The organism is Gilliamella sp. Imp1-1 (assembly GCF_001690415.1).
Lineage (GTDB): Bacteria > Pseudomonadota > Gammaproteobacteria > Enterobacterales > Orbaceae > Gilliamella > Gilliamella bombi.
Map to the genome: position 1 here is coordinate 1 of NZ_LZHK01000021.1, position 54,075 is coordinate 54,075.

General features: G+C 36.0%; 71 protein-coding genes and 5 pseudogenes. 27 read left to right on the forward strand and 49 right to left on the reverse strand.

The genetic code is table 11. The features are described 5' to 3' along the window. Positions 1-382: 382 nt before the first annotated feature. The 8 genes from A9G38_RS02275 to A9G38_RS02310 all read right to left on the reverse strand — a co-directional run bounded on the left by A9G38_RS02275 (position 383) and on the right by A9G38_RS02310 (position 9,557). A complete protein-coding gene (locus A9G38_RS02275) occupies positions 383-745 on the reverse strand; it encodes a DUF1353 domain-containing protein (protein WP_051634125.1) in 363 nt (120 codons plus the stop codon). Beyond that, the gene (locus tag A9G38_RS02280; protein WP_051634126.1) at positions 735-2,159 is read right to left on the reverse strand and encodes a pyocin knob domain-containing protein; all 1,425 of its coding nucleotides are present in this window, start codon (positions 2,157-2,159) and stop codon (positions 735-737) included. Before A9G38_RS02280 ends, A9G38_RS02275 begins: the two co-directional genes overlap by 11 nt. A gap of 64 nt (positions 2,160-2,223) precedes the next feature. Further along, positions 2,224-2,517: a hypothetical protein gene (locus A9G38_RS02285; protein WP_162162637.1), complete on the reverse strand. Its 294-nt coding sequence runs from the start codon at positions 2,515-2,517 to the stop codon at positions 2,224-2,226. Positions 2,518-2,530: 13 nt separating this feature from the next. Next, positions 2,531-3,580 carry a hypothetical protein gene (locus tag A9G38_RS02290; protein WP_034910036.1) on the reverse strand — a complete coding sequence of 350 codons (1,050 nt, stop codon included), beginning with the start codon at positions 3,578-3,580 and terminating at the stop codon, positions 2,531-2,533. A 7-nt stretch (positions 3,581-3,587) separates the two neighbouring features. Then, positions 3,588-7,499, reverse strand: a complete 3,912-nt coding sequence (gpJ, locus tag A9G38_RS02295; protein WP_034910038.1) for a phage tail protein — start codon at positions 7,497-7,499, stop codon at positions 3,588-3,590. Positions 7,500-7,506: 7 nt separating this feature from the next. Next, positions 7,507-8,109, reverse strand: a complete 603-nt coding sequence (locus A9G38_RS02300) for a tail assembly protein (RefSeq protein ID WP_034910041.1) — start codon at positions 8,107-8,109, stop codon at positions 7,507-7,509. Continuing rightward, complete coding sequence (locus A9G38_RS02305; RefSeq protein WP_034910044.1) at positions 8,099-8,821, reverse strand: C40 family peptidase; 723 nt, start codon at positions 8,819-8,821, stop codon at positions 8,099-8,101. Before A9G38_RS02305 ends, A9G38_RS02300 begins: the two co-directional genes overlap by 11 nt. A gap of 1 nt (position 8,822) precedes the next feature. Next, complete coding sequence (locus A9G38_RS02310; RefSeq protein ID WP_034910047.1) at positions 8,823-9,557, reverse strand: phage minor tail protein L; 735 nt, start codon at positions 9,555-9,557, stop codon at positions 8,823-8,825. A gap of 104 nt (positions 9,558-9,661) precedes the next feature. Here A9G38_RS02310 and A9G38_RS02315 point away from each other — a divergent pair, with 104 nt between their 5' ends. Together A9G38_RS02315 and A9G38_RS02320 are read left to right on the forward strand one after the other, a co-directional pair. Beyond that, positions 9,662-9,844: a type II toxin-antitoxin system HicA family toxin gene (locus tag A9G38_RS02315; protein ID WP_034910050.1), complete on the forward strand. Its 183-nt coding sequence runs from the start codon at positions 9,662-9,664 to the stop codon at positions 9,842-9,844. A gap of 22 nt (positions 9,845-9,866) precedes the next feature. After that, positions 9,867-10,313: a type II toxin-antitoxin system HicB family antitoxin gene (locus A9G38_RS02320; RefSeq protein ID WP_034910051.1), complete on the forward strand. Its 447-nt coding sequence runs from the start codon at positions 9,867-9,869 to the stop codon at positions 10,311-10,313. Between the two features lie 129 nt (positions 10,314-10,442). On the opposite strand, the gene A9G38_RS02325 is transcribed toward A9G38_RS02320, so the two are convergent. The 3 genes from A9G38_RS02325 to A9G38_RS02335 all read right to left on the reverse strand — a co-directional run bounded on the left by A9G38_RS02325 (position 10,443) and on the right by A9G38_RS02335 (position 12,687). Beyond that, entirely contained in the window at positions 10,443-11,006 is a 564-nt protein-coding gene (locus A9G38_RS02325; RefSeq protein ID WP_051634127.1) for a BRO family protein, read from the reverse strand. 56 nt (positions 11,007-11,062) lie between these two features. After that, positions 11,063-11,824 carry a KilA-N domain-containing protein gene (locus A9G38_RS02330; protein ID WP_051634128.1) on the reverse strand — a complete coding sequence of 254 codons (762 nt, stop codon included), beginning with the start codon at positions 11,822-11,824 and terminating at the stop codon, positions 11,063-11,065. Positions 11,825-11,901: 77 nt separating this feature from the next. Next, positions 11,902-12,687 carry an HNH endonuclease signature motif containing protein gene (locus A9G38_RS02335; RefSeq protein WP_051634129.1) on the reverse strand — a complete coding sequence of 262 codons (786 nt, stop codon included), beginning with the start codon at positions 12,685-12,687 and terminating at the stop codon, positions 11,902-11,904. A gap of 89 nt (positions 12,688-12,776) precedes the next feature. On the opposite strand from A9G38_RS02335, the gene A9G38_RS02340 reads away from it, so the two are divergent. Both A9G38_RS02340 and A9G38_RS02345 read left to right on the forward strand, forming a co-directional pair. After that, complete coding sequence (locus A9G38_RS02340; RefSeq protein ID WP_034910052.1) at positions 12,777-13,157, forward strand: helix-turn-helix domain-containing protein; 381 nt, start codon at positions 12,777-12,779, stop codon at positions 13,155-13,157. A 20-nt stretch (positions 13,158-13,177) separates the two neighbouring features. Next, positions 13,178-13,675 carry a hypothetical protein gene (locus A9G38_RS02345; RefSeq protein WP_034910053.1) on the forward strand — a complete coding sequence of 166 codons (498 nt, stop codon included), beginning with the start codon at positions 13,178-13,180 and terminating at the stop codon, positions 13,673-13,675. A 241-nt stretch (positions 13,676-13,916) separates the two neighbouring features. On the opposite strand, the gene A9G38_RS02350 is transcribed toward A9G38_RS02345, so the two are convergent. The 34 genes and pseudogenes from A9G38_RS02350 to A9G38_RS02505 all read right to left on the reverse strand — a co-directional run bounded on the left by A9G38_RS02350 (position 13,917) and on the right by A9G38_RS02505 (position 40,105). Beyond that, positions 13,917-14,600: a hypothetical protein gene (locus A9G38_RS02350; protein WP_034910055.1), complete on the reverse strand. Its 684-nt coding sequence runs from the start codon at positions 14,598-14,600 to the stop codon at positions 13,917-13,919. Positions 14,601-14,946: 346 nt separating this feature from the next. Further along, positions 14,947-15,288: a phage tail protein gene (locus A9G38_RS02355; RefSeq protein WP_034910058.1), complete on the reverse strand. Its 342-nt coding sequence runs from the start codon at positions 15,286-15,288 to the stop codon at positions 14,947-14,949. Between the two features lies 1 nt (position 15,289). Then, positions 15,290-18,334, reverse strand: coding sequence for a phage tail tape measure protein (locus A9G38_RS02360; RefSeq protein WP_034910059.1), 3,045 nt, complete (start codon positions 18,332-18,334; stop codon positions 15,290-15,292). A 115-nt stretch (positions 18,335-18,449) separates the two neighbouring features. Continuing rightward, on the reverse strand, positions 18,450-20,354 hold the full coding sequence (locus tag A9G38_RS02365; protein WP_034910060.1) for an ATP-binding protein: 1,905 nt from the start codon (positions 20,352-20,354) through the stop codon (positions 18,450-18,452). Positions 20,355-20,712: 358 nt separating this feature from the next. Further along, complete coding sequence (locus A9G38_RS02370; protein ID WP_051634130.1) at positions 20,713-21,534, reverse strand: phage antirepressor N-terminal domain-containing protein; 822 nt, start codon at positions 21,532-21,534, stop codon at positions 20,713-20,715. Between the two features lie 247 nt (positions 21,535-21,781). Further along, the gene (locus A9G38_RS02375) at positions 21,782-22,219 is read right to left on the reverse strand and encodes a hypothetical protein (RefSeq protein ID WP_034910061.1); all 438 of its coding nucleotides are present in this window, start codon (positions 22,217-22,219) and stop codon (positions 21,782-21,784) included. A 120-nt stretch (positions 22,220-22,339) separates the two neighbouring features. Next, positions 22,340-22,645, reverse strand: coding sequence for a DUF1799 domain-containing protein (locus A9G38_RS02380; RefSeq protein ID WP_034910062.1), 306 nt, complete (start codon positions 22,643-22,645; stop codon positions 22,340-22,342). Next, positions 22,645-22,956, reverse strand: coding sequence for a phage tail assembly chaperone (locus tag A9G38_RS02385; RefSeq protein WP_034910063.1), 312 nt, complete (start codon positions 22,954-22,956; stop codon positions 22,645-22,647). Before A9G38_RS02385 ends, A9G38_RS02380 begins: the two co-directional genes overlap by 1 nt. A 10-nt stretch (positions 22,957-22,966) precedes the next feature. Then, complete coding sequence (locus A9G38_RS02390; protein ID WP_034910064.1) at positions 22,967-23,626, reverse strand: phage tail protein; 660 nt, start codon at positions 23,624-23,626, stop codon at positions 22,967-22,969. Between the two features lie 14 nt (positions 23,627-23,640). Next, positions 23,641-24,048 (reverse strand): phage tail terminator-like protein, encoded by a 408-nt coding sequence (locus A9G38_RS02395; protein WP_051634131.1) that lies wholly within the window; start codon positions 24,046-24,048, stop codon positions 23,641-23,643. A 3-nt stretch (positions 24,049-24,051) separates the two neighbouring features. Beyond that, entirely contained in the window at positions 24,052-24,501 is a 450-nt protein-coding gene (locus A9G38_RS02400; RefSeq protein ID WP_034910065.1) for a hypothetical protein, read from the reverse strand. After that, complete coding sequence (locus A9G38_RS02405; RefSeq protein WP_202961523.1) at positions 24,502-24,852, reverse strand: hypothetical protein; 351 nt, start codon at positions 24,850-24,852, stop codon at positions 24,502-24,504. It lies immediately after the preceding gene. A 2-nt stretch (positions 24,853-24,854) separates the two neighbouring features. Continuing rightward, entirely contained in the window at positions 24,855-25,334 is a 480-nt protein-coding gene (locus tag A9G38_RS02410; RefSeq protein ID WP_034910068.1) for a DnaT-like ssDNA-binding protein, read from the reverse strand. 37 nt (positions 25,335-25,371) lie between these two features. Beyond that, on the reverse strand, positions 25,372-26,349 hold the full coding sequence (locus tag A9G38_RS02415) for a major capsid protein (protein ID WP_034910069.1): 978 nt from the start codon (positions 26,347-26,349) through the stop codon (positions 25,372-25,374). A 14-nt stretch (positions 26,350-26,363) separates the two neighbouring features. Then, complete coding sequence (locus tag A9G38_RS02420; RefSeq protein WP_034910070.1) at positions 26,364-27,131, reverse strand: hypothetical protein; 768 nt, start codon at positions 27,129-27,131, stop codon at positions 26,364-26,366. A 79-nt stretch (positions 27,132-27,210) separates the two neighbouring features. Then, entirely contained in the window at positions 27,211-27,396 is a 186-nt protein-coding gene (locus A9G38_RS02425) for a hypothetical protein (protein ID WP_034910077.1), read from the reverse strand. A gap of 649 nt (positions 27,397-28,045) precedes the next feature. Beyond that, a pseudogene (locus A9G38_RS12715) lies at positions 28,046-29,107 on the reverse strand (hypothetical protein); the annotation flags it as partial. A gap of 3 nt (positions 29,108-29,110) precedes the next feature. Then, the gene (locus A9G38_RS02435) at positions 29,111-30,493 is read right to left on the reverse strand and encodes a DUF4055 domain-containing protein (protein WP_034910078.1); all 1,383 of its coding nucleotides are present in this window, start codon (positions 30,491-30,493) and stop codon (positions 29,111-29,113) included. Next, on the reverse strand, positions 30,493-31,995 hold the full coding sequence (locus A9G38_RS02440) for a hypothetical protein (protein ID WP_034910079.1): 1,503 nt from the start codon (positions 31,993-31,995) through the stop codon (positions 30,493-30,495). The genes A9G38_RS02435 and A9G38_RS02440 overlap by 1 nt, the downstream gene beginning before the upstream one ends. Then, a complete protein-coding gene (locus tag A9G38_RS02445; RefSeq protein ID WP_034910080.1) occupies positions 31,995-32,597 on the reverse strand; it encodes a hypothetical protein in 603 nt (200 codons plus the stop codon). The genes A9G38_RS02440 and A9G38_RS02445 overlap by 1 nt, the downstream gene beginning before the upstream one ends. Positions 32,598-32,606: 9 nt before the next feature. Then, the gene (locus A9G38_RS02450; protein WP_034910081.1) at positions 32,607-33,113 is read right to left on the reverse strand and encodes a Rha family transcriptional regulator; all 507 of its coding nucleotides are present in this window, start codon (positions 33,111-33,113) and stop codon (positions 32,607-32,609) included. Between the two features lie 458 nt (positions 33,114-33,571). Continuing rightward, a complete protein-coding gene (lysC, locus tag A9G38_RS12720) occupies positions 33,572-33,802 on the reverse strand; it encodes an Rz1-like lysis system protein LysC (RefSeq protein WP_080702288.1) in 231 nt (76 codons plus the stop codon). Further along, a complete protein-coding gene (locus A9G38_RS02455; protein ID WP_034910082.1) occupies positions 33,699-34,067 on the reverse strand; it encodes a DUF2570 domain-containing protein in 369 nt (122 codons plus the stop codon). The genes lysC and A9G38_RS02455 overlap by 104 nt, the downstream gene beginning before the upstream one ends. A 67-nt stretch (positions 34,068-34,134) precedes the next feature. Then, positions 34,135-34,668, reverse strand: a complete 534-nt coding sequence (locus A9G38_RS02460; RefSeq protein ID WP_034910083.1) for a lysozyme — start codon at positions 34,666-34,668, stop codon at positions 34,135-34,137. Further along, positions 34,628-34,852 carry a phage holin family protein gene (locus tag A9G38_RS11555; RefSeq protein WP_080702289.1) on the reverse strand — a complete coding sequence of 75 codons (225 nt, stop codon included), beginning with the start codon at positions 34,850-34,852 and terminating at the stop codon, positions 34,628-34,630. The genes A9G38_RS02460 and A9G38_RS11555 overlap by 41 nt, the downstream gene beginning before the upstream one ends. Before the next feature lie 351 nt (positions 34,853-35,203). Continuing rightward, the gene (locus tag A9G38_RS02470) at positions 35,204-36,043 is read right to left on the reverse strand and encodes an endonuclease (protein ID WP_080702290.1); all 840 of its coding nucleotides are present in this window, start codon (positions 36,041-36,043) and stop codon (positions 35,204-35,206) included. Between the two features lie 167 nt (positions 36,044-36,210). Beyond that, complete coding sequence (locus A9G38_RS02475; RefSeq protein WP_034910084.1) at positions 36,211-36,807, reverse strand: antiterminator Q family protein; 597 nt, start codon at positions 36,805-36,807, stop codon at positions 36,211-36,213. Between the two features lie 3 nt (positions 36,808-36,810). Beyond that, positions 36,811-37,359: a recombination protein NinG gene (locus A9G38_RS02480; RefSeq protein ID WP_034910086.1), complete on the reverse strand. Its 549-nt coding sequence runs from the start codon at positions 37,357-37,359 to the stop codon at positions 36,811-36,813. A gap of 150 nt (positions 37,360-37,509) precedes the next feature. Beyond that, entirely contained in the window at positions 37,510-37,668 is a 159-nt protein-coding gene (locus A9G38_RS12165; protein WP_176713216.1) for a hypothetical protein, read from the reverse strand. Continuing rightward, the gene (locus A9G38_RS02485; protein ID WP_034910087.1) at positions 37,668-38,111 is read right to left on the reverse strand and encodes a recombination protein NinB; all 444 of its coding nucleotides are present in this window, start codon (positions 38,109-38,111) and stop codon (positions 37,668-37,670) included. The genes A9G38_RS12165 and A9G38_RS02485 overlap by 1 nt, the downstream gene beginning before the upstream one ends. A 2-nt stretch (positions 38,112-38,113) precedes the next feature. After that, the gene (locus A9G38_RS02490; protein WP_034910088.1) at positions 38,114-38,296 is read right to left on the reverse strand and encodes a hypothetical protein; all 183 of its coding nucleotides are present in this window, start codon (positions 38,294-38,296) and stop codon (positions 38,114-38,116) included. A 168-nt stretch (positions 38,297-38,464) separates the two neighbouring features. After that, positions 38,465-39,121, reverse strand: a complete 657-nt coding sequence (locus tag A9G38_RS02495) for a hypothetical protein (protein WP_051634133.1) — start codon at positions 39,119-39,121, stop codon at positions 38,465-38,467. Positions 39,122-39,123: 2 nt separating this feature from the next. Next, entirely contained in the window at positions 39,124-39,879 is a 756-nt protein-coding gene (locus tag A9G38_RS02500; RefSeq protein WP_051634134.1) for a hypothetical protein, read from the reverse strand. Next, a complete protein-coding gene (locus A9G38_RS02505) occupies positions 39,866-40,105 on the reverse strand; it encodes a helix-turn-helix domain-containing protein (RefSeq protein ID WP_034910089.1) in 240 nt (79 codons plus the stop codon). The genes A9G38_RS02500 and A9G38_RS02505 overlap by 14 nt, the downstream gene beginning before the upstream one ends. Positions 40,106-40,233: 128 nt before the next feature. On the opposite strand from A9G38_RS02505, the gene A9G38_RS02510 reads away from it, so the two are divergent. From A9G38_RS02510 to A9G38_RS02615, 23 genes and pseudogenes are all read left to right on the forward strand, one after another. Continuing rightward, entirely contained in the window at positions 40,234-40,932 is a 699-nt protein-coding gene (locus A9G38_RS02510; protein WP_034910090.1) for an XRE family transcriptional regulator, read from the forward strand. 106 nt (positions 40,933-41,038) lie between these two features. Further along, positions 41,039-41,284: a hypothetical protein gene (locus A9G38_RS02515; protein WP_034910092.1), complete on the forward strand. Its 246-nt coding sequence runs from the start codon at positions 41,039-41,041 to the stop codon at positions 41,282-41,284. Then, complete coding sequence (yidD, locus tag A9G38_RS12605; RefSeq protein WP_080702292.1) at positions 41,271-41,474, forward strand: membrane protein insertion efficiency factor YidD; 204 nt, start codon at positions 41,271-41,273, stop codon at positions 41,472-41,474. The genes A9G38_RS02515 and yidD overlap by 14 nt, the downstream gene beginning before the upstream one ends. Positions 41,475-41,541: 67 nt before the next feature. Next, the gene (locus A9G38_RS02520) at positions 41,542-42,312 is read left to right on the forward strand and encodes a HipA family kinase (RefSeq protein ID WP_034910094.1); all 771 of its coding nucleotides are present in this window, start codon (positions 41,542-41,544) and stop codon (positions 42,310-42,312) included. Continuing rightward, on the forward strand, positions 42,305-43,189 hold the full coding sequence (locus A9G38_RS02525; protein WP_034910097.1) for a hypothetical protein: 885 nt from the start codon (positions 42,305-42,307) through the stop codon (positions 43,187-43,189). The genes A9G38_RS02520 and A9G38_RS02525 overlap by 8 nt, the downstream gene beginning before the upstream one ends. Before the next feature lie 438 nt (positions 43,190-43,627). Then, positions 43,628-43,912, forward strand: coding sequence for a hypothetical protein (locus tag A9G38_RS02530; protein ID WP_141671690.1), 285 nt, complete (start codon positions 43,628-43,630; stop codon positions 43,910-43,912). A 102-nt stretch (positions 43,913-44,014) separates the two neighbouring features. Next, positions 44,015-44,311, forward strand: a complete 297-nt coding sequence (locus tag A9G38_RS02535; RefSeq protein WP_034910100.1) for a hypothetical protein — start codon at positions 44,015-44,017, stop codon at positions 44,309-44,311. After that, on the forward strand, positions 44,311-44,724 hold the full coding sequence (locus tag A9G38_RS02540) for a hypothetical protein (RefSeq protein WP_034910103.1): 414 nt from the start codon (positions 44,311-44,313) through the stop codon (positions 44,722-44,724). The genes A9G38_RS02535 and A9G38_RS02540 overlap by 1 nt, the downstream gene beginning before the upstream one ends. Then, the gene (locus tag A9G38_RS12170; RefSeq protein ID WP_155266115.1) at positions 44,725-44,901 is read left to right on the forward strand and encodes a hypothetical protein; all 177 of its coding nucleotides are present in this window, start codon (positions 44,725-44,727) and stop codon (positions 44,899-44,901) included. Between the two features lie 5 nt (positions 44,902-44,906). Next, on the forward strand, positions 44,907-45,725 hold the full coding sequence (locus A9G38_RS02545) for a PD-(D/E)XK nuclease-like domain-containing protein (RefSeq protein ID WP_034910105.1): 819 nt from the start codon (positions 44,907-44,909) through the stop codon (positions 45,723-45,725). After that, entirely contained in the window at positions 45,718-46,518 is an 801-nt protein-coding gene (gene recT / locus A9G38_RS02550) for a recombination protein RecT (RefSeq protein WP_034910107.1), read from the forward strand. Before A9G38_RS02545 ends, recT begins: the two co-directional genes overlap by 8 nt. A 37-nt stretch (positions 46,519-46,555) precedes the next feature. Then, positions 46,556-46,786, forward strand: a complete 231-nt coding sequence (locus A9G38_RS02555) for an Nmad5 family putative nucleotide modification protein (RefSeq protein ID WP_034910108.1) — start codon at positions 46,556-46,558, stop codon at positions 46,784-46,786. 77 nt (positions 46,787-46,863) lie between these two features. Beyond that, positions 46,864-47,124, forward strand: a complete 261-nt coding sequence (locus tag A9G38_RS02560) for an Nmad5 family putative nucleotide modification protein (RefSeq protein ID WP_034910111.1) — start codon at positions 46,864-46,866, stop codon at positions 47,122-47,124. Between the two features lie 181 nt (positions 47,125-47,305). Continuing rightward, complete coding sequence (locus A9G38_RS02565) at positions 47,306-47,485, forward strand: hypothetical protein (RefSeq protein WP_034910115.1); 180 nt, start codon at positions 47,306-47,308, stop codon at positions 47,483-47,485. A 2-nt stretch (positions 47,486-47,487) separates the two neighbouring features. Then, positions 47,488-47,688 (forward strand): hypothetical protein, encoded by a 201-nt coding sequence (locus A9G38_RS02570; protein ID WP_034910116.1) that lies wholly within the window; start codon positions 47,488-47,490, stop codon positions 47,686-47,688. A 2-nt stretch (positions 47,689-47,690) separates the two neighbouring features. Then, positions 47,691-47,969: a hypothetical protein gene (locus A9G38_RS02575; RefSeq protein ID WP_034910118.1), complete on the forward strand. Its 279-nt coding sequence runs from the start codon at positions 47,691-47,693 to the stop codon at positions 47,967-47,969. After that, on the forward strand, positions 47,959-48,351 hold the full coding sequence (locus A9G38_RS02580) for a single-stranded DNA-binding protein (RefSeq protein WP_034910121.1): 393 nt from the start codon (positions 47,959-47,961) through the stop codon (positions 48,349-48,351). The genes A9G38_RS02575 and A9G38_RS02580 overlap by 11 nt, the downstream gene beginning before the upstream one ends. 137 nt (positions 48,352-48,488) lie before the next feature. Then, positions 48,489-49,364, forward strand: a complete 876-nt coding sequence (locus A9G38_RS02585) for an SPFH domain-containing protein (RefSeq protein ID WP_034910124.1) — start codon at positions 48,489-48,491, stop codon at positions 49,362-49,364. 121 nt (positions 49,365-49,485) lie between these two features. Then, positions 49,486-49,971 carry an SAM-dependent methyltransferase gene (locus A9G38_RS02590; RefSeq protein WP_202961524.1) on the forward strand — a complete coding sequence of 162 codons (486 nt, stop codon included), beginning with the start codon at positions 49,486-49,488 and terminating at the stop codon, positions 49,969-49,971. Beyond that, positions 49,968-50,150 carry a Lar family restriction alleviation protein gene (locus A9G38_RS02595; RefSeq protein ID WP_034910125.1) on the forward strand — a complete coding sequence of 61 codons (183 nt, stop codon included), beginning with the start codon at positions 49,968-49,970 and terminating at the stop codon, positions 50,148-50,150. The genes A9G38_RS02590 and A9G38_RS02595 overlap by 4 nt, the downstream gene beginning before the upstream one ends. A 172-nt stretch (positions 50,151-50,322) precedes the next feature. After that, positions 50,323-50,538 carry a DUF4224 domain-containing protein gene (locus A9G38_RS02600; protein ID WP_034910127.1) on the forward strand — a complete coding sequence of 72 codons (216 nt, stop codon included), beginning with the start codon at positions 50,323-50,325 and terminating at the stop codon, positions 50,536-50,538. A gap of 1 nt (position 50,539) precedes the next feature. Further along, positions 50,540-51,556: an integrase gene (locus A9G38_RS02605; protein WP_034910129.1), complete on the forward strand. Its 1,017-nt coding sequence runs from the start codon at positions 50,540-50,542 to the stop codon at positions 51,554-51,556. Between the two features lie 384 nt (positions 51,557-51,940). After that, positions 51,941-52,126 (forward strand): annotated as a pseudogene (locus A9G38_RS02615) (transposase); the annotation flags it as partial. Between the two features lie 42 nt (positions 52,127-52,168). Here A9G38_RS02615 and A9G38_RS12640 read toward each other — a convergent pair. The 4 genes and pseudogenes from A9G38_RS12640 to A9G38_RS12175 form a co-directional block, all read right to left on the reverse strand. Next, positions 52,169-52,387 (reverse strand): IS3 family transposase, encoded by a 219-nt coding sequence (locus A9G38_RS12640; RefSeq protein WP_335340389.1) that lies wholly within the window; start codon positions 52,385-52,387, stop codon positions 52,169-52,171. After that, positions 52,367-52,573, reverse strand: a pseudogene (locus A9G38_RS12645) (IS3 family transposase); the annotation flags it as partial. The pseudogene A9G38_RS12645 and the gene A9G38_RS12640, both read right to left, overlap by 21 nt. A gap of 13 nt (positions 52,574-52,586) precedes the next feature. Beyond that, positions 52,587-52,829 (reverse strand): annotated as a pseudogene (locus A9G38_RS11570) (IS3 family transposase); the annotation flags it as partial. 60 nt (positions 52,830-52,889) lie between these two features. Then, positions 52,890-54,075 (reverse strand): annotated as a pseudogene (locus A9G38_RS12175) (hypothetical protein); the annotation flags it as partial.

The following is a 54,075-nucleotide window of genomic DNA, read 5'->3' on the forward strand; positions in this document are numbered from 1 at the left end:
GAATCTCTGCGCTTCCGCCATCTTCCTATAAGGCTTTACACTAACTTCAATCCTATTATAAAAATATCTATTTGTAATAAACTTGTAATATACAGTTGTAATATTTTGTCACATTTTAAATTGCTTTAGTGATATTTAATACATAAAGCTCATCAATTTTTCACAGAATGATAACAATTAAATACTGCATACCAATTTACATACGCATGACGCCCGAAGATTACGAAATAGAGTTATCGGGCGAATGCTACATTATCAACAGCGACGACGAGCACAATTATGTGTTCTATCAAACGCAGAAAACGCTATACGATATCGCGGATTTTGTGATGCTAGAAGACGCTGTTGAGTATTGTAAGTTGAAGATTGATAGTGTGTTTTGTTATCGATAGTTACCCGAACCGAACAATCTAACAGCAAAATATTTTACATATCTTCGCCAAAAACTAACATTCAGTTCAGTGTTAGCTTGCAGATAAATATCATCTGCAATTTTTCGAGTAAATAGTGCTTTCCCGTACATGTAATCGTGCAATATTGCCGCTTTTAACGCTTTATTGAATTTCGGAAACATGAATTTAGCATACTTTGTTGAATCACCGTCGCTAACAAATCCTTTTTTGACGATGATTTCAACTTGCTCACCATTGATAATTGGACGTGCAATTAGCGGTTTTAAAAGGCGGATTTTTTCACCACCTTTTATGAATGCACAATGAATTTCATCAAATTCATCAAATATCATCCGACACCTCGCTAACTATAACTGGATTTAACGTGCTCGGTATCGGCTCTTCATTTTCAATAACGGGCATTTCTAACCGAATATCAATCCAACGACCCTCAGTTATGTCAATTGGTTCACCTGCAACAATTTGACAGTTTTCAAAGTCAAACTTTTTAGTATACGTTTTAACTGTGATGATATTATTTTCATCAACTGAATACTCAGCAAAGAATTTTTTATTGCCGTTCACGTCCTCCGGTAACGTGATGTACCAGCCCTCTTTTGCAAAGCCTAAGCTGCCGTGAATTTCATAATGCCCGACATCAATACGTGTAGCTGTCACGCCGCTAGCCAAATCATTTACTAAAGCACACCCCGATTTTTTAAAACCATCAGCTTCTTCAATGTTATCATTTGCAAATAGTCTTAATATCGGCGATGCTTTTTTCAGAAAACCATTACTATCTACTGTTGAGTTTCCGCTTGTGATTTGTTCAATCCAAGGTTCCCATGACTTAGATCCTCCGCGATAGTTTCTAATAAACTGCCGAGCATTTCTGTAAGCAGTGTAGATTTGACAGCAACCAGCTCCGTCTGCACCATTTTTTAAAACTTGTAATGTGCCAGCTTCATTAATAGGATAGTTGTTTTCAGGTGTGGCTTGAACGTTTTTACCTTGAAAATAAATGCCTTCGTTAAAGCCAGTTAGATTGTTCAGATTAGTATTTGACAAATCACCGAGTAGCTGTACTGCGTCACCCGTTTTTAACACTGACTTATTGTTAATTGTCACATCATCAATGTTTTCAAAACGCCAAGAATTGCTGCTAGCAACATACCTCAATTTGTTTGCCCATCTTTCTGACTCAGCATCATAGTATGCGTATATAAAACTATCACCGGACGGTCGCATCACGAGTTCATTTTTATTTTCGTGCAAAAATTTTATACCGTATGACGTCGGCGAAAACCGTAGCTGCCCGGTTATTTCATCGCCTGATTTTTTAACTGCGTTATCTATTAAATTAGATAATTGTTTTTGTGATTTTATTATGACTTTTTGCCCATCTGGTGCTATTAACTCAACATCTCCCGAGCCAGTTAAGATTTTTTGCCAACCATCAAGCTGTTTCTGATGATATGCTAGTGATGATGCTATTTCTAATGCAAATTGCTCAATAGAAACTGATGGCGATGTTGGGATTTTATACGTTTTATCTTTTGCTGTTACGCCGTTATAATTTTCCGCTAATGTTAATCTCGTATCAGATTGAACTGATGCAATTTCATATATTTCAACTTGATTTGATGATTGCAGAATAAGCATTCTTCCGGCAGATACACCTGATAACGGATTAGACCATTTTGTTCCAATGCCTGTTACTGTATCACTGTTTTTTGTTACATTTATTTTACCTGTTGTATACCACATAATTTTCCTCAAATTTTAAATATAAAAAAACCGCTACATGAGCGGTTTTATTGAATAAATTGAATTATAATTTTAACAATCCCTTTAATTGCTTTTCTTTTTCGGCGTTTGCGCATTTGATATCAATTAAAGTATGAGTTTTCTCAGTCGGGAAACTATCTAATTTTTGTCGTATGGAACCAGTTAACTTGAGCTTTAAATCATAGTGATTGTCATTGATTTTTCTAACTTTACTAATTTCAAAACTTTTTATTGCTCCCCCTAACATTTTTTCTTTATAAATTGCATTGCAATTTAAATTTTCAGAATACGAATTGCCAGAAAATAACAATATGGATAGTAATATTATTTTTTTCATCATTGCTCCCTTTTTAAAATTTAAAATAATTTTCAGCATCTAAAATCATTAACGGAAAATTTGAAGTAAATTTTCCGTTAAATGGATGGGTCCATTTATAATTTTCATGATTTATATAAGATGGCGCTAGACTAAATCCATTTGAAGCAAATCCAATCTGTTTAGTAACGCCGCTGTATTTATCAAAACTCGCATAACCGCCGATGGATGTTGGAATAAACATGGGGCGTCTAATGTTTGGTATATTAACGAACTCTCTAAGGTTAATCGATCCAAAGCTGAATAATTGTGGGTTAATTAAAATTCCAGATGTTGAATCATAGACTATTTCACCAGAGGCATTGTAAATTCTCATTCCATATTTTGATTGAGTATTTACAATTTTTTGTTTTGCAAAAACAACCACTTTTATAGAAATATCATGACCCAGCTTGACACCGTCAGTGTTGTGCGCAAATAATACGTGCTCATCAATATTTCGATTATATCCAATTCCAATTGATAAATCCTGTTTTTCACTATAAACAAAGACTGCGCAATTGTTGAAGTTCAGGTACGGATTAATATTGCTTGGTCGCCATCCGTCTTTAGCTGATATTGTAATATCCCCCTTAAATACTACAGGTGCGCACAATGACGTCTGATTAATGGAGAAAAAATTATTTTGACCCGTGAATGAAATACCGAATCCTGATGCAGGATTGTGTATCGGATAACCAATTATTATACACAGTTGATTATACCCACTACCGCTGTCACCTCCATATCCCCACGCGTTAGCTCCATTTTCCAAAATAACCTGCCGATTGTGATCCAAATAACTTCTTGAATCAAAAGCGCCGCACACCCAAATATTGGTGCCATCTTCATCTACCTCAAAGTCAACATTATAACCAGAGCCGTTTGTTAAATGCACATAATACTGATACCCATCAGGAACATAAATACCTGTTTGGTGCTGTTCAACACTACATATCCCTAAAATACAACACATAGTGTGAGATGAATCTAATATAATATCAGGTCCATCAGCACTAAAAATCTTTAAGCCGTAACTTGACACTTTTACCTCACAATTTACCTAGTTTTACTCTCAGTACATTTCTTTCATCAAAGACAGCTAATCCACTACCGTTTAATTCAATTCTTCCGCCTCCAAGAAATGAGCTATTTATCTCAAAATTACCATCTTTAAATAACCGCCACCCTGATTTTCCCGGAACATAGTTTTCAGATTGAATCGTATCCGAAATTGTTGTGAAATTTAATGACGCCCTGCCGATGATTGCGCCATTCATAATCACATCGCCATCTTTTATGATAAAAGCTGGGACAGGGTTACCATTTGCTTGGTTCATAACCATGAATTTATCAGCAAGAAAGATGACATTTGACTGCATGCCATTATCGGTATTCTCAACGCCCATTGTCATGCCGGCGACATACTGCTGTCCCTTATCATCAACCTGAACTTTCATTGTCCTATATGCTGATAATTTCCCGTTTGTATCTTGAACAGCTTTTGATGCGTCAGTAACTTGAGCTGATACCTCGCCAATATTCGTATTGATTGAATTAATAGCATCCGCTTGAGCTGAGATTTTCTCGCCTTGTTGCGTTACCTTTGTGCTCATTTGGTTAATAGAGCTAGCATTATTTTTAACACTATTATTGACGTCATCTATCGATGATGATAATTGGGTTAAAGTATTGCTTTGAGTTTCAAGCGACTCTCCTTGTTTTATTACAACTTGCTTTAAATCAATTATTTCACCTTTAGCATCCCCAAGTCCTGCGCTAAGTTTTACCATATTCTCAGCAACAACATGAATTTCTTGTTGGTTTTTACCGTCATTTTTACGACGTTCAACTGACTCGTTATCAGTATTAAGTGCATTTTTGATTGTCGCTAATGATTGAGTTGATGATGTTACACTGCTGTGAGCATTAACTGAATCTATTGTCGTATCCAAATGATTTAATGATGATGAAATAGATTCAATATCATCACCTTGTTTTTCAACCTTAGTGCTGAGTGAATTAATTGCATTGGCATTTGCTTTAACATTTTTATTGACTGCGTCAACGTTATTATTGGTTAAATCTAAACTTGCACCTAATGAATTAATAGCGTCAGACTGTAAACTTAGTTTTTCACCTTGTTTTATTGTTGTTTGCTTAAGTTCATCAATATTAGCTTTAGCCCCATCCAAAGTTGAAGATATTTCAGTAAGCTCAATCGCCGTAGCTTCATGTTCTGATACAATTAATGCTTTAGTTTCTTTTATTTCTGCACTAACATTACCTACTTCATTACGCCATTTTTTCGAATCCACATCATTAGCTAATGCATTCTCAATAATTGATTTTGAGTTTTTAATTGAAGATAATGCATTTTCTACAATGCGTTTACTTTGATTTGCTAATTCATTAGCCTGTTTATCAATTAAAATAGCATTGTTATCAGCTTTTCCAACTAATGAGTTCCAAGCATCAGTTTCTTTGATTTCATCAAAAATATGGTCAGTTAAATCGTTAGTATTTGTGCTAGAAATTCCTCTAACCCATTCTGTCCAATCGCTAACGTTTCCGATCTTATCAATCAGTCGAGCGCGATAGAAAAACACTTGACCAATTGATAATCCTGTTTGTGAATAACTGCAACTTGGATACGTAACATTGCTTAACAGTAGTGCCTTTTCTTCACTTTCATTAGTAGAGTATTGGATTTCAGTATGACTTGTGTCACCGCTACCGTCAGGAAATGACCACTTTAAATCAATACCAAAAACAACATCATCACTAGCCGTAAACCCAATTGGTTTGTCTGGTTTACCAACCTTACCTTTAATTGAAGTCGCTTGTGAGTATGCCCAAGGTGAAGATACGTCAATTGCATTAACAGCTCTTACACGAACTTCATAGACACCTGAATAAACCCCCTCAACAGTAAAATTTGTGCCGTTTGTACGACCAACATTAATCCAAGCTGAATTATCTTTTCGCCATTGAGCAACGTAGTTTGTTGCTCCTTCCACTGTATCCCATGTTGCATTTAAAGAGGCAATTGACAATCCTTGAGAGATGTAGCTACTTTCGGAAACAACAATATTTTTGGGGGTAGAAATTGAACTTGGTGGAGTAACGGTAATAGGTTTTGACTCAATCCGAATACCCTCATCAATATATTTGAATTTATCAGGATCGTGCTGAATAGCCGTTATTGTAAACCGACCTTTTTCAGTTGCCGATATTGATGTCACTCTAAAATATTGAATTGCAATATTATCACTATCTATACACCAAACTGCACCAGCTACAGGTTCAATTTTATAGTTAGCAGAAACCGTAATCGTTTTTTTATCGATACTGATTGCTTTGATGGTTCTGCTTTGAGCTGTACCATCTGGCAAGTTAATTACTAGCCGATCGCCAGCGCTATAATCAACAACTCTATCTAGCGTTATTTTTCGCCCAGAAACGGCATGAATTCGCCCACCGTTTTCTTTACCTGAACGGGACGGATCGGCTACGCCAATAATTCGCGCAGGCATGGGGATATACCCATCCAAGCCAACAGTAAAGGTGATTACTTCATCTTTCGCATTGGAAAGTAATGCCCAACGTCCCCTTCTTTGGGCTTCTGATTGTGATGTACAACCGATCGCAGTTAATTTCATCACATTAACATCGTATCGACGCATTAAATCATAGTCCCATACAGCTTCTACATCATCACAATAATGATTATTAGGGTCAGAATAAGCAACTAAGCACGAAGTATATCGATTTTTATATGAACCACCTGAATAAGCAAAATCCCCAATAACATTTGATGGATGATAGATAAAATCAGGCTCGTCTTGCGGCATGTCAGCCGTTAAACAAATCTGATCATTACCCCAAAAAATTATCCCACGAAATGACGCCACCAAGTCTTTAAGTACTGTGTAAGCATCTTCTTGGCTTTGTATATACTCATTACAAGCAAAACGTGGCTCTTTGCCTCCTTTTCCATCCGAAACCATTTGATCGCAGTATTGCCCTAGTTGATAGATAGACCATTTATCTAGCATGGTAGAATCAATTCGTAATCCCATGCCAGCTATCTCATCACGCATTAAATAATAAGCCAGCCAAGCAGGATTATTCGTGTAAGCCATTTTAAAGCCACCTTGCCAAACTCCTGAATATGTTCGGCTAACTGGATCGTAATTATCTGGAACTTGAACAAGTTTTCCTTTTAGCTTACAACTGATTTTGGGCACAGCTCCGTTAAATTGACTAGCATCAAGCTCAATGTAAAGCAAGGCAGTATTTGGATATCGTAACTTACTATCAATAACTTCTGCGTAAGAAGATACAGCAAATGCGTTAATTAATTTACTATTGGAGTTAGAATCTGGCGTTAATCGCCTTACTCGAATAGCCCAACCATTTACCGCACTTGGCAGATTTATGCGATGATCTCGTTGATATTCAGATGTAGTCTTACCATTAAATTCCGCATTCACAACCGTTTCAAAAGCACTGCCATCCGTTGATAGATCAATTGCATACTTTGTGACTGTACCAACCATATCGCCATTTTCTTTATATTCAACATGAGTAGGCAAACTCAACTTAATTCTAATTGCATCTAAATCTAAATTAGAAAATGAGCGAACCCAAGGTTTATTGGCCTTTACTATATAATTTGCCCGCAGTTCATTACTTATCTCAGGGATGCCTTTAATATATTCTTGAGTTTGTGATCCATTACGAAACTCCCAAATAACACCATTAAAATTACGTGAACCATCGACATTAGCTAGCGGTGTGTTATCAATATAAATATTTTGTTCTGTAATATCACCTTGAATCTCACCCTCACTTAATGCAATCAATGCTTTAAGCTTGGCTGTTGAAAGTAAGTTATCTGGTTGCTCATAAGGCTTGTGTGGTTTTTTACCGCCACCTTTTTGACCCTCTATCAAATGCATAATTCACCTATTGTTGATCTTCTGAATAAATACCAGCATTAATTACTGCACCACCAATTTCACGCTCACCCAACAAAATAGCCACAGGATAACCTACAGCATTGGTATTAACTGGCGCACCAAATCCATAATTGGGCTTATTTTCTGCGCTAGATGAACCACCGGCGTTAAATTTCGGCTGAGGTGTAAGCAATTGAACAACCCCGCCAAGCATCATACTAATACCGATTCCTGCAAGCGTTGATGATGCAGCTATTGTTGCGCCAAATACTGTCAAAGTCGCACCTGCCGTAAAAAATGCCGCTACCAACGCAATAGCACCAATAATAATTTGTAGCATTCCACCACTTTTAGAGCCTTGAGCTACAGGCATGATCATGTAATTTTTACCACTTGCATTAATATCAAACTCATCAATACCAATGTTTTTGCCGTCAACAAAAAAAGCAAATTTGACACCTTTCATATGCGCTGAACTCATGTATTTTTCAAAGCCTTTTATCGTTGCGCATAACGCTCTTAACACTTCTTTAATATCTTGCACATCGTATTGATGATTCTTGCCAAATTGCTTAGCCATTGCGCCTTTAAACGTTACATTACTCAGCATTAAATAACTCCTTGTGTCGTACTATTCGAACGGTTCTATCTCTAAAATATTTACCGTATGGTGTTCTTGATGATAATTGGCCATAAAGATGATGAAGAATAAGATTGTCACCTACATAGATAGCGGCATGGTTTGTAACCTGTGCACCAATTCGCATCATAATGATGTCGCCAATCTTCATGTCTTTGAGCTCCACCTCAACAAACCCCTCTGATTGCCAATTTTCATCATAAATATTTTCATCTCCACTCTCCCACCATTCGCGAGTAACAGAATAGTTCTTTAGGCTTATGTTATACTCTCGTTTATAGTAATCCATAATAAGTGCCCAACAATCAGCATACCCTAGCAGCCATTGACGCCCCGTATAATCCCGATTTATACGCGGTGATATTGTGCAAAAATCACCGTCAGGGACAGACATAATTCCCCATTCAAGGCCTGAATAGTCGCATTGAATACGGTCAAATTCTGACGGGACAAGTGATACCACATCAGGGTGAGAGTGAATAATCATAATGATTTCACCCTGTTTCTCGGCTTCCAGTTGTTCATCAGGTGAGATTAAAAAATGCTCTTTGGGATTGTCTGATATGTTTTTACACGGTATATATTTTTGAGTTTTACCCGTATCCACAATCAGACCGCACGCCTCGTTAGGATATTCACTATCAACATGTTTTTTTATAGCATCTAATAATTTTTGTCTCATATCATTTACCTTGTAAATTCGCTGCAGGGAAACCACCAAAAGGGAGAGGATTATTGCCATGGCGAGCTTTACAATCCTTTAACAAGCCACCGCATTGATCTTTAGCAGGGTCATCCGTCTCTATACCATCTTTAGTGAAGTACTTATTGCCTGCATAATCACACCCTGTACCCGTTCTATACCACCCACGCATACACCAAGTACAAACCGTTGTTATTTGCCGTGTGGGTAATTTAAGATTTTGTATGTCAAAAGGTGAGCACAGCTCAAACTCAACGGTCGCTTTTGTTTCTTCTCGTTTGTTATTGATAAAAAATAGCTGAACTCGCTCTTGAGTTGGGTCAGCGGTGGGGTTTCCATTAAGCCAATTCTCCGCATCAAGGTACTTAGCCATTGTCGTGTGTATTTTGACTTTTGCTTGTACTAAATCATCATAATCAAGACAAAGCCGAGTTACTCGGCCGTCTATATTGCCGACGGATAGTCTTGGTGTTGGTTGTGAGCCAGTGCTGCTCAATTCAATGTCTTTTAGTTCATATGGATACGGTAAATATTCTTTACCTTGCCATTTTATTGATGGTAAATTCTCAGCGGCAAATGACGCCCAACCATTAGATGAAATATTATGAGCATGAAATCTCAGCACTTCATCAAGACCAAACTTTGTACCATCCACCTCTATTAGTTGTATAAGCTGGTTACCCTCAAGTGTTTGTAAATCTTGTGTTATTGGCATAGTTTCTCCAGATGATTAAACTAATTTATTTGTGTTTTTACTTGTATTTTTACTTGCTGTTTGTGTATATGTGTGTATAATTATTTTCAGGTTAGGAGGTAAACATGAAATCAACTGACCTGATAAAAGAACTTACCAGTGCAGGGTGTATTCTGAAAAGAGTTAGAGGTAGTCATCATATGTTTTACTCACCGATAACTAATAAAACGTTTCCAGTTCCTCATCCAAAATCAGATTTACCGGTTGGCACAGTAAGATCAATCAAAAAATCGGCGGGGCTTTTATAGCCCGCCAACTTTTGGAGGTATTATGTTTTTTACTCTTGGCATTGAAACACCGAACGATAGCAATACAGCTTACGGCATTGTCGTGCCTGCGTTATGCAATGATAAATATGATTGTTATTCTGCTGCTGATAAAGAAAGTGATATTCCAGCAATGGCAACTGAAGCTATTTTGTTAACAGTTCAAGACATGATCGAATCAGGCGATTATGATGTTAAAGATATTCACAACGATCATGTTTCGTATAAAAATAACGATGAGTATGCTCATTGCGATACGTGGGTAATTATCGATGTTGATTTATCATCATTTGTTGGAAAACAAAAAAGAATTAATATCACATTACCCGATATTCTTATCGATAGAATAGATAACGCAGTTAAAGCGCCGAATTCCTTTTATAAGGATCGGAGTAATTTTTTGGCAGAAGCTGCTATTAATGAATTGGCGGCACAAAATAGAGTGCGTTAATTATTTTGGTTATTAAGCGCCATACAACTGCTAATAAAAAACCACCCGAAGGTGGTTTGTTCGTATATTTGATTGCGATTGTTTTTTAATCAAAGGCAGGATTCTGCCTTCTTTCTTACAGTCGTTAACTTATACTTGCCGTAATTGTTTCTTTTCTAACTGTCGTTTAAACATCGAGGCAACAAAAGCACCGTCGCCAAAATGATCGTGAATTCTTATACCGAAATTAGAGCCTAGCATTTTAAAAACATCATATAAACGATTGTCTATGTAGAAATCGTTCAACCAAAGCATGTGATGAACTAAACAAATCAAATTGGTTCTGTTTACCTCAATCATATCTTTTCTTGTTTGTGAATGACCTGCCTCTTTATCAGCTAAATCTAACAACCATTTACGCACTTCTTTTGCTACATTTGTACTAGCAAACATTGCGATTAGATGCGCTCCACGAAGTGAGAAAATTCGTACTGATTTCTTGCGTAGACTGTTGTTTATTCCATTGGTAGTCAATTTGACCACCATTGTCATTTTATCGGTGAACTCATCCTTGTTCCGACTATAAATCTTTGTTACTGATTTAGAATCAGCATATTGTAAAAGCTTAGATAGCTCGGTGGACGTGATCCAAATTTGATTATTACGTTTAACTGGTTGCACTACTGTGCTGTGAAACATTAATTGATTTGACATGCTATATCCTCGTAATTGCCCCCTTTTTAGAGGGCTTATAATTTGTTGTTAATTGATTAAGCGATTTCTTTATTAATAAGATGATTTTTAATTACATCTATTGCTTTTTCGTTATATCTAAAAGTTTCAACTTGTTTATCAGAAGAACGTGACTTATCGAGTACGAAAATTCCGTAGTCTTCTGTTTTTAAGTTGAGCTTATTAGCTATACGACCAATTTTATTTGAGGATACGCCAAGTAAATCTCCTACTTCACTAGCTGAAAATGTTTTGTTTTCAAGAACGGGAAGCGGAATAACATTTTTACCAGCAATTGGATTAATTGTATCGGCATAGATAGCTTGTTTTGACTGTTCACTCAAATGTGGCAAATTGCTAAACATCTTATCTAAGGCTCTGACTGATAATTCTATCGCCTTAGCTTGTCGATATTCAGGTAAATAAGATTTAGAAGTTTTTTGAATGTTTTTCAATTCACCTTTTTTATAGTCTAAAAATACTTGATTTACCATTAACTGAAATTTTGGACTAATCCAACCGGCATAAGAAATGGCCAAAAGTTCATGGGCGAATGTACCAGAAGAAATACCGCCTTTTGTGACAGTGATTATTTCTTGACCAAAGGCAGAATTCTGCCTTAGCTCTTCAATAAGTTCTTGAGTGGACTTTGTTGCTAACCATGCTTTAGGTCTTTTAGCATCTTTGCCTCCACTAGCTTTATGTAGCGCATTAAGATTATATCGACCCTCTTTATCGGTTGTGATAGAGATTCCAGCTATTACTGGACAATTAGAGTTGTTTATATTACTATTATTCATAAGTTTTCCCTTATTTAGCGTTTGTGGTTAACTTGATTTGGGCTTTGGCTGTTGGCGCAGTTAAAGCCTTTAGTTTTTTAGATGCCTGCAATTTTCTTTTCCTCCTCTGTTAATGACAGCTTTATTCTGTTAATTAGTTCTAAACTAAAATTTCTATCATTTTTAATAGCTGAATTCTCAAGAATAGATTTCATCCAATCGGGAATTCTAGCTGATACTGGTACTTTATTTTCTTTCAATTTTTTCTCCTTATTTGCTAAATATTGATTTACTTCTGCTATACCTGAAAACCTTCTATAGTGAGTAGTACAGTCTGTTGATAAATGTCTTTTATATTTATTAGCTGGTGTAGGAATATCTTCCTCTCTCCATCCTGCTGCAAATCGCTGATCTAAAGTTCTCGCATTGATACCAAAAAGTTCAGCCCATTCATGTAAAGTTTTTATTTCGTTTCTGTATTCATAATAAACAGTCCCTACTTTTCTCTTTGGGTCAAAATTAGGATCTTGACTAGCCCACAAACGCCAACCTACACTTTTTCTACATCTTTCAGCACAATCTTTTGCGTTGTCAGACGGAGAACCAACATATAAATGTTCAGGATTACAGCACGACGGATTATCACACGTGTGCAATACCCAAAAATTTTTGCTATTTTGAGGTATAGCACCATAAGCTAATTCATAAGCAACTCTATGAGTAGCCCAAGAATATCCTTCAAACCAAATCATTCCATAGCCATCATAATTTTTAGCTCCATTCCACTCATGACAACCATTTTTAGATATAGATAATTTAGATTTTAATTTTTTATCTAGTCCAACATGATCTCTAATTAAAGATATACTTTTTCTTGTTTTCATAATTAATAATAAAATGTCTTAAAGTGTCATGGAATGTATAGTATACTAATTCTAATAATTAACCATGTCAATACATTTCAATACTATTTATGACAAATAATGACACTTTTGCAAAACGATTAATACAAAGAAGAGCCGAACAAGGTTATTCTCAAGAAGAATTATCAAAAATATCTGGTATCGCAGCAGCTCAAATTTCAAGATACGAAGCAGGCCGAAATAAACCAAGAGCAAACATTATTGCCAAGCTAGCAGAAACACTAGAAGTTCCCTTTAATTGGCTAGCCTACGGTGATGAAAGTGAGTTAATATCACTTCAAAATGAAAAAGGAGAACATTGGCACTGGTTATATTTAGAGCCAAACTTAAGAGCTTTTATGGAAAATAAGGCTAAAAAAGCAGGCATATCACTAGAAGAAGAATTAATTAATGCTTTAAGTTCACATTACAAAATAAAAAATAAGCCCTAACCCTAATAAAAGGAGGCATGATGGATAAATTCCCTCGCGATAAGCAAAATGAATTATTGATGTTTCTTTATGATAAATTCCCAAATAATATTACAAATGCAGAATATAAAAATCTGACCAATCTTTTCGGTTCAACTGACAATTTTGTCGCTAATGTTTGGTATCTAAGTAAACATGGTTTGGTTGAAAACTGTATCCAGTGGGGTGCAGATGATAAAATAATCTACTATCAAAATTTAAAAATCACAGAAAAGGGCGTTGATTTTATCCGTGATGATGGCGGTCTATCTTCAATACTTAATGTTACAACTATTAAAATTCACAATGAAACATTAGAAAAACTGGAAGATATTATCAAGCAATCTTCATTAACTGAGACTGAGAAAAAGACATATCTTGGTAAGTTGAAAGAGCTTCCTGTAGACGCCACAAAACACTTGGTATTGAAACTATTAGACTTGGGTCTATCTCGGACTCCTGACGTAATTCGACTAATTTCATCATGCTTCCAGCCTTAATAAATTCATTATGGTCTCTAACCTTGGTTAAGCGACCATAATACTTCCCAAATAACCTTACCCAACAATCATCATGCCGATCTGTAGCGAGTATTACGCCATTTTTATCATGAAAAACTATTGAAAAAACTTTCATGTATTTACCTTATTTTAGATAATAAAAAACCCTCTTAGAGGGTTTGAATTGCTTGGTAGTTAATAACAAATTAACTAAATTTAAATAAGCCCGAAAGGGCTTTTTTTATCTCAGATTGAAATTACTATATACTTTATATTCAATGAATTGATTAGTTGCTTTTATTATTTCTAATTCTGCACCTTTATATCTTATAATTTTTGATTCTGATAAGTCATATTCAACATTATTTGAAAATGCAGGGCGAGAAAAATCCTTATTAAATTCTTTATACCCGATGTTAATCTTATGCCCTACTTTACCGTTATAGATTAGTATCTGCTGGAACGCATTTTGATAAGTTACATTTTTCTTTTGGTACGAAAATGAAGAATTACTGTTACATAAAGAGCCACCACTAACAGTAACAATGCATAGGTCATTATCTTTTTTATTAGTTCTAATCCCTACAGGTAAATCAGCAAAGGTTGATTTACCCACTGTTACTCCAGAATTTAACTCATTTAAACCAAAAAATAGATACTTTTGATCTTCACCTACTTTAGGGTATTCTCCGGCATGAATAGTAAAATCCACCCCTCTGCTAACAACTGTAGTTTGAGGAAAATAAATAACATCCCTTGACGCTACTGTGCCCTGTCTAACCATATCGTCGCCAATAAAGGTTTTTGTAACAACATTCAAATCGGGATAGCTTATTTGTTTTGTTTCAGCTACATAATTATATTTCACAGTGCTACAAGCGGTTAAAACCAAGCCAAATAAACCAATTAATATAAGTTTCTTCACTCTATTCTCCTATAAGTAATTTTGATTAATAGTATGAAATTTATTAACCAAGTGCAATAAAAAAACCGCTTATGCAGCGGTGAACTGGGTATTACATACGGCGGAGGACGCTTACGATTTCTAAACCGCCTACTCGGCGGTAATCTAGATTATATCAAACATAGCCTTTTGTTTTAACTAAAATTTAACCAATTTTCACAAAATAACCCTTTTTTCTAGCACTTAAATTAATCTATATTTTTCAATGAATTAAAAAAGCGATTAAAAAAAGGGTTGTTGAGTTCACCCTCAAAAAACATCAGAAAAAACTTTGATAAAATCAATGCCTTTCCTGACCAGTTTTTAATCAAGGTGAATAAGCTTGAATAAATTTGAATGATAGTGAAACTACTCTGCCGCCAACAAATTCGGATTCGATTGATTTATTAACAACTCGATATAATTTTTCTTCGCCATAAGGATTTTTCCACTTGAACGACTTTATGATGTGCGAGTTTAAAAAATCACGAACTTCTTTTATTTCATTGATGCATCCTGTATAAGTTAAGTCCCACGATTCACTGGCATTATTAATACCATTACTGGATAACTGGACATATCCGTCGCCAAATCCAGCTTCGTTAATGCTTGATGAATCTGTATTTTTTGGATTGCCCATTGTTTTCCATTTAAATATATCTATTGCCATATTACCTCATTGTTTTCATTATGTTATATAGCTCCCCTCCGGGAGAAACAGATTTTTTAAACATTTCATTCATCTCTTTTTGAATGACTGCGCCAATCTGTTTTTGAGCTGATTGAGCATCAATACCACTTTTAACGCCTGACGTATCATTGTTGGTAGACGGCATATTCACTGTTACGTTAGCTGTAACGTTTACGGCGTTAGATGAACCGCTTGATTTACGAGTAAAAGCAATTGGTGAGGCATGACCAAGATTAACTGCGCCTCCATTTGCGTATCCTCTTTGAGCGTCGTTCATCAACGCATAAAGATTGCCAACGCCAAGGCGTTTTGTCGCTTCTTTGGTGAATACGAATTCGCCTTTATGAACAATACCTGCTGGTTCATACTTGTTGCCTCGTCCTGTAAAACCACATGATTTAATGCTGTATCCAACATCCCCACCAGTTGCGTAACCTCTAATCAATCCACCGCTGTATGCTTGCTGTAGCCCTCCTGTTGCGGCACCAGCACCAGCGCTAGCCATTCCAAACCACCCCATGGCTGATTGTATTGTTTGAGCAACTAGTAACTTATTGATAATCTCAATAATATTTGTGAGAATTGACTTAGTAAGGCTTTTAAAGCTCATTTTCCCAGTCGTAACAAATTCAGTTAATGAGTGGCTAACAGAACTCATGGTTTGTTGTCCTAAATCACGAAACGCATCAAACATGTTCTGTGAAGCATCTGAAAATTCATTAATACCCACTTTTAGCCCTGCGAACCAATCGGTTTGATTAATGTCTTCCTGCTGCCAACTTTGTTGTAGCGCTTGTTTTGCCTTGTTATATTCCTCGGTGATTTTTGTTATTTCTGTAGGATTACTAGTGCCTTTTAAAGCAATATCACGCTGAGCGTCAAGCTCTGACATTTCATTGTAGCGATTCGCATTTTTTGACGTCATGCCGAACGTAGCTTGGCTAGCTTTAGATTTTGCAGATAAGTTTGTTGTGTACTCTTGCATTTTTTGAAGTGCTTTAGTCGCTGTTTCGTATTGTGCAATTTCTTCACTAATAGCTGCATTTTTAGCAAACTGAGCAAGTAAAGCATCTTTATGTGCAAGTACATACTTTTCATGCGCTGACATTCTTGCTTTATTGCCAGTACTTTCTAGCGTTTGAATCTGAGCTTGTAAATCAAAGTACTTTTTGCGCTCTGAAGTAATTGTGTTAACCGTCAAGCTCTGTTCCCGAAGTGCTTGAAGCTGACTTTTTAAGCTGATTTCTTGCTGTTGTGATGTGCGTAATAAATTGGTTGCTGAGCTTGTTTTTTCGGCGTATCTTGCTATTATAGCTTGTGTTGCTTTTTTGATCTTATCGTCAGTTGCATAGCCATCCTCGTCGGGCTTATATATTTCATTAGCTCTTTTTGCAGCAGCTCTCATCTCTGCAAGTTCCGCATCTCTGCGCTGACTTCGCGTTAATGCCATTTGAGAGTACTGATAAAACGGACTTTTTCTTGGGTCTGCAGCATTACCTACGTTAGTTAATGATTTTAAAAATTTAACTTTAAACGCTGCATCACTTGCTTTATTTGCTATTTCAAGAAGCCCGTCAATCAAAGATTTAAACTTGTCGGGACTGTTGTCTGATGTAACATATAGCCTACTCAACTCCTTTATTAAATTGCTTATTTTTTCTTCTACTTTAATTGAGTCTGTTTCTGATTGTATGCTGGATAACTCAACAAGCAAATCTTGAGCTTGTTCTTTTGTTATACCAAAATATTCCGCGTAATTCTCAATTTTCCCTTGAATACCACTAACGAATTCATATGTTGCCCGGTCGTTAGCTTTTAGCATTGTATTTAAATCTTGCCCACTTTCAGTAATTTGCTGAATTCGTTTTAAGACATCTTTTAAACCAGATTGGCTGTCGGTTCCTTGAAGAGTACGATATTCTCTTTTAAATTCTTCTATATCAATAAAACTGTGTTGCAACTCACTCTTTATATTTGAAATAGTTGTCTTTAAATCTTTTTCACTAGATTTCAATGCCGCTTCAACTAATGAGCGATCCTTTTTAAGTAATCGCACCATATCATCAGACAAAAAAGTAAGTCCGGTGCTCTTGTCCGTATTCAATACTCTATTTAAACGGTCTTGCGCTGCTGCTAATTTATCAGTAGCGCTTTCGGTTTCAAAAAGCTTCGGTATCATGCTACCGAGCAATCCGACCATTGCTGAAATACCGATATTTACAGGGTTTAACGAGGTTAACAGGGTACTAAAAGTATTGCCTATGCCATTTTTCATGATCATTGACATGCCAAGCGAGTTCATCCCTGAGAAATTACCACTCATCAGTTGCATTTGCATTTTAGCCGCTTGATTTGTCGCTGTTCTTGTAACATGTCCAAAAGAGCGTGTCTCTGTTGCTGCTTGTCTTAATTTTCGAATATAAACATCAGCGGATGAGCTAACCCCGAGCTGTGCAGCTTGATATCGCAATAACTGCTCTTTAGATAAATTTTGAGTTGCTACTTGTGCTTTTAATTTGTTTAAAAAATCAGTTTTCGCTTTTGTTGCGATATTTTCAGCGGTCGTCACTTCTCTTTGCTTTGTTGCAACATCTCGTAGTAATTGCGTGTAGTTACCAAGGTCAAGCTCGTTGTTTCTGAACGCTTTGCTGACGCTGCTACTTATTTTTTCCAATTCTTTTGATGCAGTATTAACGTCTTTCAAACTATCAAGCTGATTTCTAAAACCGGCATATAATTTATCGCTAGACGCCGCAAGTTGCTTTCTGGTTGCGATAAGCTTTCTTTCTTGTTCGGCTTTAATTCGTGATGCTTTTGCGCCTTTTACTGCGTTTTGATAAACCCGCTCGAAGTCCCTCAATTCTTCATCGGTTACTTTTAAGCCGCGTTTTTTTGCTGATGTCAATTCGTCAGTAGCCGATGCCGCTTCTTCCGCTTTTTTGCTAAAAACGTCTAGCTTTTTATTGGCTTCATCAACGCTTTGTACATCAATTTTAAGTTGTAGTGATGTAATTTCTTCTGCCATAGTTTTCTCCAAACATAAAAAAAGCCCGCAATTGCGAGCATAAAAAACCACCCGAAGGTGGTTTGTTCGTATATTTGTCCGTAATCTTTGTTTTAGTGTCAAAACTAATTTAGTTTCAGTTATTATTTTTACCTTTTAAGATATTTAAAAATGTTTTATTTCTCGCAACAGCATCCGCAAAAATACTGTTTGATGAAACAAAAGTTACATGTGTCTTTGAACCTGGTAAATAACCATAATACATACATCCGTTATTACTAAAAACTTTCGTAAATGCTCTATTAGTCATAACTCTTTCAATATCTACGTCATCAGCCTTAAAATCACAGATAATATAACAATAAAAGTTATTTATATTACTTACAATTTTTTTGAGTTTTTCTTTATATTCATCAACTTGATCGATTGCAGAAGTTTTTTCTTTATAATCAATATTACCTTTCTTAAACTCAATCAAGACAACGTCTTTAAGCAACTCGCTTTCTTCAGGGCTATTATACAAAATAAATAAATCAGGTCTTTTTTCTGATGTACAATCAAAATCATTACTACCTATTTCTGTATTGATTTTTTTTATTGTTATATCTGATGCTGTGTATGTATAAGACATAAATTTATCGTCCAAAAGCCATACACAACTTTGATATAAGTGATTTTTATTATTTTCGGTTTTATCATCAACCACAACACTAGTTTTTTGTGGAAAAAATAAGTTATGTAAAACATCTTCATTTTCGTTTGAATTAGTTAAAGATAACCCTTTTTTCGCAACTAAATCCCTATGAAAGATATATTTTGCAAGTTCATGTTTATTTTGCTCAATCACTTCACAAACCAATTCATCAGCGGAAATATCAGGTTTATCGAGTAACATTGCTAGTCTATCTTCTTTTTGATTTATTCTATTTCTATAGGAATCAATGATGTTTTTTTCATTAAACTCCAAACTATTAACATCAATATCATTAAAATTTATATAGCCATATTTTTCTTCTAGTTTGCCAAGCCTTTTTTGATTATCTTCTTTGATGTTAGGCTCGCAATTATGAATAACGTCAAGGCATATATCTTTCAACTCTTTTTCAAAATTGTTATTAGGGGTAGCTAATAACATATCTACTTGAGCTAACTTATCATTAGATTGAAAATCAATTTGCGTTCTTTCTGCATTAGCCTTTTCATCAAAAAAATTTGATGTAATAGCAAATACATATTCTGTATGAAAAGTTTCAGATATCACTACTGGTTTTACTTGAATATTATTAGCACAATAATATATACGTACCCCCTGCTTTTCTTTGTTCTTAAAAGCATATATTAAAAACTCACAGTTATTATTTATATGATTGATTGTTTTGAAACAACAAATATCATTGCTTCTTACCTCATCAAACAATCTTCCATTGACTAAAAACTTAATAGAAATCTTTTTTTGGGTTTCTTGTTGTTTTAGAAAAAGCATCAAATTAAATTTTTCTTTTACAAAATTAACACAAGAAACAACTTGCGTTTTCGGATGCTTTAAATTTAAATCACTTAAATATATTTTTGTGTAAGAATGCTGTTCATCATTACAATTAGATATTTTGATATCATTCTCATCTGTTTTAAATGTAAAATCAAATTCTACACTTTTCTTTTCATTTGAAACGCTTTCAACTTTAACTGTTGACGCTAAGTTTAAAAAAGAAATGCGCCCAAGCCCTTTTCCGCCAATATTTTTTTTGTGTTCAGTTGCCACCTCAAGGAAAGCATCAATATTTTGTCTAGTTAATCCATCGCCATTATCTTCTATAATTAATTTATTTAAATTACCAAGATTTGATTCTTCTCCATCTAGTGTTTTTTCGTAAACAAATTGAAAATCAATACAAATATTGGTGGCGTTAGCTTGTATGGAGTTCATAATTGCTTCTCTTAAAGCATCATTAACGGTAACCCCTTTATAAAAATACGATGCAATTCTAGCAAAGTTGGTTTTCATTATATCAATATCTTCATTGTTTAAGTTTATATTCATGATAACCTTAATATATTTAAACGGCAATCTGTGTATTATTAAAAACTAGACATATTCCCCGCCATAAAAGGCGGGACCCAGCTACAATTATAAGCATTATCTATTAAAGTGATGTATATGAGTTCTGATTAATTGGATAATTGCTCTGTGATTTCCATTTGTGCCATCTGCTATATGTAAAGTAGTTGTCAAAGGTTTTTCATTTTCAATTATCACTATTTCTTCTGATTTTATTAAATTTTGCATATTTTCCTCATGCCATTCAAAATAAACAGCCACTTAGGCATAAAAGTTCGTAGTAGCTGAAATGGGTGTAAAAAAACCACCCGAAGGTGGTTTGTATTTAAATATTATTTAATTAATGATGTCGAATAATTGGTAATACTTTATTCCAGTTTGTAGTAAGATGACTTGTAATTATATGCGCTGTTTCCCGTTCAATAACTTTTCTAGCCTGTCTTAACGTATATTTGTAATCATAAGCCATGGAGTAAAAAGCACCCGTAAAACGTGAATCTATTGCACGCAATGCAGGCTCTACCAACTCTATATGGTGACGCATTCTATCAGCTACTTTATATAACCAAGCCAAATTGTATAAATCTTCATCAGACAACCCACTTCGAGAATGCACACCACCAAGCCACTCTATAGCTTCGTCAAATTTACTAGCTGGCAAATCTTGATAACGTGGTATCTTAAATTGCTGATGAAACTTTGAATAAACCGCTTGATGTCGTTCACCTGTTCGATAAACTCGCTCGTTGACAGCCTGTTGGATTTGCTGTTGTTGTTCGGGCGAAATCGTATTAGGGAATTGTTGCGCTACTTTTGGCATAAAGTGATTATAAAGTACATCGAAACATTCTAATTGATATTGTTCAAGTGTTGCCCTGATTTCTGGTTTTACTCGACTAGTTTCAATACCGAATAGCCAGCCGTTAATCATTGAGATTGGTAGGCAAACGTACTCTTGTAAACCTTGTTTTGAAGGTGTGGTCATCATGACCATACCTGAGCTTAATACTTGATGTCGCTTGATTCTTTTAAGCTGAGCGGCCCAATCTAACCCAATATTTTCGCAAACTGGCTTCATTGCAATATAAGGTTTGTTTTGGTGATTAAGAACGATTAATTGTTGATTGTGAAACTGAATTGTTTCTAATTTTGTGTTTGACATGCTATATCCTTTGTTTATTTTTTTGAGATTATTACCCATTTAAATGGGTGTCGAGAGGCTCAAAAGCCTAACAAAGAAAGGCTGGAGTTATTTCCCTAAGGTATTTTATTCCTCGCCCTCTCGACATTGAATTTTAGACGTAAAAAATCCGCATGCTATCGGGGCGGTGTCCGCTTTGTTTAGGTTTTGAGACCTGAACAAGAATATACAATTAATTTGATCTGTTAGTCAACAAATATGTAATTTTTTATTGTTGAACTCGCTCGCAAACTAATTTGGTTTTTGTTTTAATGTTTTCACTATTATTGGTGTAAATGTCTTCCATTACATCTACAGTTTCATATTTGTCATGAGAAATGTACGTTATAGATTTTTGTTGTTTTATATTATGATTATCGAGAAACTTAATAATTTCCGATTGATCATAATAGGAAGCTAGGTTAAATGGGTAAGAAGTCGGATTCCCAAAATTAAAATACAGAGTTCCATCTTTCATAAAATATTTTATTAAATCTTTACCTCTTTCAATCTTGCCGTAATCCTGAAAAGCCCCATCTTTCCATTTAGCAATTTGTTGCGCAAAATCACATCTCCAATCCCCAATAAGCATTTCCTCAGTTACTTTTCTTTCTTCACAGCCAAATAAAACTAAGCTAACCAAGCTAATTAGTAAAATTCTTTTCATACCATTCTCCTTAGTTTTTGGGTAATAGTATGAAATTTATTAACTAAGAGCAATAAAAAACCACCTTCAGGCGGTTTGACTGATGGGTGACTTTTCAAATGTTACCCTTTAAACTAATAATTATTTTGATTTATGCATTAATTTCAGGGCTTCGCTTTCCATGATTTGAATATCGTTAAAAATAGTCTCGTTTTCAGCTATGTTGTTAACTTTCATAACCCACGGTAAACAATTGTAATCAAGCCCTGTAACGCCACCCATGCTTGTACGCCATTGGGTGGACATTGCTTTAAATAGCTTAAAAACATCTAAATTGTCTTGCCATATTTCTACATACTCATCAGCGTAATCATCTTCGGTTAGACCGAATGCCGCCAGTTCATCTTTTGATGGCTCGGGGGTATATAGAGCAATGGCAAGTTCAATTAGTTTTTTTCGCGCTGACCTAACATTTCTTTATAGTATGTATCGGTTATCGCACGCCAAGCAGCAGGATAGTTATTTAATAAGATTTGCATATTTTCTTGATTAAATTCTTCATCCAAACTCCAACCTTGAACTATTTTCATGACAAGATCGACGATTTGTTTATCTTTAACTTCATCTTCAAGTTTAGCGAGCTTATCTGCTGAGTAATGTTTAAAAGTGAGTTCGATTTGCCCGTCCTCTTGACCTGCACGAGGAATTAAGACATTACACTTAAACGTTGGTTCTGCGACTAATTTAAATTTTGCCATTTAGTTATCCTTATTTATCTTTGTAAAATGTGATTGCGGGTGATTCGACTGTTGTATTGATTTTTACAGTTTCAATTTCGTTAATAGCTGTTTCAGGTGTTGGGTCAAATGACACACGTACAGCGTCGTAGCGAGTTTCTTTTGCTTTTGGTACATACATTTTCATTGCTACCACATCGTTCGTCTGATCTAATTCCTGCAATAAAGGATAGATCGGCAAAGAGCTGTCATGAGCAATAGTAAAGCTTTTGCTTTTTGCTGATTTAATGGTTGGTAATTGTCGTTCTGTATCATCATCCAAAAATTGAATTTGAACAAATTGTTGTTCACCGCCCTCAGTAGCAACCTCTTTTACCTGTGGTAATCTTTCCCACGCTGTAATTTTAGTTAATGTTCCGCTACCCTCATCAGCAGGAAATGCGATGACATTTGTCGTGTTAATATTGCCAAGAATGACCTCTAAATTATTAACTTTCGATACTTTAGCAACCGCATTATTTAATTTTGTCCAACCCGAAGCAATTAGAACCTCATCACCGACCACAAGCCCGTGATTCGCTTTCAATGTAACAACCGCTTCTTTGGCGTTTGTAATAGTTTCAAATGCTAAAGCCTCGCCTTTTGATTTTTGCACGTAAACACGTGCGCCGTTAGGTAATGCAAAACCCATAGTAAAACTCCTAATTAAATTAATGTATCAGCACGGTAATTCATGCTAATTGGGATGGTGTAAGTGGTTTTATCTGTGATAGCAGGATAAACGCTTGGTATTGAGTTGATATAGAGTGAAAAATTATCTTTGGTTAACTCTGTGTTGAGCTTAAAATGTTTAATAATCGCTTCTGATATTTGCTGAGAGCGTGATTTACCAGTGTTAATTGGAGCAACTACGCTAACTTGGTAAACTCCTTTGTAAATCCGTGAATTACCGCCCAAATCAAAGCTGGTTGTGATTGCTGGCAATATGTTAGATTTCAAGTATATTTCGTCATTAGGTGTTGCTTCAATGTTTTCATAAATGATTGGTAAACCTAGCTGGTTGGCAATGATATCTAGATGCGATTCGAGCAATTCTGAAATTGTCGAAATCAATTATTAACCTCCTTTTGTGGTGTTTTCAAAATGAACTTGAGCATTTAGTGCGGCGACCCTGACAATACCGTTAGGCGCTTGTTTAGAGTGTCCAAACTCTAATCTCACACTGTAAGGTAGGTTGTTAGTAAAGTAGATTGACTGAACACCATTTGTATACCGCCCAATCTGCTCGATACCATCTTTTAACGTGTCCATTCCTGATGGATCAATTCTATCTAGTTCAACAGATGCAGGCACATTAAAGGTAACTTGCCAGTTGCCACGAAAACGTCCACCGACATAGCCTTTGGGTGCATAACCTTGCCATAATTCAGGCTGTCCTACTGGTGACATTCTGATAATGTCTTGCAAGATTTCGATACTAGCCTTTTTAACTACAAGCTCATTTTTTGCTTTCGCTTTATCTACAAACGCATTGATAGACGATAGAAAATTTTGACTATTCGACATTTACGCTTTCCTTAACTGTGATTTGTAGCATATAAGAACATCAGCAGGTTTTACTGGATTTGGCTGTTTAATCAGATATTTTTCACCGTCAATGATTACAATATCGTTGATTTTCAGCTCAACATCAGCAGAAAAAACCATCTGAACATCTCCAGACTGAATAACTGTTCCGTCAATCTCAATCGGGTTGTAATTGGTTTTTATGCCAATTGTTGTAAAGGTTTGATTTTCGGTAATAACTTCTTTACCGTTAACAATCGAGACCTTACCCTTTCTTAATACTGAGTATTCCATTCCGTATTTTGAAAGGAGCTTCAAGGCTGTATTAAATGAACGTTCATAAAAGTTCACCATCACGACCTCTCGGCAATACAATTTATTGAGAACCCACTGCTAACAACCAAATCGCCCAATATTGACATAACAGCCGTATACTGCGGTTTAAAGCCAGATTCATCGACCGCATAAGCGACTGTTAACGCACCAGCTATAGACTCCGACTTTACTGGAGCCTCACGCACACTAGGCAATAAATCATCCGAAATAGCCTCAATAGCTAACATACATTGAGCTGTTATTAGTGGAGTTGGGATCTCATTGCTAGGTAATAAATAGCCATCCAAAACAATATTCTTTCTAGGAAATGGTAAAGTTTGGCTTTGTTTGGCTTTCTTACCTGCCCAATTTAATCCATTCAAATAGTCCATTGCTTTAATGAGCAATGATTCTTTATTGTCAGGTAAACTTATATCTCTTGCGTTAGCAAAATGCTCTAAATCATCAATGCTTGCATAACTGTTAAAGTTGCTAGAATTAGGATCGGCATTAATCATTCATTGCTCCATAAAAAAGGGCGTAAAGCCCTTTGTTTTAATTATTTACTTTGGCAGATCTGCTGTTAACGTTTGGCGCTCCTAGTTTGATTAAAACGCCAGCGGTAGATTTATTGCTGTCAAAGTGTTTTTTCCAGTTAACTTGATTGCTTAGCTTGGCTAAATCTGGGTTAGCACCTTTTGATGTATCCCAACTATAACCGAGTAAATCAATGTTAACTGTACCCTCTGCACGATATCCGATTGCTAGGTTCTCTTGCGTATTGATGTCATAAGAACGGAAGCCCGGAGCTTGTGACTCAGTGATTTTTACAGCACTTGCAACTAAACCTAAAATCGCATCAACTGGCGCAGAATCGGTAACTAATACAGGTTTGCCTAATGTACCTGGTTGTCCACCGTAAACAACAACGCCAGCTTCTTCGTATAGCTTGTTATCCATTGCCTGATCTACAATGTCAAAGTAGGTTGTAGAATGCATAACAAATAAAGCAACACGATTGAATTTGTCGCCGTATTTGCGTAATCCTTTAGTTAATGTTTTCTTCCCATCGGTCGCGATATCTGCGGTTACTGTCATGTCAGTGTTAGCACCAATCGCAGCCATTAGAGAATTGATGGCATATTTAACGTAGCCCTCTAATGTTGCATCTGCCACATCAACGCCGATCACCTCTGAAAATTCAGAAATATCACGCCCACGGCGTTTAAATGCTTCTTCTGTTGTTTCATAGGGTCCATATTTCCACGGTACTTTGACGCCCACAGCTTCGCCTGCGCCGATTTTTTTACCTGTAACAGGATCAACCGAATTAACATCACGTGGATCAATAGAGCCGTTAACTTTGTAAAATGCCCGTTTACGAAAATCTCCTTCAATTAATTCATTATCGATAAGAATTGCACCATTAGATGCCGCATTAAATACATCCAAGTTATCTTGGCGTCGCTCTAAAAATGCGGTTTGTGCTAAATCGTTGTAAATGATTAAATCTGTATTTACTGTTGTTGCCATTATTTAACTTCCTCTTAATCTTTTGGTAATTTTAAATATGCTTGTTGACCATATTTCTGGATGTAGTTGTGTTTTTCCGTACTGGTCATTTTTGAACGAACTAAATTGGAACCACCTGCCTTATGTCCTCCTCCTCCAGTGCCTTCAGCTCTTGGAAATAGGTGTGGAGCATTATCTTTTAATGATTCCACCCACTCTTGAGGTGTTAAAGGAGTTTTACCGTCTTTACCAAGTAAAGGTTCGCCATCTTGTCCTACTGCGACAGCCTCGCCGTCATCACTTAAAATAAACATGCCTTTGGCACGTAAACTAATATCTTCTAATGCTTCAGGTAACGCTCCCGCTTTCAATGCCGCATTAGTCATTTTGTTGCTAAGTACAATACTGCTATACTTTTCAGCTTTTTTTTGCGCGCTATCGGCTCGTTCTTGTTCTGCTTTGAGTTTTTTATCAAACTCGCTTCTAAACCGCTCTGTGCGTTTGTTTAATACCTCATCGATTTTCCCTGCTGAAATAAGTTTTGCTTCTTCATCATCTGAAAATCGCTGTAAGATTGTTTTGACGGCGTCAGGATCAATCCCTTCAAACTGCTTTAGTTTTTCAGATAATGCCTTTTGTTTACCTAACAATTCATTATTTTTATTTTTTAAGCCTTGCGTGTTTTCAGCAACTGCTTTATCAATTAAGGCTTGCACTTCTGGGGTGATTGTCGCGCCACCACCAGCATCGCCACCTTCTTGCGCTTCTGAATAAAACTTTCGGTTGATTTCTCTAAATAACATAATTTCCCCTCAGGATTTGAGCTTTGCTCTGAAAATAAAAAAGGCCGCATATAGCGACCTTGTAGATGTTAATGAATATTTATTTATCTATTGTTTTGCTGTTTTCCATTTTATTGGTAACTGCACTCATACTCATAGCCATCATACGTTTAATGGCTAAATTTGGCTCGTTATCAATCAACTTTTGTATCTCCACTAAGATGTCATCATCCCACGGCTGTTTTTGAATTAAAGCGTGGACCTTTCTTAGATTATCGTTTGTCATGTTTTATTAACCATTCTAGTATTAAAGGATGAATTCTCTTTCTCGATTCAGTATCGCCAAGCATATACAAAGCAAAGCTTTCAGAAAAAAGCTCTTCATTTGAATCAGAAGAATAATAACTTAGCACATGCGCCCATTTGTCATTATATGCAATTTGAGTGATTTTAGATAAATACTTCTCATCTTGATAATACAGATAGTGCCCGAATTCGTGCGCTATTGTTCCTTTTATGCTTTGAACTGATGCGTAAGGTAAAACATCCAAGTTAGCAATTATCCGTGCTAGCTGTTTTTTATCTGGAGATAAATCAATTTCATAAATGGCCATATCTTTAAACCCTAGCATGGCGGCGTTTTCTGCAATTGCCTCCCATTCGCTTGGGTCTAACATCCATTGCGCCATGTGAATTGAGTTTTGAGATAAATTATAAGCACCAGCCGCAGTTTCCGAAAATTTATCTTTTGTCCCTAACCATGAGAGTTTTGATAAATTGAACCTTTTAATAATATCTTCTGATATTTCAGCAACATCTTTAGCGCTTTCGAGAGATGTATCTTTCGGAAATTTAACATTAGCAGCTATGCTTTTTCTTTGCATCCAATTTTCAACATCTTCAACTGTTCTTAAATTTGAAAGTTGACCACTAAGTTGGTTGTTTAATTCGTCAATTGTTAATAAGTGTCCATCACGAGTGAAAAACTTTTCTGGCTCAATTTCTCCATTTCGTAATAACCTCGCTCTTTCTACCCCTAATATTTGCTCTTGCCTCTCCTGTGATTGTGTTTTTAGCCACTCAAGATAAGATGTTTTAGCAGGAACTTGACCATCCATTGATGCTCGTATGCCAGTTGGCACCTCATCAATGTCGATCCCTAGTTCACGATAACTTTTTAGTATAAACGTTTCAACAGACCGACAACAAAAATGTAATTTACCCGGTCCGTCACCGTATGGAATGTCATGACCGATAGGCTGGTTATCTAATGTATACTGTTTTAAATCACGAATAATACACATCGGAGTAGTACTAGTATCAAGCGTAGATAACCATTGCTTGCCTTTTATTAAATCGCTATTAGCCTTTCCGAACTCATCACGAGAAACGGCGGCTGTGTGAGATACAGCTGAGCGAATTAATGATGATACGTTTCTCTTACTCGTTTCTAAAACGCCATCTTTATAATTGTTCTTTTTAGTACCTCTCACTCTTCTAATAATCTGTTCAGTGGTTTCGCCAGTTACATAACCAGTTCTAACGGCATTTGTAACACGTTTAAGTCTGTCATCTTCGATATTGCTTACCCATTCAGACAATAATCGCCCTTGAAATGGTTTTGCTTTTACCACCGCAAATAACTGATTGGGCGATATCTGCATTAAAGGGTATTTAGTTTTAACAATATCGGATAATAACGATTCAAACAGTGAATATTGATAATTACTCTCATATTCACTAAATGCATTTAATTCACCAAAGAGATAATCAGAAAATGAATTTAATGACTTAACACTACTGAGCATTGATTCAAGTCGTGATATTTTAAATTCACTAGAAGATAAATCATCTAACGCAATATATAGCTGGGCTGTTAACTGTTGATCAACGACATTTAGAAGTTTAAGTGATTCTCTTATTAAATTATGCTCATAACCAACCAGATTAACGCGGTGATAAATTGCTTCATCGCGAAGTTTTTTGTTAATTGTCATAAATTAATCCAGCAACTGAGGATCTGCGTCTTTTAGCTCCTGCTTGACGGTTTCAGGATCTGCGCTTGGGTCAATGATATCTATTTTTTGCATTGCACGTATCATATCCTCATCCCTGATTGCGCCTGATTGCCATGAGCTAACAATAGCGGTAATCATGCCAGCATCAGCAATCTTAGAAATAAACTCTTGATTGATAGAACAGACAATATTATCAACCACTACCCCAAGATAATGAGCACACCATTTAAGTGCTATCGTGTAAGCCTCCGACACGTTAGAGCAACATATACCGAGTACGGATGTTGATGCTGTTTGATCACCATTAGCTTGTGTTGCGGTTTTAGCTGATGAGTTTTGTTCTATTAACCTAGCGCCTAGTGCCACCATATAATTGCGCTTATCGTCCATACCCTCTTTAGCTAAAGTGTTAGGCTGTGCTTGGGCGTAAACAAAATTACCGCCCTGAGGAAGTAATAATGGGGTACGAGATCCAATCTTGACACCATTCTTTTCCAAGAAATCTCGCCATTCAGTGTCTAATCCGATAATTGCAGGCTGAACCTGACCACAAAAGAACAAACTATCTTCATAATCAGCACTATTACGATAGTGTCCTAAATTGATTTCAATTAATGAAGATAAAGGGGAATCATCAATTGTTGGGTCGTTGTTTTGAGCACCTACAAATGTAAATGGAATTTCATGCCAATGATCTTCATTTTTTGGTTTTGGCTCATAAATAGAATCAATTTCATAAGGTCCACTGTTATTTTCTCCTGTGCGACGCCAAACCTTACAGATAAACTTGCCTTCTTCAATGGCTAACTCTCTGTATTGAGTGATATCTTTAAAACCATATCCATCAGAGACTTCAACTACTTCCCGAAGAACAACTAAAACTAGCTTATCTTTGCCGTTAATTCGTTGTGTTCGCCAGTTAATAATATCTTCTGCTTTATACGATAAAATCATAGCCTCATTAGAATCTGAGGAATAATCAACATACAGACCATGACGACCAACTTCTAATACTGATTCAAGCGTTGATTGTGACTGTTGGTAAATACTTGTTCCAGCACCATCTGCATTAGTTTTAAGATATTCCAACTTGTTAGGGATGCTAATTGTTGGATTTTTGCGGAAAGCCATGCCAATTAAACCAATTTTTGTGTGACCAGTAATACTATAAAAAACCGCCCTTGCAATATAATCTTGATTGCGTTTTTTATTACGTTCACTCTTATCTGTGGGATCTAAATAAGGTAAATACTGATTACCTTTTGATTTAATTATTTCAGCTCCAGCACAAACATCCCGCATTTTTTCCCAGTTAATAGATGCTTGTTTGTGCTCAGGTCGAATAAAAGTAATGTCATGATTCATTAGAATGTTGTTTCCATTTGAATTGTAAAAGCTTGTCTGCGTGCATTTCGATTAGCTACAGCAAAATATCTAAACGCATCCGCGCCGTGTGATGTGTGGTCATGTAACGGTTTATCTCGCCAACAGCCGTTTTTATCGTCCCATGCTTTTCGGTATGCTTCTAAATAAGCAATACCCTGTTCGCATTTACCTGCATCGAATGCACAAAGCGGAAGAATTTCACGAACTGATTCGATGCCATCATCAACACTAAGCCTTGGTGCGACATTAAACTTAATACTGTATTTCTCGCCGTCAATTTCATAGCCTTCTTTTGCTATCTGTTTACGGCTCTTACCATCACCCGATAATTCACGATTATCAATATCATGCGGTGCCCAGTGCTCAGCATATTCATAACCAAGCTTTTGGGCTTTATCTTTCAGGACCTTCATATAGTGCCTGAGACCCTCGCCACTATTTTCGTAGTAGTCGATGATGTGAAATTCTTCACCCACTTTACGCACAAACCAAATAGCGGTTGAATCACCAATACCCAAATCCCAATAAGTGCAAACATCTAAATGGCTATTATCGGGTAGCGTGGTAATGCGTTTTTCTTTGTATAGTTCTCTGAATTGCCTTGCATAGTAAGCGCCCTCGATTGATTGCTCAAATGCTTCGCTTGGGATAGATGGATATTCACGCTTCATATCATCGCCAAGCGTTTTCTCTTTAGCGTGATACCAAGCTTTTTGTTGTTCGGTAAAGTTGATACCGTACTTAGCTTTTATCTCGCTAAAATATTCCTCTAATCTAGACGGTAATTGTTCAACTGGCTCTATCGCATAGAGTGGATTTTTCCACCAAGAGAAAAAAAAGAACTTCCAATCAAGTGATGATAAAGGCTTGCCTTGAATATGGGCTTTTTCAGCTGTATTACAGTAATCGTAAAAATAACCACTTTTACCCTCTGCGGTGCTTTCTATTGTAATGAAACACCCGGTAGCAACAGCTTCAAAAGCACCGGTAACAATTTCTTTAGCTTTATCTGGGAACTTTGCACAAATTTTACCGAACTCAGAAACATGCAGATAACGAAGCGTGCCTCCACGGAATGAAGTTGATACATAAAGCGAGCCACCTTTTTTAAATACCAACTCACCTGCGGCATCATTACTAGCAGGATTCGCTTGCTTTATTTCTTCTGGCAACCTGTCATACGCATATTTTACTTTTTCTCTAAATAATCGTTTAGCATCATTTAGAGTATGAGCAATCAACGCACACTTGGCTGATTCAAATAATGCCGCGTCTAGCTGAATAATGCACACCTCGGTAGTAAATCCTAATTGACGAGCCTTTAGGATGATATTTCGAGTGTGCATACCTTCAAAGTATTCAAGCTGCTCAGGTGTCATCATAAAGCGAATTTGCTTACCTGCTTTATCCGTGATGTAGTAGAGGTTATTTAAACGCCAAAGCTTATTACTGAGTTTTTTTAAATGACCAGGAGATAACATTAACCCTCCCGTGATAGTTTATCCATTAAATCCGAAAGTTGGCCAACTGAATTATCTTTTGGTGTGTCGTCAATGTTGTAAGCTTGTCGCTCTAAAGTGATTAAGTTTTTAAGTGTTTCACTTAATGCTTTCATTGATTTAACTCTTTCTGGCATGGATATGACGGACATATAAACTTCATTGAGTTTGTCCCTACCGTTTTGGTCTGGATTTGCTAATAACTCACCAAGTTTTTTGAATGCCTCTATATCTGCACATTCAGTACCAAGCTCTTCAAATAAGGCGTTGGTAATATTACGAGCTTTACGAATATCGCCTCGGTGTTCCATGCGAATATTGGCTATTACTTCGGCGTTAGCTTCAATTAATACCCTTTCTGATAATGAGTTTTCCGTGCGTACCTTTGTGCGTACCTCTTTAGTGCGTACCAATTCATCAGACTTATTTTTAATCTTTTCTGATAGGTCTCTAGACCAATTTCCTTTTTTTGCCTTTTTCCTAATAGCGCCATCGGTTATCCCGTTTTTACTTGCTATCTCTCTTATGGACAACAAACCAGCCCTGTAGGCTGATTCGATAGCCTCCCAGTCTGGCTTTATCATAATCTTTCCTTAAATTAATAATTGAATTTGTGATTGCTCTTGTAGTTTTTGCATCCTGTTTATTAAATTTGGTTTCTTCTCTTTGCCCCAGCGTCGTAATAAACGCCCTGACATGCTAGCTACATCTTTTTCTTTCATGTACTCAAGCATTAAATCATTATGTTGTTTCATGTAGCTATTTTGTAATTTAGTGAGCAGCTCAGCCATCCAGTTGAACGCTTCGATGTATGCCTCTTTAATTTGCGCAGCTTTCTCTCCAGTAAACCCCATAATTAAAAATATGCAGCCATCTTTGGTAAGGTTGTACATTTCCCTAGCCTCGCCTTTTTCATCAATATAATTAACGGGCACAAAATTGCGCTCGTTAAACTTCTTCGAGCAATTTAGATTTCTAATTGCCCTTAATATTGTTTTATGCTTTCTTCCAAAATATTTGGCAACTTTTAACGATGTCGTCATTACTTGATTACCTTGTAAAGTAACCATTTCGTTAAAATCAAATTTAATAATATTCATGGTGTTCTCCATTAGAAATGAGTTTTAGTCACACAGGGAACCAGTCAAGAGAGGTAACCATGAAAACCATCTGATTCCCTCTAAAACTCATTCCTAAGTGGCTCTTGTTGTCTGCCGTGTGATGGCAAATTTCAGACATAAAAAAACCGCACGAAGCGGTTTGATTAAATATGCAGTTATTTTTTATAACTGCTCGGGATTTTTTATAGTTTATGCGGTAAAAGTGAATAGTTATTTATACTGGTAGTTAATTGAAAAACTATTAATGAGGAGTATCTAAGTTAGTAGTTTTAAGGGGAGTTGGTTCACGGTCGCCAAACTTAGAAGCCAGATCCCCTAGTACGAAGAAATTAAACATGATACAGATAGAAATGTAACAAATTGCTTAATAACTTTATTTGATCATGTTACTCTAAGTGCACATTTATTATAAATTATTTATCTGAGTTAGTACAGCACTAATTACTAATTTCCCTTATCGCTCTTTTATCCGCATTACATTTTTCAATAACATTTAATAAATGTTCGTTATATTTCAAACTATCGCCGAACGTCATTTTTTTGGACGGTAAATTCGGCAGACAATCACTGAGCAAATTTGCCGGTATCGGTCGATTGACGTAAACCTTTCGCTCTGTTGTACAAGCTGTTAGAAACAGGCACAGGCACAAACTGACTAGCGCAGTCATTATTTTTGAGTTGCTCATTGATTTGCTCCTGCCGTTCAATAGACTGATTTTCTAGCTCACGTTTGTTATTTTCGTTATCTGCTATAATTTGGTTGTTTCTAGTGATGTCCTGGTTCAACTGTTCGATTTTTCCGAACAGTTCAGCATTATCTTTTTTGAGCTGTTTCTTCTCTTGATAATTGTTGTAACCGAAATAGATAGTAAATACAAAGCCGATAATGATTAATGCCGTGTTCGCTATATTTACTTTAGACAATTTGAACATGATGAATCACTCAATAATAACGACACAAATAAAAACCAACCCCAACCGTTGACATCTTTAACCGCCATTATTGAAGCGATGATAAAGCATAAGATAGACATAACGCTTTCTCCTTCTCTCGTCTGATTACTAAGCCATTCAAAACCTTACCGCCTGCCTTGTTCCACCTTGGAAACTCATTACAAGCTGCTTTATAATCACCGTTGTTCAGATGTTTATACATCATTGATTTCCGCATGTTTGAACAACCACAATTAAACGTAATCGAAGTAACAGCATCAAAAACAGGCTGTGGTAGATGAAAACCGTTAGCGTAGCGATTAACACACCGCTCCGCAGTTTTGATATCACCAACCCAACGCTCCGCTATTTCCTCGTCTGAATAAACCTTCTGCTGAATATTACCCGTTGAGCCGATACCTACTGTTAACACATTAGCGGGGCAATAATATGGCTCTCTTACGCATGATTCAGCATTACCGATTATTTCAAGCCCTGCCTTGCTCGTTCTGATTTCGTCTGAGTAATTAGCAATAACAATCCCGATGATTACTGAAACACTACAAATCGCACTCGTCGCTATTCTTGTTGTGTTTTTCATAGTATTGTTCTCTCAAATTCTTTTTATGATAAAAATCTCGGCGTTTATATACCCAGTTAATAATAAACGTCGCTATTGATAAAATAATACCAACCACAATAGCAATATCGTTCAAACTGAGCGCACCAAATAGAGTGCATATAGCTCCCCAGAAATACGAAATCGGTGAAGTGTATTTTTCCATAATAAATATTCTTGTTAGTTAATGATGTGACAGCGTACTAGCTAAATGTTAGTTATGTGTGTGTCTAGCTTTGCTGTCGATTCTGTAGATGCCCCCAAACGTATCACAAACCAGATTTATCCAGATTGTGTAGAGGTTATGAAGGGGACTGTTATGGTGGGTCTAGCTGGACTCGAATCAGCTACCTTTCATTTATGAGTTGACCGTTCATACCGTATGAGCTTTAGACCCTTGAAAATGATTGACCTAAACGTAATTACAGAGGTTTAGGCGCGGTCACGACTCGACGACATCAATGTCGCCGACATGCATGAAATTTGGACATAAAAAACCGACTTTCGTCGGCTTAAATTAATTACATTGTGAAGTAATGAACTTATTATCATTACCCTGAATTTTTTCTATCAGTTTGTTACGCTCACATTCCCATTTTTGTGGCGGATACATTTTATCCCACGCTGCCATCAGCTTTTCTTCTTGATTAGATAAATTAATTTTGTATTTATCAGACATATAGAGATATGTACGTGCTATCATCCCACGAATTTCGTTACGAGGTTGAAGTTTTCTTTCTTTGAAATCTACAGCAGTTTTACACTGTCCGTACTGTGTAAATTCTTTAGTAAACTGCGAATAACGATAATTAGACCTGTCTCCATTTACTTCGCCAATTGCTGGTTGTAAGTTATGCATATCCCCTTCTATTTGATTGAAGGTAACATCTTTTTTACACGCTTTACGCCCACCATCTCGCCAACATTGCAGATGTCTACCAAAATTTTCGGCTGGCATAACATGTTCCCATTCAATGCGAGACGCTCTATTTAAATTCTTTCTGGGCTTATAACCACATTTACCAAAATCTACAACACCTTTTTTACCTGTCCATGAAATATCACATCCGCAATAAAATTCGGTTTGCTCTGGATTTGATTTGTATATCTTAGTAAGCTGAGTTTTTGCATTGTCAAAATTTTGCTTACTAATTGCAACTTGATTAGATGTTGGCGTTAGTGTTGATTTTGGCTTTTTCGGCTTTGGCGTCGGTGCTACTGAATAGGTTCCAATTCGACACGTTTTAGAAGCCGATATGCATGAATTGCCGCACGGTATGCCTTTTCTACAGTTTTTCGCATTTGAAATCGGCGGGAATAATAAAAATAAAACCAAGATTAAAACTAATTTTTTCATAATTTAATATTACCTGTGTTTAAAAAACACGCAGTTTAATATAAAAAATTACAAAATGAAAACAAAAAAGCCCTCATTTGCGAGCTTTACATACAATAATTTCATGTTGATATATTTATATCAGTTTCATGTTAGCATTTCAAGTGTTTTTTAAATAAATTGTAAATTTATTTGTATGTTATGCTATTTAGAATATCTAAACGCTGACCTGTTAGCAGCGTTATTGCGCTTAAATGACCTACAATATGATTTTCACCACCTTCTTTCATTGATTTTATTTTCGCTCTATCAATATTCATTTTTTTTGCAATATCAACAACAGATAGTGGTTTTATAATGTTTTTTGTTTGCTTGTTAAAATCCTTTGCGCTTATAATACTGATAGTTCCGTTGAATGCTAATCGCTCAAGTTTTCTTCCGAATCCAGTTGCTGCTACGTAATCTTCAATCGTTTGTTTTTCTCCGAAATAAAATAACTTCAAAACATTATATTGCTCTGCTGCTTGCCTGTTAGTTTTTGATAACGCAATTAACGCAGAATCTATTAGCATAGCATCATCATCAGAACACAATTCTTTGTATTTTTTTTGTTGATTCTCAAACAAAGATGGCGATTTTTGTTCTGAATAATAATTTTTTCTTGACCAATTCCCCCACAATCTCAACACGTCAGTAATATCGTAATCAGATTGAAACCTAACCCGCGTAACTGGTTTTACAATTTCCTTTGGCTCATCATCAACGTATACATATTCTGCTAGCATTTGTTACCCACCCTTTTTTAATTCTTTTAATTTTTGCTTATACTCAGCTTTAATCTGTTTTATTTGCTCTATCGTGTATTTTTTTGGTTCGTGATACCCCTCTAACCAATCTACTTTTTCTACACCTATTTTTTTTACTAAATTAATTCTGTATTCAATAATGTTACCGGACTTGTGGTTGTTACATGCTGAACATTGTTTATGTACATTCAGCTCACAGAATCGTAACTCTGGACATGCGCCAACACTTCGATAGTGCCCTGCGTGATATTGCCCCGTGTGATAGCGTCCACAACTAATACACGGCTCGTTTTTGTCTCGCTCTCGAATGAATGCATTAAATATCGTTTGAGCTTCCTTTAAATGCTCTGAGCGTGTTTTTATGCTCTCTTTTGCTATTCGCGTTAATTTAATTCTGGTTCGCTCTTGAACGCTGTTATCTTTTGCATATTGAATAGCACAATCAATAGAACATACTTGAGCGAGCGAGTTAAATAGCGCAAATTTTCTACCACAACTTTTACATTTTTTATGCTTTATTTCTCTCTTCATCGTCTGAACTTCGCTTTATTCTTGTAAAACTTACCGCAAGAGCCTTTTGCTTCTCCGTTAACACCAACCAATGGTCTATTACAGACAAATAAATCCAAGTCAACGTTGTGCAAACAAGCTCCATTGCATTCTGGGCATTTAAAATCAGTTTTAATTAATTTGTGTTTCTTCGGCATTGTCGTTAACTCTATTTAAATTATGCTGATTAATGTATTCTCTGCGTTGCTCTCTAACTATTGCTATTGCTCGCTCTAATTCTTGCTCTTTATCATCGTATCGTTTCAGTTGTTCCAAGTGTTCGTTGTTCATCATGCCACCTTTGATAATTGGTCTTTGTACTGTTCAGCCAGTCGAATCGCTTCCTGTGCATCTGAGCTAAATATAACGCCGTTTTCAGCCCCAAACTGTTCGGCACAAGTCACTACATCAGCAAACTCTTTTTTATTCATTCTTCTAGTTGATAGTCCCATAAACACCAGTCCGCCTTGAATGCCTTTTACGCATTTTTGACCGTGCAGATTAGCTGTAATTAGATGTTTCCATTCCTCCGCTGTGAGCTTTTCTCCGTTCCATTCAACTTGTTTTGCGATATCATTTAAAACAGCCCACATCATGCGATTTTGTGCTAACGTGCGATTGTCTTCATCAATTACAATCCTCAATGGATGCTCGCTATCAACTGGTAATTGATTTATTACGTTAATCGCTGTGTTGCGTGCTTGTTCATGTGTTAATCGTATTTCTTTAATCACTTCTAAACCCTCACACACTCAAAATTACGGACCAACACATCAACTTTAGAATTACCAAATGAGTTCTCAACTGTAGCCAGCGTTTTTATTAAACCTTTTTCTGTGAGTCTTGAATCACGACGCAACACAACCGTTCCCCACGCTTGCCAACCTTTTTTAACTTCTGCTGTTATTTTGTAAGCCATTTCTGTATTAACTCCCTCAATTTAATTTTGTCTTCTTCTGAATATTTTTTTACTCGTTCTGCTAATTGCTGTTTAATTTGTACCGTATCCGCTCCCCTGCTCTTTATCGCTCTCACATAGTCGTACGCTATTTTGTCGAGCATGTGATAACGTCCTTGGTGGCAGTGGTTAACTCTCTGCAACACAAGCTCTACCTGTTTTTAACATCTGCTTAATGCTAGCAATATGCATCATGCTTTTACTTGATGCTCCCCGCTCAGTTTTGCATTCCAACATTGCAAACGTATTCTCTGGTTTTGGTAGATAATGATTAGCTCGCTCTTGCGTTAATAGCCCAGTAAAAACAGCATGGTTTATAGCATCAGCACGCTTTGCTTTATCGCTACCTTGGGAGACAAACACCTCGATAGCTCGTCCGTACATCATCGATTCGTCAACCATTCGCTCATATGCATCAATAAATGTTCGTCTTGCTCCAATTTTGTCGCCATTTCGGTAGACAATCTCAGCTTGTGACCATGCTTTTGCTATTTCATTAGTCCAAACAACCGTATTGGTTTCATCGCTAGCAAGTATTGCAATCGACCATGCTTCATCTGGTGATAAATGATTACTTGAACCGCCCATTAGCTTGATTAAATCCGCAGGCTTAGGCATAAATTGACTTTTAAGCACCCAAGCATGCGCAGCGGCTTTTAACGATTGAATCGGATATTGCCCAAGTGTTGACCAGTAAATATTGACCTTGACTGTGCTTGCTTGCTGTCCGTAAACCTCAAGTAATCCACCAATAACCGCTAAAAATTCATCTGTAATCTTTGCCATGGTTAAGCCCTCATACTCTCTAAAACTGCCCTGTTACGCTCGGCAAGGGTCATGAATTTTTCAGGTGGTTTATTTGATTTTTTATAACCGTTAGCATTGCGTAACCAGTTGTTAAAAGCCGCATTCCAATCAATATATTTTTTGCCATTCGCCAAGCAGTAATCCCTGAATTTAACAAACTCATTATCCAAATTGATGTTTTCATTCATCGCTATATCTCGATGATGATCGTTCGGTTTAAATTCATCAGGAAACTGACAAGGTCGCTTTGGCTGTTGCGATTTATTCGCAATAATATTTGTAGTATTCTCTGTAGTAGTCTTTGTAGTATTCTCTTGATATAACGAACTTGATTTTGTAGTCGTCTCGACATCTACATTGTAGAGATCGGGGTAACTACTTTTCATCTGTCGTGATGATTGAGTTATAGAGTTGGCGAAATCGCTTAAAACTTGATTAACTTTTTCATTATCAATCTTGTAAAAAGTCTTATGCTCTAACCTCTTTTCTGTAACAATTAACACGCCTTTTTCTTTTAGTTTTTTGATAGCCGTTCTTTGTTCGTTATGAGATAAACCAGTTTCATCTTCAAGCTCATCACGTGTTTTATACACACCTAAATCAGACGTAGCCTTGTCTTGCCAATAAAATAATTGTGAGAATAAAACAGCAGGACTCACACCACCCAGTGGCTTAGCTAGCTTAGGATAATAGGCATTCGGACGCCCTATTAGTTTTAATATTTCAACTGCGTTCATTGCTTACCCTCTTTCTTGGGAAAAGTTCTGGTAAATCAGGTCTAATATCGCAAGCTGCAACTTCCCCATTGGTTGCTTTTACTATTAAATGAACATGTTCAGGACTAACATCAGACAATCCGTGCAGCCACTTCCATACTGATGTCTGAGTTTTTCCACACGCATCAGCTAATTTTTTCTGGCTTCCCGTAATTAAAATAGCTTTCTCAATTGCTTTATTTTTCATACAAACTCTCTTTTAACAACTTATGTTGTAAATATTATCTTTTGTTTTTGCTTGTGTCAACAACTTAAGATGTTTTACTTTATACAACTTTGGTTGTATTTTATTTAAATGAAAAAGGAGCTTAAAAAATGACATTAGCAGATCGACTAACCTCAATAATGAAAGAAAAGAAGATTTCTCAAGCGAAATTGGGAGAGGCTATTGGTATGTCTCAAACCACAATATGGAAATTAATGACAGGCAAAACAAAATCAAATAGAAATCTATTGAAGATCGCTGATTATTTAGGTGTTTCGGTTGAATGGTTAGCTAAAGGAGAAGGTCCTCAGCTTAAACAGCAACGAGACGGAACGCCGATGGATGAATTATCAACAAGAGACGTAGATGAGTGGGATGATAAAACCCCATTAAATGATGATGAAGTTGAAGTTCCATATTTCAAATCAATTGAACTTGCAGCAGGACATGGTTGTTCAAGCACGGAAGATCACAACGGATATAAGCTCAGATTTAGCAAATCTTTTTTTAGAAGAAAAAACGCACAAAAAGAATTTGTCATTTGTTTTCCAGCTAAAGGAAACAGCATGGAGCCAGTTATTCCAAATGGTGCAACGGTCGCTGTAAACACACTACAAAAAGATATTCGTGATGGCGATGTTTATGCAATATGCCAAGACGGATTGTGTCGGCTAAAAAGATTGTATTTATTACCAGCAGGAAAAATAAGAATTGTTTCTTACAACTCTGAAGAATTTCCTGATGAAATTGATGATTCAAAAAATATAGAAATAATCGGGCGAGTATTTCATTGTTCATTTGAAATGTAATCAATGCTATTAAGAAAACACGGCTAACCGCTTTGAGGTTATTCTAGTGAATAAAACAGATAACCATGATTAGATATATATTAAATAAAAATTCAAGGAGAAAACAATGCGTTATATTTATGAAACAGTTCAAATTCCACCAAATATTAATGTCGGAAAAAAGGATAAAGGCAATGAAGCTGGAGCTTATTTGCGTGAAATAATAAATAACAAAGCCAACGATAATTGGGAATTTGTAAGCGTTGAAAGCGTTGGAGTAAGAACATCCCCAGGGTGTCTTGCTTCTCTTTTAGGAAAGAAAGAAGAATATTCTATTTATTATGTGATTATCTTTAGACGTGAAGTGGCTTAGTTTTAAATTAATATATCTATATAGAGCGATAGCCCCCAATCGCATTCGCTCTGCATGTAGATTCGAACCGTCTTGCTCAGAATATGCCTTATTAGCAATTGAAAAATATGGCGTATTCAAAGGGTGGAAAATGACATTAGGCAGATTAATGAGATGTAAACCACCAAATGGTGGCAAAGATTATCCGTAACAACCGCTTCGGCGGTTTTTGAATATAACAAAATAAATAATTGAAATAATGTAAGGAATAATATTTGATGACAGACAAAATAATAAAAGTAGGAAGAATTATTAGTGATTCGGAACCTATCGAAGACGGCATAAATAGTTCTTTCAGATGTATCGCTTGTTGTGATAATGAAGAATATCCTGTTGTAGCGAAGTATATAAAAGGAATTGAGATATTAAAAGAATTAATTTGTGCAATATTAGGCAGACTAATAAATTTGCCAATTCCTGAACCTATATTACTATTAGACCAATATGATGTTTTCTGTTTCGGTTCTCTTGATGTTGGGTATCCAAATCTTTATCATAGATTAAATATTCAAGACCCATATTATATTGAATTTCATTCAATAATTAAAAGCTGGAGCGCCCTTGAAAGCGCGTCTTTTTTTGATGAATTTATCATCAATCCAGACCGGCATTCTGGTAATTTATTATACAATGGAAAAGATATAGCTATGATTGATCATGGTTTATCAATGCAATTAGATAAATTCACACCAAACCATGATGAAGACTGGAATAATATATTATTTAATCATTTGCTATGTAAATTTACCGAGTTATCTTGTGAACATAAATTAGATAAAATTGCGCTATGTAACAAATTAACTATTTGGTGCGAAAAAATAAAAGAAATAAATAATAATAATCTAATAGATAAAGCTATTAATGAAATACCTGTTGCTCATAAATCGAAAAATGAGTTACTATATTTTTTAACTAGTCGTAGTGAATTCATTCAAAAAATCATAAACAATAGAATTAACCCAAACCAGATGGATTTTGTAAATGTTTGATAGTAATAAATTATTATCCACAATACCACAAGCGCCAACTTATAAAGCTATTTGGGCTCCAATTTACTTTGAGCCAATCATGGGCTCTGGAGAAAAACTTACTATCGCCGTGGTAGCTGTTAGTGAAGGTGGTGAATTTAAAATTAGACAATCTATTAGACAGTGCGTAGTTAAAGCTATGTATGGCAACAAATCAGATCAATTTAACTCTTTGATTGAATTAATTATTTCTAGTCTTACTTCACATCTAAGCAAAACAAAAATTCTAGAAAACTGGAACGTTCCTATGCAAGGTGTTGTTTTGGGTAAAATAAAAAGCACCTTATCCAGTGATATTATCGGAGTTCTTAGGCAAGCGGTGATGCTAACATCAAGTCTGTCATCCCTTGATTTTTATTCTAACGATGAAGATAATAACCAATATTCATCAGATAACACTTGGTCAAAATTATTAAAAGATATAACTATAAATAATCATCCAAGCTTCGATCGTTATTTTGATAGAGAATTTAAGGTTGTATCAGAAGCTAGAGCTGCTAAGATATTTTTCCTAAGTGATCGCTCGGCAATTAATACCGAAAGATTAAGACCCAATAACATAGGGACGGATTTAGATAAAAACAAAGCAAGATTATTAGATTTATTTGCTATCAAGGATCATGAAAATCTCTTTACACGAAGTACACATGAGCTTATTGTCTATAGACCAACTGAAGATGATATCACATTTAGCAAGCGACAGATGAAGCGATTAAATGATGCTTTATTAACACTAGAAGAAGTTGGAGATAAGCACTCAATCATAGTTACCCCTGTAAACACTCCACAACAAGCCTTAAAAAGGATTGAGAGAGCTGAATTCAATTTTGCAGCTTAAACCAACCCGCCCTGTGCGGGTTTTTTCACGCCTAAAATCCCCCACCACAACTTTAAAACACCAACTGATTAAAAAACAATCAAACGAATAACAATCAATCACACAAAAACAACAACTTAACAACTTAATTAAAAATAATAACAACTTTAGATGTTGATATTAATAACAACTTATGTTGTAATGATCACATCAAAACAAATCAACTTAACAAAGTTGAAGCTCTTTAAAAATTCGGAAAGTCGGAACAACTTATAAAGTGTTATTCAAGTAGACAGTGTGAAAGCGAAGCTCATCTTAGAACGAAATGCCTAGCTCCCTCTAAGCTGGTGAACGATAACAATGGAATAAGGGAGCGCAACACCTACTGGGGTATGTACCAGTATTCAAATCAAAGCGCATTTAAACAAGTGCGCTTGAGTTTGAAATAAAAGGAGATAGATGATGTTACATAGAGCTGTAGAAAATGGTTACGAAAATGCTTATTGCAACATGATGAAGCATTCTGAAATGCAAGACGCTAAAGAAGCAGAAATTAAAGCTCAATCAAACGAACTTTATGACAAACTCAGCGATAGTGATTATCTAGAAATTGAAAAAAAAATAATGAAAGCGTTTGGTTGGGATGATGTTGACACTGATTCAGTTCAAAAAGCATTAAAGCTCATATGTTATGAAAAAGCTGAATTTCATTTTAATGAAAAAAATAAAAAATCATTTTATTAAGCTAACGAATTTTGACAGCTCGGAAAGACGAGTACATGCAAATCCTTTGCCCTCTTTTGAGGGCTTTTTTACAGAATTAGCAGACAGAAAGGGGATAAAACAATGACAAGTAAAAAGATTATTGAGCGATTAAAACAGCAAAACTGGTTTATTAAATGTGAAACTGAGCACGAAGTGGCATTAGTTTTAAACGCGTGTTTAGATGCAAAAATTAACTGGTATCACGGAGAATCTCCGTCTTGCGTACCGGAAGAAATATTAGAGAATAAACCTTTATTTATTGAACAATATAATGGATACGGATGCGGTTTGGTCTGGGATGATCTGGAGCCATTCCGAACCGGTGAAGAAAGCGAAGACATAACAGATTGGTTTTTCGAAGAGCTGAGGAGTGAATAATGGAAAAATTAACACCACAGAATTACCGTGAAGAACACCTTGTTCAGGTTTTATTAGCAATACTACAAGGTATACCAGTTGAATATAAAAGTAAAAGTAATGATTGGACAGAGTTAAAAGACTTTTTTTTAATTCTCAAAGAAAACACTAAATATCGCATTGTACCAAAACCAACACCGCTGCCTTTTTCACGTGAAATGTGGCAAATGTTTAGTAAAAAATGGAAATTAGCGACGATGAATAAAGATGAAAGCATCTCTTTACATACACAAACGTCATTTCTTAATCCGCGTTATGAGCAGTGGTCCGTTCCTGACGACGCTGAAACAATTGATGTAACTGATTTGCTAGCAGTGAATACCGACGGCATTAACTGGCGTCTCTCACTCACAAAACGACCAAAGGACGTCTAAATGAACACAATACCAATTGATCATGTCGGCTGTAATGTTTATCAAACAGACCGATTTAACATTAATTACAGAATGACTAAGGGCGAGCAAATATACGCCCTTTTTTGTGTCTTAATTGTGACATTCGGTGGACTGTTTGGGTTGATTCGATGGATGTTAGAAGTGGCAACGGAGTGAAGATAATGAAACAAGGTATTTATTACGATATATCTAACGAAGATTATCACAATGGCGCAGGTATTAGTAAATCGCAACTAGATTTTATTGAAGAAAGTCCCGCTCTTTATCAGTGGGTAAAAAATGCGCCAGTTGATAAAAGTAAAATGTCATCACTGGACATGGGGACAGCTTTTCATTGTTTACTATTAGAGCCTGAAGAATTTAAAAGGCGTTTCATAATACCTAATCCAATCAATTTAAGAACCAACGCAGGAAAAGCACAGTATCAAGAATTACTAAAAGAAGCCGAAGAATCCAATCAAACAATCATCACCTATGAAGATTACAGAAAGTTACTTCTAATGCGTGATAGTGCAATGGCTCATCCATTAGCAAAATGGATTATTGAAGAACAAGGGCATACAGAATCATCTATATATTGGAATGATATTGATACCGATATTTTATGCCGATGCCGACCTGATAAATTTATAGAAAAATTTAACTGGGTAGCGGATATAAAAACATCTGCTGATATTGATCGCTTTTATGCTCATTCATATGACTATCGTTATCATGTGCAAGACTCGTTTTATAGCGACGGTGTTCAATCTATCACTGGAGAAAAACCTACTTTTGTTTTCTTGGTAGTTAGCACAACAATCAATTGTGGTAGATACCCTGTAAAAACTTTCATATTAGATGAGGCCGCTAAAAACATTGGTCGTCAAGTTTATAAAGCTAATTTATTTAGATTCAAACAATGTACAGAAGACAACAATTTTCCAGCACTTCAAACATTATCATTGCCTTATTGGGCTAAGGAATTAAAAAATGAGTGAACAAAATCAACCACCTATTGCTAAATCTGACCTAGAAAAAACTCAACTAACAAATCAAGACAAAAAGCCAGCAACATTAGCTGAATTAGTTAACTCTCCAAAAATTAAAAACCAACTTGCCATGGCACTGCCAAAACACATGAACCCCGACAGAATGGCAAGAATCGTTACAACAGAAATTCGGAAAACGCCAGCATTAGCAGACTCAAACATTCAAAGTTTTTTAGGAGCAGTTGTTCAATGCTCGCAACTGGGTTTAGAACCAGGAGGAGCTCTTGGGCATGCCTACCTACTCCCATTTGGTAACGGTAAAGCGAAGGATGGAAAATCTAACGTACAGTTAATTATTGGCTATAGAGGCATGATTGATCTTGCTAGACGTTCAGGGCAAATCATCAGTATATCAGCAAGAACCGTTCGAGAAGGCGATGATTTTCATTATGAGTATGGTTTAAATGAGGATTTAAAACACACTCCAAAAGCCGACGAATCAGCACCAATCACATATGTTTATGCTGTTGCCCGCTTGAAAGACGGTGGTTCTCAATTTGAAGTAATGACATTCAACCAAATTGAATCGGTTCGCAAACAAAGTAAAGCTGGTGATAAAGGACCTTGGATAACTCACTGGGAAGAAATGGCAAAGAAAACAGTTATTCGACGATTATTTAAGTATTTACCTGTTTCAATTGAAATCCAACAAGCTGTAATTTTGGATGAAAAAGCGGAAGCTGGCATAAGTCAAGATAATGAAATGATTTTAGATGCTGATTTTTCCGTGGTCGAAGCATAACCGTCCTAGTGACGGTTTTTATTAAAAGGAAAAAATTATGACAAGATTAACTAAAACTATCAAAGAGCAAATTTGTAAAAATGCAATTGAGCAATCGCCAGCAAATAAAGAGCTAGAAATAGCAAATGAAAATTTATCTAAATTAGCTCTTGATGTTTATAACGATAACGTAACTGCTGAGCAACTCAAAGAGGCGGATGAGATAAGAGCCCGAGTAAAAAAGCTGCCATTTGATTATGGTACTGTTTTTACGCTTACGAGGGATTGAGATGTTATTTTAACGGATTAAGAGCATATCTAACACTACCACCCGAGCGTGATTTTTACGAATTAAAAGAGCAGCCGATGTACACCGCCGATCATGAGTTTTCAAAACGTTTTTTATCATTACAGAACCAGATCGAAAACTCAGAAAAACAAAAAAATGATTTAAAGCATGAAATTATGGCTATCTTAAATAGTTGTGCAACTCTCAAAAAATTACAAGAAATATGGCCCGAATCCGTCAATTTTTTAGACGGTACACAAGTAGATATCACAAAAACCAATTTACCTGCCGTTTTCGTTGAAAACTTAAATAAAAAACTAGGTATAACAACAAGCTAAAAAATAACGTCTGGTATATGCGTTGATGATTAGTGTTAGCAGAGACACTGTCCGCAATTGCAGTTAGCCCGCTAATTTGAAATATACAAGCCGTATTGTTTGACATGACGGTAGTCACGCCGTTGGCGACAGAGTGGCAATTACTTAATACAACAATAGTTAACTGCTAAGAGGAGTACTTATGTCAGAAAAAATAACGTTTGTAGTGAGCGCGCGAATTGGTCCGTCATACAATGAAGTAGAAATAGAAGTTGATAAAGCTGAATATGAAGCTGCGGAAGATAAAAATGCTTACGAACAAGAGTTAGTTGATTCTTATTTTCCAGATCTTGTAGAGATTGGAATAGGTATTAAGGAGTAATTATGAAATATTTTACGTATGACCACAATGGCGAGGGCTTTGAATATCACAATACCAAAGAAGAAGCAAAAAGCTATGCAGAACAATGTTTGGATTTTTATTTACAAAACGACGATGAAAACAATGTAGATATTTGTTGGGGTGAGATAAAAGAAGATGTTCACTCAAACGATGCTGAACTGAAATTTAAAAAGGTGATGTGATTATGATTACAGATGAAGAATGGAAAAAGCTAAAAGTTGGGGATGTTGTTTGGTACACAAATCAGCTAGCGTTAAAACCAGAAAAACTCATAATTACAAGAATCACAAAAAATCTTGTTTATTGTGACAAAACAAGATTTGATTGGGGGGATTATTTATTGCATTCAAGTTTAAACGACGCAACACAAGCTGTAAATTTTAGATTAAAAGCACACATTAAAAAAATACAGCATCAAATTGATGAAAATTTAAAACAACTGGAGCAAGAAAATGGCAATTAACACAATGACAGCAACGGGTAACGTTGGTAAAGATGCTGAACTACGTTATCTACAAAACAATACAGCAATAGCAGAATTTCAATTACCAGTTAAACAAGGTTACGGCGAACATCAAAAAACATCATGGATTAAGTGCGTTCTGTGGGGTAAAGCGGCAGAGGGTTATGCGCCAAATATTAAAAAAGGTGATTTAGTTGTGGTTAGTGGTGAGTTTTATGTTGAAGAATGGCAAAAAGATGGTGCGACATTCACAAGACCGTGTTTGCGAGTATCTCAAATTCAATTGACTAAAAAGCAGGATGAACAACAAGCACAACAACCTAAACCGCCAGCACCAGCTCAGGCTCAGCAAGATACATTTGACGATAATATTCCCTTTTAAATCAATTAGTTAAACAAACCGCTCATGTAGCGGTTTTTTATTGGTGAATACTATGCAATTTATGATGGGTGTAGCTATTGCGCTACTTATTATGATTCTATTAATTCTTATACAAATATATAAAAAGTGAGGCAAAAATGAAAGAGAAACGCACTACTGAGATGTCTATATTAAAAATTGTGTTTATCGCGATAGCTATCGTTATTGGATTATATATCTCAATAGCCGGCTGGTATACGGTGGACGCAGGCGAGCGAGCGGTTCAATTAAGAAATGGCGCTATAACTCGCACAAATGATGCTGGTTTATATTTTAAATTACCGTTTATCGATTCTGTTAAGTATATTAGCACTCGCACTCAAAATCGTTCATTCAATGAATTATCAACATATAGCAAGGACCAGCAACCAGCAAAAATTCGGGCGTCTGTTACATATAAAGTACCGTCAGGAGAAGCAGAAAATGTTTACCTGAATTTTAGAGATATCGAGGGTTTAGCTTCAAATACAATTGAGCGACAAGTGCCAAATCAGATTGAAAACGTATTCGGGCATTATAGTGCTATTGAAGCTGTTCAAAAACGTGCGCAATTAACAAAAGATGTTAATGACGCAATTAAGCAATCACTAGAAAATTACCCAATCATTGTTGAATCGGTGCAAATTGAAGACATTGATTTTTCAAGAGCTTATGAGCAATCTGTTGAAGATAGAATGAAAGCGGAAGTTGAAGTTCAAACTCAAAAACAAAATTTAGAGAAAGAAAAAATCACAGCAGAAATAGCGGTTACAAAAGCGCAGGCAATCGCTGATAGTACGTTAGCACAAGCGAAAGCCGAAGCTGAAGCTGTAATTCTAAGAGGTGAGGCAGAGGCAAAAGCAATCACAGCTAAAACAAAAGCATTACAAGCTAACTCTGCGCTAGTTGAATTAACAAAGGCAGAAAAATGGGACGGGAAACTACCTGCCACTGTATTGCCGAATTCAACATTGCCGTTTATTGACACAAAATAATATAACCGCCTCGGCGGTTTCTCTTACGCGCTTTATTTCAACCACCCTATTCTATTAATTTATTACAAATATCTGCGCTGATTATTTGGCGTGCGATTTCTATTATCTAAAGGAAATAATAATGAACATCAATAAACCCGTCATTGACGTTTGCTGTGGCTCTCGCATGTTCTATTTTAACAAACTCGATGAGCGAGTTTTGTTTTGTGATAAGCGAAATGAGAGTCACGTAATATGCGACGGTCGAGTAGTAGATATCAATCCAGATGTGCAAGTCGATTTTACCGCCCTGCCTTTTTCTGATGAAACATTTTATCAAGTTTGTTTCGATCCGCCTCATCTAATCAAAGTTGGCCACAAAAGTTGGCTAGCCAAAAAATATGGACAACTTAATAAGTCAACTTGGCAAGATGATTTAAGAAAAGGCTTTAGTGAATGCTTTCGAGTGCTAAAAACTAACGGAACACTTATTTTTAAATGGAACGAAACAGACATACCGGTTAAAGAAATTTTAGCACTAACAGAATATAAACCGGTATTTGGACACATCAGCGGTAAGCGTTCAAACACTCATTGGATGTCATTTATTAAGAGGAAACAATTATGACAAAACAATTAAAACCCTGTCCATTTTGTGGCAGTGAATATTCATTCATTGATGATATTGATTATAGTCTCAATGAAGATATTCCAGAGCCTCTCAGAGAGGGCGTTTGCTTTGCAGTAGTTTGCCATGATTGTAATGCAAGCGGTGCAAAGGATCTGGCAGAATTATCGATCACATGATGGGAGTATGCGGATTTGGACTTGGATATCTAGCGCAAAAAATAGATAGCGGATTTAAGATTGAATGCCCGAAATGTGATGGGTACGGTAAAGTTAAAAAGAGGGTTTACTGTGAATAACAGACAATTACTGAGTGTTATTTGTTGATGAGAGATGAAAATTAGAGGTAATTATGGCGAAATCAATATATTTAACAAAAACAGAACTTATAGAATTAACGGGATATATACTTGCTAACAAACAAATAAAATGGCTAGAAAAAAATAACATAGAGCACTACGTGAACGGAGCAAAAAAACCGATAGTTTTACGCTCAACATTAACATCCCCATCTCAAATTAATCATTCAATAATCAACAATCAAGCTCCTAACTTTGAGGCGTTATAACATGGGTAGAAGCAGAAAAAATAAGGCTGATAATAAATTACCTGAACGAGTTTATAAAAATAAATATTCATATGTTTATCAGCCGAGGGACGGAAAAAAAATCACATTATGCCCGCTCAGCGCTAGCATGTCTGAGCTGTGGGCTAAATATAACAACGAAATAGCAAAAACACATTACAAATTAACGTTTTCAAAATTATGGGCTTTATTTTTAGATAGTGCGTATTTTGCAGATTTAGCGCCGCGAACACAAAAAGATTATCATCAACATAGCAAAAAACTGTTAAAGGTTTTTGGTAATGTTGATCCGGATCGCATAAAACCCGAGGACGTCTGGAAATATCTTGATTTGAGAGGGAAACAAAGCAGAACGCAAGCAAATCACGAAAAAGCCAGCATGTCTCGCGTGTATAGCTGGGGGTACGAACGTGGCTACGTTAAAGCAAACCCTTGCGCAGGCGTGTCTAAATTAAAGGTTGTTAGTAGAGATATTTATGCAGACGATAAAGAATATTATGCGATGTTAGAAGTTGCACGACCGGCGGTAAAAATAGCTATGGAAATTGCGTATCTGTGTGCAGTTAGGAATGGAGACATCCTAAAGTTAACGCATGAACAAATATCAAAGGAAGGTATTTATGTGAAACAAGGCAAAACAGGAACTCGGCAAATAAAATTATGGACAGACAGGCTCAGATCAATAATTGATTTCGCTAAACTACATTTTCCTCCTGTCACAAAAAAATCACCTTTAATATTAAATTCAATGGGCAAAGCGTATAGCTACAAAAATTTTAACGAACATTGGAATGAGGATAAAAAGAAAGCCGAAGAAAAGTTAGGGTATAAAATCAACTTCACGTTTCACGACTTAAAGGCCAAAGGAATATCAGACTACGAAGGTGGAACAAAAGACAAACAATTATTTAGTGGACATAAAACAGAATCGCAAGTTTTAGTATATGATCGCAAAGTTAAAAAATCACCGACATTAAACATTCCAAAAGTGACAAATTAGGTTGTAATATATAAAAATATAGATTCGCAACACGTTGTGTTAAAACGATTCTTTTAAAGCAAAAAACTACTGTATATTACAACTTTTCATTATAACTAATTGATAATTAAAACTTTTCGGTCGGTCTTGAAAACCGGCGAGGGGCGACCCTCCCAGAGTTCGAATCTCTGCGCTTCCGCCATCTTTTTATTGTGGCAAATTCCACAGTTGTCCATAGAAGTCCACTTAAATCCACTATTTAAACGCCCACCGAAATATACTTGAATTATTTTGTATTTTTCATCAAATACTGTAACCATCCCCTAAAAGAGTACAGCAAAAAAGTAGAAAATTCCTATGATAAAAGTAAAGGGGATTAATTATGAAAAAAATGACTGAACTCAAATCGTGGCTATTTTAAAAGAAGCTGAAGCGGGTATTCCCGTTAAAGAACTGTGCCGTAAATATGGCATAAGTAATTCAACTTTCTATAAATGGCGGGAAAAATACGGCGGAATGGAAACTTCGGATATCAAACGCTTAAAGGAGCTGGAGGCTGAAAACCGCAAGCTTAAGCAGATGTTTGCCGAACTGAGTGGTATGTCCACACTTTTTAGTACCAAAAGGATAAGGTCATCGATTTCTTTTGTATTCAATCGGCGACTGGTAATTTAATGTTGAATGAAGTCGATTATAATTAAACCAATCCACATAGTGATTAAATTCCAATTTAAGTTGCGCCAGTGAATCAAAAATAGTATTTGACACAAATTCTGTTTTCACTGCTTTGAATGTGCTTTCTGCAATTGCATTATCATAGGGGCAGCCTTTGCGACTTAACGACCGTTTAATTCCAAATGCTGTTAAACATTCATCAATCAAATGATTATCAAACTCTTTTCCTCTATCAGAATGAAACAACTCAATCGTCTGTAAGTTCATTGGAATTTGACTCATAGCTTGCATGACCAGTGCCACTGTTTTATGCCTGCCAGCACTTCGTCCCACTATTTCTCGATTACTGATATCAACAATTACACAAAGGTGTGTGCTAACGTTGTTTAACCTTCACATAGGTTAAATTGGTCACTAATATCTTTTGTGGTTGACCTATATCAAATTCTCGATTAAGTTCATTCCCCATCGGCAATTGGTTGCTTTTTTCTGTATGAATACAATATTTTTTACAGGTATATTTCGAAACCCTGCCATTTTTCGCCATGATTCGACCTATTCGGCGTCGAGACACGGTTATGCCTTGCGTTCTCAGCTCTGCTTGCAGACGCCTTGTACCATAAGCATGATAAAAAGTTACAGAGTCAAACTATTTGCAGAACAGATAAAACAAATTTAACTAAGGCTTAACACAAGCAGCTCTATATAGGTTAAAAGTTAATTCATAACCTAAATCCCCATCCCCTAGATCGACTCGAATTGATTTTCCCTTGTATGTATCGATTGTCCAATACCAATCATAAGGATGCTTAGTTTCCCAGTCGTCAAGACCTAAATAGTGATTAGGATGATTAAACAAAGTTCCCCATTCATTAAATAGCTTACCAATCCACTTGCCATTATCTCCGCGATAGCTTAATTGTCGGCGATAACCATTGATATTTCTTCCAGGAATACCTCCTGTCCAAATATCATCATTATTTGCATTAGTATAATCTGCAACACTCGGCACTCGGTATCCAATTCGGTTACAGTAATTTTTTGCATCTTGCACAGATGCATTAATATTAGCCCCTTGGGCTATATACCATCTTTCAATTTTAAAGCTATACAAGACGTTACTTTTGGCTCTATCTGAATAAAGCTTAAATGTAGAAGGGCTAAAGTTTTTATTAGCACTACTGTTTACTGGTCCTTTTAGTACTATCTTTAAAGCTACATCTCGTGAGCCTTTTCCCCAACCTGGTGTTATTGCAGATGATAAAGCTAAACTAACTCCACTCCCTGATTCCGGGAATACTCTAGCGCCATTAGCTGAGATAATCTCTTCGGGCGTTACGTTTGCTAATAATAAATAAAAATAAACATTATTTGTTCCTGTCGATGGGAAATTACGTTGTGGATTGTTTATATCTTGTGGTACAAATCCTTTTCCTTTTACCCAATCAGGACCATCTAAATCTTTATATTCAGTATTATTACTGGAATCGTTTGATAAATTAGGTTGAGCATAACAAACCAATGGCGCACTTGGCTCAAAATAATCAGGATTCGATATCCATATCCATAAATCAACTGAACCTGCATCTCCGTCTGTACCATATTTTAGACACGGGTTTTCGAACGACGGTAATATTATGGCATCACTACGATGATTTTTTACGCGACCATTTTTACTAGTTAATGCTTCTAAACTCCATGAATATGGCAATAATAACACGCCCAACACCAACAAGAGTTTTCGAGATAATTTGAGAGATAATTTGGAAAATATAAATGAGTTTCGTGCAAAAACTCGGCGAATAGGATTATTTAATAAATTTAAATCGTAGGTTTGCCAGTGCTTGTGCCTTGTGCCTTGTGCC

Bases quoted from the DNA above. Each gene is read 5' to 3' on its own strand.
- A9G38_RS02275 (WP_051634125.1), bottom strand. From the start codon at position 745: ATGATATTTGATGAATTTGATGAAATTCATTGTGCATTCATAAAAGGT.
- A9G38_RS02280 (WP_051634126.1), bottom strand. From the start codon at position 2,159: ATGTGGTATACAACAGGTAAAATAAATGTAACAAAAAACAGTGATACA.
- A9G38_RS02285 (WP_162162637.1), bottom strand. From the start codon at position 2,517: ATGAAAAAAATAATATTACTATCCATATTGTTATTTTCTGGCAATTCG.
- gpJ (WP_034910038.1), bottom strand. From the start codon at position 7,499: ATGCATTTGATAGAGGGTCAAAAAGGTGGCGGTAAAAAACCACACAAG.
- A9G38_RS02300 (WP_034910041.1), bottom strand. From the start codon at position 8,109: ATGCTGAGTAATGTAACGTTTAAAGGCGCAATGGCTAAGCAATTTGGC.
- A9G38_RS02305 (WP_034910044.1), bottom strand. From the start codon at position 8,821: ATGAGACAAAAATTATTAGATGCTATAAAAAAACATGTTGATAGTGAA.
- A9G38_RS02310 (WP_034910047.1), bottom strand. From the start codon at position 9,557: ATGCCAATAACACAAGATTTACAAACACTTGAGGGTAACCAGCTTATA.
- A9G38_RS02315 (WP_034910050.1), top strand. From the start codon at position 9,662: ATGAAATCAACTGACCTGATAAAAGAACTTACCAGTGCAGGGTGTATT.
- A9G38_RS02320 (WP_034910051.1), top strand. From the start codon at position 9,867: ATGTTTTTTACTCTTGGCATTGAAACACCGAACGATAGCAATACAGCT.
- A9G38_RS02325 (WP_051634127.1), bottom strand. From the start codon at position 11,006: ATGTCAAATCAATTAATGTTTCACAGCACAGTAGTGCAACCAGTTAAA.
- A9G38_RS02330 (WP_051634128.1), bottom strand. From the start codon at position 11,824: ATGAATAATAGTAATATAAACAACTCTAATTGTCCAGTAATAGCTGGA.
- A9G38_RS02335 (WP_051634129.1), bottom strand. From the start codon at position 12,687: ATGAAAACAAGAAAAAGTATATCTTTAATTAGAGATCATGTTGGACTA.
- A9G38_RS02340 (WP_034910052.1), top strand. From the start codon at position 12,777: ATGACAAATAATGACACTTTTGCAAAACGATTAATACAAAGAAGAGCC.
- A9G38_RS02345 (WP_034910053.1), top strand. From the start codon at position 13,178: ATGGATAAATTCCCTCGCGATAAGCAAAATGAATTATTGATGTTTCTT.
- A9G38_RS02355 (WP_034910058.1), bottom strand. From the start codon at position 15,288: ATGGCAATAGATATATTTAAATGGAAAACAATGGGCAATCCAAAAAAT.
- A9G38_RS02360 (WP_034910059.1), bottom strand. From the start codon at position 18,334: ATGGCAGAAGAAATTACATCACTACAACTTAAAATTGATGTACAAAGC.
- A9G38_RS02365 (WP_034910060.1), bottom strand. From the start codon at position 20,354: ATGAATATAAACTTAAACAATGAAGATATTGATATAATGAAAACCAAC.
- A9G38_RS02370 (WP_051634130.1), bottom strand. From the start codon at position 21,534: ATGTCAAACACAAAATTAGAAACAATTCAGTTTCACAATCAACAATTA.
- A9G38_RS02375 (WP_034910061.1), bottom strand. From the start codon at position 22,219: ATGAAAAGAATTTTACTAATTAGCTTGGTTAGCTTAGTTTTATTTGGC.
- A9G38_RS02385 (WP_034910063.1), bottom strand. From the start codon at position 22,956: ATGGCAAAATTTAAATTAGTCGCAGAACCAACGTTTAAGTGTAATGTC.
- A9G38_RS02390 (WP_034910064.1), bottom strand. From the start codon at position 23,626: ATGGGTTTTGCATTACCTAACGGCGCACGTGTTTACGTGCAAAAATCA.
- A9G38_RS02400 (WP_034910065.1), bottom strand. From the start codon at position 24,501: ATGTCGAATAGTCAAAATTTTCTATCGTCTATCAATGCGTTTGTAGAT.
- A9G38_RS02410 (WP_034910068.1), bottom strand. From the start codon at position 25,334: ATGATTAATGCCGATCCTAATTCTAGCAACTTTAACAGTTATGCAAGC.
- A9G38_RS02415 (WP_034910069.1), bottom strand. From the start codon at position 26,349: ATGGCAACAACAGTAAATACAGATTTAATCATTTACAACGATTTAGCA.
- A9G38_RS02420 (WP_034910070.1), bottom strand. From the start codon at position 27,131: ATGTTATTTAGAGAAATCAACCGAAAGTTTTATTCAGAAGCGCAAGAA.
- A9G38_RS02425 (WP_034910077.1), bottom strand. From the start codon at position 27,396: ATGACAAACGATAATCTAAGAAAGGTCCACGCTTTAATTCAAAAACAG.
- A9G38_RS02435 (WP_034910078.1), bottom strand. From the start codon at position 30,493: ATGAATCATGACATTACTTTTATTCGACCTGAGCACAAACAAGCATCT.
- A9G38_RS02440 (WP_034910079.1), bottom strand. From the start codon at position 31,995: ATGTTATCTCCTGGTCATTTAAAAAAACTCAGTAATAAGCTTTGGCGT.
- A9G38_RS02445 (WP_034910080.1), bottom strand. From the start codon at position 32,597: ATGATAAAGCCAGACTGGGAGGCTATCGAATCAGCCTACAGGGCTGGT.
- A9G38_RS02450 (WP_034910081.1), bottom strand. From the start codon at position 33,113: ATGAATATTATTAAATTTGATTTTAACGAAATGGTTACTTTACAAGGT.
- lysC (WP_080702288.1), bottom strand. From the start codon at position 33,802: ATGACTGCGCTAGTCAGTTTGTGCCTGTGCCTGTTTCTAACAGCTTGT.
- A9G38_RS02455 (WP_034910082.1), bottom strand. From the start codon at position 34,067: ATGTTCAAATTGTCTAAAGTAAATATAGCGAACACGGCATTAATCATT.
- A9G38_RS02460 (WP_034910083.1), bottom strand. From the start codon at position 34,668: ATGAAAAACACAACAAGAATAGCGACGAGTGCGATTTGTAGTGTTTCA.
- A9G38_RS11555 (WP_080702289.1), bottom strand. From the start codon at position 34,852: ATGGAAAAATACACTTCACCGATTTCGTATTTCTGGGGAGCTATATGC.
- A9G38_RS02470 (WP_080702290.1), bottom strand. From the start codon at position 36,043: ATGAAAAAATTAGTTTTAATCTTGGTTTTATTTTTATTATTCCCGCCG.
- A9G38_RS02475 (WP_034910084.1), bottom strand. From the start codon at position 36,807: ATGCTAGCAGAATATGTATACGTTGATGATGAGCCAAAGGAAATTGTA.
- A9G38_RS02480 (WP_034910086.1), bottom strand. From the start codon at position 37,359: ATGAAGAGAGAAATAAAGCATAAAAAATGTAAAAGTTGTGGTAGAAAA.
- A9G38_RS12165 (WP_176713216.1), bottom strand. From the start codon at position 37,668: ATGAACAACGAACACTTGGAACAACTGAAACGATACGATGATAAAGAG.
- A9G38_RS02490 (WP_034910088.1), bottom strand. From the start codon at position 38,296: ATGGCTTACAAAATAACAGCAGAAGTTAAAAAAGGTTGGCAAGCGTGG.
- A9G38_RS02495 (WP_051634133.1), bottom strand. From the start codon at position 39,121: ATGGCAAAGATTACAGATGAATTTTTAGCGGTTATTGGTGGATTACTT.
- A9G38_RS02500 (WP_051634134.1), bottom strand. From the start codon at position 39,879: ATGAACGCAGTTGAAATATTAAAACTAATAGGGCGTCCGAATGCCTAT.
- A9G38_RS02505 (WP_034910089.1), bottom strand. From the start codon at position 40,105: ATGAAAAATAAAGCAATTGAGAAAGCTATTTTAATTACGGGAAGCCAG.
- A9G38_RS02510 (WP_034910090.1), top strand. From the start codon at position 40,234: ATGACATTAGCAGATCGACTAACCTCAATAATGAAAGAAAAGAAGATT.
- A9G38_RS02515 (WP_034910092.1), top strand. From the start codon at position 41,039: ATGCGTTATATTTATGAAACAGTTCAAATTCCACCAAATATTAATGTC.
- A9G38_RS02520 (WP_034910094.1), top strand. From the start codon at position 41,542: ATGACAGACAAAATAATAAAAGTAGGAAGAATTATTAGTGATTCGGAA.
- A9G38_RS02525 (WP_034910097.1), top strand. From the start codon at position 42,305: ATGTTTGATAGTAATAAATTATTATCCACAATACCACAAGCGCCAACT.
- A9G38_RS02530 (WP_141671690.1), top strand. From the start codon at position 43,628: ATGATGTTACATAGAGCTGTAGAAAATGGTTACGAAAATGCTTATTGC.
- A9G38_RS02535 (WP_034910100.1), top strand. From the start codon at position 44,015: ATGACAAGTAAAAAGATTATTGAGCGATTAAAACAGCAAAACTGGTTT.
- A9G38_RS02540 (WP_034910103.1), top strand. From the start codon at position 44,311: ATGGAAAAATTAACACCACAGAATTACCGTGAAGAACACCTTGTTCAG.
- A9G38_RS12170 (WP_155266115.1), top strand. From the start codon at position 44,725: ATGAACACAATACCAATTGATCATGTCGGCTGTAATGTTTATCAAACA.
- A9G38_RS02545 (WP_034910105.1), top strand. From the start codon at position 44,907: ATGAAACAAGGTATTTATTACGATATATCTAACGAAGATTATCACAAT.
- recT (WP_034910107.1), top strand. From the start codon at position 45,718: ATGAGTGAACAAAATCAACCACCTATTGCTAAATCTGACCTAGAAAAA.
- A9G38_RS02555 (WP_034910108.1), top strand. From the start codon at position 46,556: ATGACAAGATTAACTAAAACTATCAAAGAGCAAATTTGTAAAAATGCA.
- A9G38_RS02560 (WP_034910111.1), top strand. From the start codon at position 46,864: ATGTACACCGCCGATCATGAGTTTTCAAAACGTTTTTTATCATTACAG.
- A9G38_RS02565 (WP_034910115.1), top strand. From the start codon at position 47,306: ATGTCAGAAAAAATAACGTTTGTAGTGAGCGCGCGAATTGGTCCGTCA.
- A9G38_RS02570 (WP_034910116.1), top strand. From the start codon at position 47,488: ATGAAATATTTTACGTATGACCACAATGGCGAGGGCTTTGAATATCAC.
- A9G38_RS02575 (WP_034910118.1), top strand. From the start codon at position 47,691: ATGATTACAGATGAAGAATGGAAAAAGCTAAAAGTTGGGGATGTTGTT.
- A9G38_RS02580 (WP_034910121.1), top strand. From the start codon at position 47,959: ATGGCAATTAACACAATGACAGCAACGGGTAACGTTGGTAAAGATGCT.
- A9G38_RS02585 (WP_034910124.1), top strand. From the start codon at position 48,489: ATGAAAGAGAAACGCACTACTGAGATGTCTATATTAAAAATTGTGTTT.
- A9G38_RS02590 (WP_202961524.1), top strand. From the start codon at position 49,486: ATGAACATCAATAAACCCGTCATTGACGTTTGCTGTGGCTCTCGCATG.
- A9G38_RS02595 (WP_034910125.1), top strand. From the start codon at position 49,968: ATGACAAAACAATTAAAACCCTGTCCATTTTGTGGCAGTGAATATTCA.
- A9G38_RS02600 (WP_034910127.1), top strand. From the start codon at position 50,323: ATGGCGAAATCAATATATTTAACAAAAACAGAACTTATAGAATTAACG.
- A9G38_RS02605 (WP_034910129.1), top strand. From the start codon at position 50,540: ATGGGTAGAAGCAGAAAAAATAAGGCTGATAATAAATTACCTGAACGA.